This window comes from Delftia sp. S65 (assembly GCF_016516495.1).
GTDB classification, from domain to species: Bacteria; Pseudomonadota; Gammaproteobacteria; order Burkholderiales; family Burkholderiaceae_C; genus Comamonas; species Comamonas acidovorans.
The window spans coordinates 1-53,810 of record NZ_JACVUR010000034.1 but is presented as its reverse complement, the minus strand read 5'-3'; the positions used below and the strand labels follow the sequence as shown (position 1 = coordinate 53,810).

The window sequence follows — 53,810 nt, the reverse complement described above, 5'->3', positions numbered from 1 at the left end:
TTTGCCGCACGGCTGACCGATGCGGCGCGTGCCGCCTACAACGCTGCGTTTCCCAACCGCATTGCCATCAAGCACGCGCATTCCCAGCAGAACCCTGAAAAGGACTGGGGCAACGACACGCTGGCCGCGGCCCGCTATGCGCTGTACGTGCTCAATGCCCGCTATGGCACCACGCAGGACCCCGTGCCCTTCGGCAAGGACAACACGCTGGTGCTGGCGGGCTCGGCCTCCAACGGCGGCGCGGCCGTGCTGCGCGCGGCCGAGCTGGATGCAGACGGCCTGATCGACGGCGTGGTGGCCTCCGAACCCGTGACCGAGATGCCCACGCGCCAGGGCTACACGATTGCCGTGGGCAGTGCGACCATGCCCAACCCGGGCCGCACGCTGGCCGAGTACACCACCTACGGCAACATCTACCAGCCCTGCGCGGCGCTGGCGCCCGATGCGGCGCTGACCGAGACATCCATCTTCAACTACATAGGCCTCACCGCCATGACGGCGCGGGCCGAGGCACGCTGCACCAGCCTGGCCGCCAAGGGCCTGGTCATTGGCGCCACCACGGCCGACCGCGCCGCCAATGCGCTGAGCAAGCTGCGCCTGTACGGCTGGACGCGTGACCACGACCGCATGCACAACGCCCACTACGCGCTGGGCAACGGCCCCATCCTGTCTGCCATGTACACCATGGCCTATGGCCGGTTTGGCGTGGATGCCAACCTGTGCCGCACCAGCTTTGCGGCCGCCAATGCAACGGGCGACGTGGTGCCCGCCACGGGGGCCGCGCTGGCTCAGAGCTTTGCCACGGCCAATGGCACGGCCAACGGCACGCCCGCCACGGTGGTCTACAACGACTCGGTGGGCGGGGCCAAGGCCTGGCAGTTTGCCGTGTCGCCCTCCACGCGCGTGGCCGACCTGGGCCTGGACAACGCGCTGTGCCAGCACGCGCTGGTGACGGGCTTCGATCCGGTGACCGGCTTCAATCTCTCCGAAAGCAGCGTGCCCACGCGTGCCCAGAGCGACGCCGTGCGCGCCGGCATCAACGAGGTGCTGCACACCGCCAAGCTGCGCGGCAAGCCCACCATCATCGTGGCGGGCCGCAGCGATGCGCTGGTGCCGGTCAACCACAATGCGCGCGCCTACACGGTGCTCAACCGGGGGCTGGACGGCAGCAACACGCGGCTGCGCTATATCGAGGTGGTGAATGCCCAGCACTTCGATGCCTTCCTGCCGTTCTCGGGCTTCGACACGCGCTTCGTGCCGCTGCATCCGTACTTCAACCAGGCCATGGATGCCGTGTGGGCCAACCTGCGCAGCAGCACCGCGCTGCCCGCCAGCCAGGTGGTGCGCACCACGCCGCGCGGCGGCCAGCCGGGCGCGGCGCCCGCCATCACGGCGGCCCAGGTGCCGCCCTTCGTGGCGCGGCCCAGCACGGCCAACACCATCGAGGTCAGCGACGGGCTGATCCGCATTCCTGAGTGAGCCAGGCCCTGGAGCGGCCGGCGGCCACGGCGGCCGGCCGCTCCTGCACAGCAGAGATTTCTCCCATGGCTTCCAAAGCATCTTCCTCATCCGCGCCCGCACCCGCTTCCTGCTACACGCAATGCGCGGGCTACGAGATCCACTACATGGACTGGCAGCCCGCGCCCGATGTGGCTCCAGCGGGAACCGTCGTCGCCTGGCACGGGCTGGCACGCACGGGGCGCGACATGGATGCACTGGCGCAGTTCCTGGCAGGCCAGGGCTGGCGCGTGATCTGCCCCGACACGCCGGGCCGGGGCCTGAGCCAGTGGAGCCGCGCGCCGCGCGAGGAATACCGGCTGGGCTTCTACGCCCGCATTGCGCGCGGGCTGTTCGATGCGCTGGGGCTGGAGCGCGCGCATTGGGTGGGCACGTCCATGGGCGGGGCGATCGGCACGGTCTGCGCCTCGGGCCTGTTCGAGCCGTCACTGCGCGCACGCATTGCGACGCTGGTGCTCAATGACAATGCGCCGCAGCTGGCCGAGTCGGCGCTGGCGCGCATCAGGTCCTATGCGGGCCAGCCCCCGGCCTTCGATACGGTGGGCGAGCTGGAGACCTTCTTTCGCCAGGCCTACCGGCCCTACGGCTGGTTAAGCGACTCCGAGTGGCGCAAGCTCACCGAAACCAGCGTGCGCCGCCTGCCCGATGGGCGCGTCACGCCGCACTACGACCCGGCCATGATCGAGCAGTTCACGGCCCATGAGGACGACTACGGCATCTGGCCGCACTACGACGCCCTGCAGATTCCCGTGCTGCTGCTGCGGGGCGTGGACTCGGACCTGGTGCTGCCCGAGGTGGCCCGGGAAATGACCACGCGCGGCCCCGGCGCGCGCGGCCTGCTGCACTGGCAGGAGGTGCCCGGCTGCGGCCATGCGCCGGCGCTGAACGTGCCCGCGCACTGGCAATGGGTGCTGGAGCATCTGCAGCGCGGCTGAGCATCAACCCGGGCCGGGCGCGGATGTTGCTGCCGCGCTAGCATTTGCGACGGGTGCAGCCTCGCCTTCTTTTCGGGCGCGGGCACCGTCTGGGCAAGAGAGGCCTGACATGGGTTTTCTGGTGGAGCTGATCCGCGAGTACGGCTTCGGCATCGTCTTTCTCAATGTGTTCGTCGAGCAACTGGGTGCGCCGATTCCGGCCTACCCGGTGCTTGTCGTGACCGGCGCGCTGGAAGGCGCTGACTGGGTGCGCCTGCTGTGGCTGGTGGCCGTGGCCGTGAGCGCGGCGCTGATTGCCGACCTGTTCTGGTACCAGGCCGGCAAGGCCTACGGGCACCGGGTGCTGGGCCGCATCTGCCGCATCTCGCTGTCGCCCGATGCCTGCATCCGCCAGACCGAGACCGTCTATGGCCGCTGGGGCGCAAGGTCGCTGCTGGTGGCCAAGTTCGTGCCGGGGTTTGCCTCCATCGCCAGCGCGCTGGCTGGCGTCATGGGCACGCCGCTGCGCAGCTTCGTGCTGTATGACGGGCTGGGCGCGCTGATCTGGGTGGGCTCGGCCGTGTACCTGGGCTCGCTGTTCAGCTCCACGGTGGAAGACCTGCTGGGCGTGCTCACGGCGCTGGGCCAGTGGGGCCTGTTGCTGCTGGGCGTGGCGCTGGGGCTGTTCATCGTGCGCAAGTGGTGGCAGCGCCATCGCATGGTGCGTTCATTGCGCATGCCGCGCATGTCGGTGCGCGAACTGGCGGGCCTGCATGCCCAGGGCATGGAGCCCACGGTGATCGATGTGCGCGCTCTGCCGCAGTACCGCCAGGGCCATATCCCCGGCGCCCAGTCCTGGGAACTGCGCCCGCGCGATGGCGGCGAGTCGCATGCGCACCTGCTGCCCCAGCACGACCATCCCCACGGGCTGGTGATCTACTGCGACTGCCCCAACGAGATATCCGCCGCCCGCCTGGCGCGCCAGCTGCAGCGCGCCGGCTTTGCCAACGTGCGCCCGCTGGTGGGCGGCCTCAAGGCCTGGCAGGCGGCTGGCTTCGACGTGGAGACCGCGCCGCTGCCCGTGACGGCCAACGCGGACGAGGGGCCGGCGCCCAGCGTGCCCTGACCTTGACCTTGACCTTGGCCTTGCCTTGACCTATTTGCCCGCCGGCATCGAGCAGTGCCCGCCTTGCGTGGCCTTGCCCGAGCCGGCCGCGATCAGCGGCGCCTCGAAGCGCAGGTCCACGGGCGGCGAGTGCAGGTGGTCCCAGGCCAGGAAGAGGACGAGCACGGCCCAGAAGACCGCGCGCAGGGTGTTTTGCTGTGTCATGGCGGGTCCTGTCAGAAATTGAAGTGGCGGCGGATGCGCAGGCCGGAGATGGTGCCGGCAAAGGCCAGCGGCACCCAGATCCAGCCGTGGATGCTGCCCGTGGAGATGCCCGAGAGCATGGCGCCCACGTTGCAGCCGAAGGCCAGGCGCGAGCTGTAGCCCAGCACCAGGCCGGCCACCAGGGCCACCATCCATTGCGTGCCCGTGAGCGGCTTGGCATTGACGGGCTTGGCGGCAGCCACCCACAGGGCGCCGCCCAGGATGCCGATGTTGGTGATGCTGGTCACGTCCAGCAGCACTGTTTCTTGCAGGCGCGCGGCGTTGCCGGGCTGGCTCCAGAACCAGTTGCCGGCCAGGTCCACGGCGCCTGTGGCGTTGGCGATCTTGGCGGCCCACAGGCCGAAGCCGTAGACCACGCCCCAGGGCTGGCCCGCAATGACGAGGTTGAGCGTGGCCAGCACGGCCAGCAGCACCGCGCCCACCACCCACTTGCGCACGAACAGCGGCTTGGCCGGGCGCTTGAGCGCCACATTGGCGCCACGCACATACCAGGCCACGCCCAGCGCAACCACGGCCAGCGCCGCCAGCGTGGCCAGCAGGGCAGGGGCCCAGCCCCAGGCCGTGACCAGGCCCACGGGCTGGGTGTTGCCCAGGTCCAGCCACCAGCCCAGGTGCAGGCTGCCCAGGAAGCTGCCGATGGCAAACACGGGCAGGATGGCCGCATTCATGGGAATGCCCATGCCGGCCTTGTACAGCGTGCCGCTGCCGCAGCCGTCCGCGATCTGCATGCACAGGCCGAAGACAAAGGCGCCCACCAGCAGGCTGATGCTGGGCGGGCCCAGGGCGGCCGTGAGTTCGGGATAGTGGCCCAGCAGCGGCATGGCCAGCGCGGCGGCCAACGCCAGCAGCAGCAACTGGCCGAAGACGCCGCTGGCGTCCTTGTCCTCGATCAGCATGCGCCAGCCCGTGGTGAAGCCGAAGCGCTTGCCGGCCAGCACCGCGCCCAGGCCCAGGCCCACGGCGAACAGCGCGGCCTGGCGCACCGAGACGCTCCACAGCAGCCAGCCAAAGAAAACGGCCAGGATGGCCGCAAGAGGAAGTCGTTTCATATCATTTTTCTCCATGCAGTCGCCCTCCCCCGCGAAGCGGGTAGAGAGGCGCCGTGCCACGGGGGAAGGCGCGTAAGCGCCTCAGGGGGTGTTTACTTGAACTTTTTTTCCCACCACTGCTTGGCGTCGTAGGCCAGGGATTCGGCGCGGCCGGGCTGGTTGGCCATGGGCGGCGCATCGGCCTGCTGCGTCCAGTCCACCATGGAGCCCGCATACAGCTTGACGCCCGGCAGGCCCGCGACTTCGGACAGGCCGAACCAGTCGGTGGCTGCCCAGTGGCCGGTGTTGCAGAAGGCCACCATGTCCTGGCCCTGCTCGCGCTTGACCTTGGCCGCAATCTGCTTGGCCGTGGCCGTATCGACAAAGGTGGAGGTGCCGGGCACGAACCACTGGTTGAAGTCCAGCTGCTGCGCGCCGGGCAGGGTGCCCGAGAGCTTGGCGGCGGGCGCGCGCGTCTTGCCCTGGTAGAAGGCGTCGGGGCGCGAGTCCACCAGGGCCGCGTTGCTGAGCCTGACGTGCTGGCCCACGTCCTCGCGCGTGGCGATCAGGCTGGTGTCGAGCTGGGGCTGGTAGCTGCTGCGGGCCACTTTGACGGCCTCGTTGTCCTGCGGGAGCTTTTGCTCGTTCCAGGCCTTCATGCCGCCATTGAGCACGGACAGCTCCTTGAGGCCCAGCAGCTTGAGCGTCCAGTACACGCGCGCTGCGGCGCCGAAGTCGGTGGCGTCCGCGCCCGTGGAGACCACGATGGCGTGGGTGGCGGGTGTCAGCCCCAGGGACTGCACGAGTTCGGTGAGCTTGGGCAGCTCGGGCAGTTCACCGGGGTTGGTGGCGGGGCCGCGCCATTTGCCGTAGGGAGCGTTGAGCGCGCCTGGGATATGGCGCTCGCCATAGGCCTTGGGATCGCGGATGTCGATGATGCGCACGGCGTCCTGGCCGGCGGCGGCCTGCACGCCAGCAGGGGTGAGCAGGGGTTCGGCGGCGTGGGCCGTGCCGAAGGCGGTGCAGGCGAGGCCCAGCGCCAGCAGCGGGGCCGCCAGGCGCAGAGCGGGGGAAAAGGTCTTGGTCATGATGGCTGGGGCCGGTCATGGAAGACCGGCGGAACAAGCAACTGGAGTGCAATTGTCCCGCTTGCAGCATCTATATACAAAGACGCTTATGCATTCTGCTCATGAGGCAGGGTTATATGGCGCGGCGCAGAAGATGCAGAACGGCCTCAGCGCTGTGCGCCCACGGCCTTGGCGCGCTCCAGGCTGGCGTCCAGTTCGGCCTGCGGCGCCTTCTGCGTGGGCCAGCCCTGCATATGCTGCTGGGCGATGCGGCTCAGCGCCGTGATCCAGGGCGCGCTGTCGTTGAGGCAGGCAATGAACTCGAACTGCTCGCCACCGGCATGCATGAAGGCCTCGCGCGCTTCCTGGCTGATTTCCTCCAGCGTTTCCAGGCAGTCGCTGGTGAAGCCGGGGCAGACCACGTCCACCCGTTTGGTGCCGCTGCGTGCCAGCTCGATCAGCGAGGGCTCGGTATAGGGCTCCAGCCATTTGGCCTTGCCAAAGCGCGACTGGAAGGTCACCAGGTATTGCGAGGGCGACAGGCCCAGGCGCTCGGCCAGCAGGCGCGCGGTCTTGCGCGATTCGCAGTGGTAGGGGTCGCCCAGGTGCAGCGTGCGCTCGGGCACGCCATGAAAGCTCATGACCAGTTTCTCGCCACGGCCGTTGCTGCGCCAATGGGCCTCGATGCGCTGGGCCAGCGCGTCGATGTAGGAAGCGTCGTCGTGGTAGCGGTTGACGAAGCGCAGCTCGGGAATATGGCGCTGGGTGCGGGCCCAGTCGTAGACCGCATCGAACACGCTGGCCGTGGTCGTGCCGGAGTACTGCGGGTACAGCGGCAGGATGAGGATGCGCGTGACGCCCTCGGCCTTGAGGGCATCGAGCACGCTGGGGATGGACGGGTTGCCGTAGCGCATGGCATGGCGCACCAGCACGTTGTGCCCGGCCTCGCCCAGCCAGCCGCGCAGCAGCAGGGCCTGGCGCGCGCTCCAGTGCTGCAGGGGGGAGCCGTCCTTCTCATGCCAGACGGTGGCGTACTTGGCCGCCGACTTGGCCGGTCGCGTGCGCAGGATGATGCCGTGCAGGATGGGCAGCCAGGCAATCCTGGGGATCTCGACCACGCGGTCGTCGCCCAGGAACTGCGCCAGGTAGCGGCGCACGGCCGGAGCCGTGGGCGCATCGGGCGTTCCAAGGTTGCACAGCAGCACAGCGGTGCGCTGGGGTTGGTCGTGGCGGAATGGAGGTTCTGGCGCGAAGCGGGAAGGCATGGGGCCGATTGTGGCAGGACGGAGCCGCCTGCCACGCGAGTCGGATGACCCGGCTGCTGCCGGCAACGGCTGCCTTCGCTATGCTCGAACCATGTCCCAAGCCACCATCGCCCCCCTCGCCGAATCCTCTCTTGACCCTGCATTGGCCGCATTGCAGCAGCTGCGCCGCAGCGGCCGCATCCGCGCCATTTCCATCGACCTGGACGACACGCTGTGGCCCGTGTGGCCAGCCATCTCGCGCGCCGAACAGGTGCTGCTGGACTGGCTGCACGCCCATGCGCCCACCACGGCCGCAGCGCTGCGCGACGTGGCCACCCTGCGCGCCATCCGCGTGCAGATCGAGCGTGACCGCCCGGACCTTGCCCACGACCTGAGCGGCCTGCGCCGCGAGTCCATCCGCCTGGCGCTGCAGCGCAATGGCGACGATGGCGGCCTGGCGGAAACGGCCTTCGATATCTTCTTTGCCGAGCGCCAGCGTGTGGACCTATACGAGGACGCGCTGCCCGCCCTGCAGTTCCTGGCCGCGCGCTGGCCCGTGGTGGCGCTGAGCAACGGCAACGCCAGCGTGCACGTGGTGGGCATTGGCGAGCATTTCCATGCCGCGCTGAGCGCAACCAAGGCCGGCATGGCCAAGCCGGATGTGCGCTTTTTCCACGCGGCAGCGGCGGCGGCAGGCGTGGCGCCTGACGAGGTGCTGCACATAGGCGACGACGCGCGGCTCGATGCGCTGGGCGCCATGGATGCGGGTATGCACGCAGTCTGGCTCAACCGCACGGGCGTAGCATGGCCTCACGAGGGGTCCACGCCCCACGTCACGGTGGCCAGCCTTGCGCAGTTGTGCCAGGGGCTGGCTGACAGCTGACCCTGCCTGCCCGCGAAGCCGCGCCATGCCATGCCCACCAGCCACAGCACCGCTTTCTTCCACCCCCCCGTCCTCCCCGCCGTGCGCAGCATCGGCTGGAAACACCCCCTGAGCTGGCTGGCGCGTGGCGCGCGCGACATGGCCAGGGCGCCCTGGCTGAGCCTGGCGCATGGCCTGGTCTTGACCTTGATCGGGTTTTTGATCTTGACGCTGGGGCACAATCGCTTTTGGCTGATGGCCGGTGCCCTGTCGGGGTTCCTGATCGTCGGCCCTGTCGTGGCAACCAGCCTCTACGCCATCAGCCGTGCGCTGGAGCGTGGCGAGCGCGCCGACCTGTCCCTGGTGCGCAGCACCTGGATGCGCTGGCAAAGCGGCCACGCGTCCAAGGCCGACGGGCAGGGCGGCTACTGGTGCCTGGTGCAGTTCGGGCTGCTGCTGTCGCTGGCGGCCACGGGCTGGGTGCTGGTGTCGGCCTCGCTGATCACCGTGCTCTCACCCGTGCGCATTGCCACCCCGGCGGATTTCGTGCAGCACGTGGTGCTGGCCCGCGACGGGCAGTTGTTTGCGATATGGCTGGCGCTGGGCAGTTTTCTGGCAGCGCCTATTTTTGCGTCCAGCGTGGTGGCCATGCCGCTGATGCTGGACAGGCGGGTGACGGTGCGCCAGGCCGTGCTGACCAGTTGGTTGGCCGTGCTGGCCAACCCTGTGCCTCTGGCACTGTGGGCCGCCCTCATTGTGTTGTTGACCCTGCTGGGCCTGGGCAGCTGGCTGCTGGGACTGGTGGCCGTGATGCCCCTGCTGGGGCACGCGAGCTGGCACGCGTACCGCGATCTGGTCGATGCGTCGGCCTTCCCGGCGCGTTGAGCCGGGCGGGCCCGGACCGGCCGGGCCTGCAGGGGAGGATGTAGGACGGTGTTGTCGTGATATTCGGGTATACAGAAGAACAGATCGCCCATTTCTTCCTCACCTATGGCGTGGGGGCCTTCATCCTCTTCATGGTGTTCATCATCCTGCAGCTGGCGCGCCAGTCCAAGGCAGGAAAGTTCGGCACCTTCGTGATCTTCCTGGGCCTGGGTGTGGGCTTTGTGGGCTACATCGCCAAGATCGTTATCCAGTGGTGGATGGAAAAATGATCGTCACCCCCTGAGCCGCTGCGCGGCTTCCCCCTCTCTCGCTTCGCGGGAGGGGGACGACACCCTCGCGGCGGGGCGGCCCTTGCTCGGTGTCCCAGGCTTTGGGCTGCGTCGGGTTTTGTGCCCTGCTCAGCGCGCCTATCTTCCTGGCCTGCCTGCTCCTTGCTGCGCCTCTATTCCGCCTTGGCCCCCGCAGCCTTGATCACCGGGTCCCAGCGCTTGATTTCGGCGGCGGTGTGCTGGCGCAGGGCGTCGGGGGTGAGGCGGTCTGCGGGCGGGATGATGACGCTCATGTCCGTGAAGCGCTTGACCAGGGCGGGCTCGGCCAGGGCGGTGCGCAGCGATTTGTTGAGGCGCTCGATGACGGCCTGGGGCGTGCCTCGCGGTGCGTAGAGGCCGTGCCATACGGCAAGCTCGAAGCCGGGCTGGCCGGCCTGCGCGAAGGTGGGCACATCGGGCAGGGAGGGCAGGCGTTCGCGCGTGGCGACGGCGTAGCCCTTGAGCATGCCCGCCTGTATGTGCGGGCCGGTGGCCACGGGCTGGTCGCAGATGACATCGACATTGCCGGCCACCAGGTCCTGCAGCGCCGGGCCCGTGCCACGGTAGGGCACCAGGGTGGCCTCGGTGCCGGTGGTCTGCAGCAGCAGCATGGCGCACAGGTGGGAGGTGGCGCCTACGCCGGCATGCGAGAAGCGCACTTCGCCCGGCTTGGCCTTCATGTGGGCGATGAAGTCCGCCAGCGTGGCGGGCGCAAAGCCTTTGCTGCGCACCAGGATCATTGGCACGTCGCCGGCCAGCGCGATGGGTTCCAGGTCGCGCCTCACATCGAAAGCCAGCTTGCTGTAGAGCGCGGGCGCCGTGGCAATGCCCATGTTGTGCAGTAGCAGGGTGTGGCCGTCGGCCTGGGCACGTGTGACGCGGCTGGTGCCGATGGTGCCACCGGCGCCGCCCAGGTTCTCGACGATGACCTGCTGGCCCAGGTCGCGCGTCATGGCCTCGGCCAGCACGCGGGCCAGCACGTCGGTGGAGCCTCCGGCCGCGTAGGGAACGACGATGGTGACGGGCTTGTTGGGGAAGGCCTGGGCGGCAAGGCTGGCCGCCGACAGCGCGGCGGCGAGAAGGGTCTGGGCGAGGGGATTGCGGATGAGGGGGCGCATGGGTTTGTCTCCTGGAGGCGCGTGCAGGGGCCGCCGGCTCTGTGCGGCCGGTTGTCGGTGGCGTGTTTGGTGGCGTGAGGCAGTAAGGCAAGGGCCGCATGCGGCCCTTGACGACGGCGAGACGGCGCAGGCTCAGGCCGGGGCCACGTACCTGTACAGCTCGGTGTGGTCGGCGGCGGGTCCCAGGGACCTGGATGCGTCGGCCGCCATGGCGCTGACCTGTTCTGCCAGTGCCATGGGCGTGTGCATGGCCTGGCCCAGCGACAGGGCGATGCCCACGTCCTTGGCCTGCAGCGCCAGCGAGAAGCCCGAGTTGAAGGCGCCGTTCAGCATGAACTGGTGGGCCTTGTTTTCGGTGGTGTTGTTCTTGCCGGTGGAGGCATTGATCACGTCCACGATGGTGGCCGGCGCAATGCCGAAGGCCGCGCCTGCATGGATGGCCTCGGCCGTGGCGATGAGGGCCGCTGCCGAGACATAGTTGTTCAAGGCCTTGAGCGCATGGCCCGCGCCCACGGGGCCGACATGGGTGATGGCCTGGCCCATGCGTTGCAGCAGCGGCAGGTGCTGGGCGAGCAGGTCCGCATCGCCCCCGACCATGATGGACAGCGTGCCCGCAATGGCGCGCTTGACGCCGCCGGAGACCGGCGCATCCAGCAGCCCGATGCCGCGCTCGCTCAGCAGGCCGGCTAGCGCGCGCGTGCGGTTGGGGTCGGCCGAGCTCATGTCGATGATGCAGGCGCCGGGCGGCAGGTGCGGTGCCAGTTCGCCGACCACGGCATCGACGATGCGGGAGTCGGGCAGCATGGTGAAGACCACGCTGCAGCCGGCAAAGTCGGCCGCGCCGGATGCCACGGCCACGCCCGCATGCTCCTGCGCGAATCGTGCGGTGGCAGCGGGCACGGCGTCCCGGATGACCAGGGCGTGCCCTGCGGCGTGCAGCAGGTGGGCCATGGGCTGGCCCATCATTCCGAGGCCGATGAATCCTATGGTGGTCATGCTGCGTGCCTCAGATGTCCATCTCTTTGAAGACTTCCGAAGCCACGCGGAAGGAGTCGATGGCGGCCGGCACGCCGCAGTAGATGGCGGTCTGCAGGAAGACCTCCTTGACCTCTTCCTTGGTCAGGCCGTTGTTGATGGCGCCGCGCACATGCAGCTTGAGTTCATGCGGGCGGTTCAGCGCCGTGATCATGGCCAGGTTCAGGAAGGAGCGCGTCCTGCGGTCCAGGCCGGGGCGGTTCCAGACATCGCCCCAGCAGTACTGGGTGACCAGCTCCTGCATGTCGATGTTGAAGTCCGTGGCGTTCTGGATGGACGCATCGACATACTCGGCGCCCAGCACCTCACGGCGGGTGGACAGGCCCTGGTCGAAGAGGGCGGGGTTCTTGGGTGCATAGGCTCGGGTCATGAAAACTCCTGATGGAAGGCGGTGAAGGTGTCTTTCGGTGGAGTGGATTTAATCAGATTGTCAGACAATCCTACTTGATGAAAATCTGGATTGCCTGCTGGGCCAGGTGTGTGTATGACAATCCGTCAGTCCGTCCTGCCCCTGGATTGGCGGGTAGGATTCGTCCCATGAACCAGATGCTGCGTGTCCCCCGCGAAGAAACGTCGCTGCGCCTGCGCACGACGCAGACCCTGCGCACGGCCATCCTCGATGGCGTGTTTGCGCCGGGCCAGAAGCTGTCCGAGCGCGAGCTGTGCGAGAGCCTTGATGTGAGCCGTTCGTGCCTGCGCGAGTCCCTGCAGCACCTGCAGGCCGAGGGGCTGATCACCATCGTTCCGCACCGGGGCCCCGAGGTCACGGACATCTCGGTGCAGGAAGTGCGCGATATCTACGAGGTGCGGGCCAGCCTGGAGGGGCTGGCCAGCCGGGGCTTTGCGCTGCATGCCTCGGCTGGCCAGCGCGCCGCGCTGCGTGCCAAGCTGGGCGAGCTGGCCGTGCCCGCCGTGGCCAGCGACAAGGTGGCCCTGCTGGCGATCAAGAACCAGTTCTACGACATCCTGATCGAGGGCTGCGGCAATCTGGTGGCCGGCCAGATGCTGCGGCAGCTGAACAACCGCGTGACGGTGCTGCGGCGCATCTCCATGTCCCAGCCCGGGCGCCTGCCGCAGACGCTGGCCGAGCTGGATGCCATCGTGGCGGCGATAGAGCAGGGCGACGCGGACCAGGCCGCGCGCCTGAGCGCCGAGCATGTGCAAAAGGCCAGCCAGGGCGTGTTGCGCGCCATGGCCGAGAAGGCAGGCCCGGCCAGCTGATGCCGGGGCCTGCGCCTGTACCTGGGGGTGTCAGTCCGTGTGCGCTCAGTCCGGCTTGACCTGGGCGCGCTTGAGCACCTTTTGCCAGCGTGTCTGCTCGGAGGCAATGAACTGCGCGAACTGCTGGGGCGTGCTGCCGATGGGCTCGGCCGCATCGCCCTGCAGGCGCTTGAGCGCGTCGGGCGCCTTGACGGCCTTCGCGCACTCGGCGGCCAGCTTGTCCACGTGGGCTCGGGTCATGCTGGAGGGGGCGAGCATGCCGTACCACTGCGTCATCTCGAAGCCCGGGAAGCCCTGCTCGGCCACGGTGGGCACGTCGGGCAACTGGGGCAGGCGCTGGGTCGATCCCGTGGCGATGCAGCGCACCTTGCCCGCCTTGATGAAGGGCAGCAGGGCGGCAGCGCCGACCGATGCAGCGTCCAGGCGGCCCGACATCAGGTCCGTCATCATGGGGCCCGTGCCGCGATAGGGCACGTGCAGCATGAAGATCTCGGCCGTCATCTTCAGGTACTCGAAGGCCAGGTGCCCGGCGCTGCCATTGCCGGCCGAGCCGTAGCTGAGCTGGCCGGGCTTCTTCTTGGCGTAGGCGATGAGTTCGCGCAGGTTCTTGACCGGCACATCGGGGTGGACCACGTACAGGCTGGGCACCTTGGCCAGCAGGCTGACGGGCTGGAAGTCCTTGTTCGCGTCGTAGGGCAGCTTGTCGAAGATGTAGGGATTGACGGCCAGCGTGCCGATGTGGCCCAGGATGACGGTGCTCTGGTCATCGGCGCGCGCCACTTCCTGCATGGCGATGTTGCCGGCCGCGCCGGGCTTGTTGTCCACGAAGACGTTCTGGCCCAGGGTCTTGGACAGCTCGGCCGCCGTGGAGCGCGCCACGATTTCCGAGCTGCCGCCCGGCGCAAAGGGCACGACAAAGCGGATGGGGCGCGTGGGCCAGGCGTCCTGCGCCAGCGCGGCCGCAGGCAGCAGGCCCGACAGGGCCATGGCGCCCGTGCCGGCCAGCAGTTGGCGGCGGCCGAGCAGGGGCAGGTCTGCGTGGTGAAGAAAGTCGCGCGAAGGCATGTCTGGTCTCCTGGCTATCGTTGTAGTGAATGGGCAGCGGATGCGGCGCCAGCGATGGTGGCGCCGGCGGCTGTCAATCTGCTGTCAAACCAGGGTCTGCAGGCTACGGAGATACCCGGGGGATCAGGCTTTTCCCTCGGCTCCCAGGGCCTGGCCGATGGCCTCGGCCGCCTGCAGGCCGCTGCGCACGGCGCCTTCGATGGTGGCCGGGTACGGTCCATCCACATGGTCGCCGCAGGCCCACAGGCCGTGGCCCAACTCCATGCCGGGGCGCTGCAGCTGCGGCAGGCAGGCGAAGGTGGCGCGCTTGTCGATCACGGTGCGCAGCGCAACCAGTCCATGCCAGCCCAACTGCGCCTGGGCCTGGGCCAGCACCTGGGCCTGCAGGGTTTCGCGGTCCGATGCGCTGTCGCTGATGACGAAGGCCATCAGGCCCTGCGGGCCGCCGAGTTGCCCACGGTCGAAGACGAATTGCGCGGGCGCATCGGGCGTGGAGCGCAGCGCCAGCCAGGGCGCGCCCGGGGGCAATGTGTGTGAGGCCTCAAAGGCCTGCGCATAGACGGTGGCAATGGGGCGGTGCTGCAGGTCCTGGCACAGTTGCGCCCAGCGCTGCAGGGCAATGCCGTCGCGCGCAGGCAGGCTGTCGTGCTCGGCGGCGGTGAGTGCCAGGCGCGCCGCTTCGGGCGCTGGGCAGGCCAGCAGCACGGCGTCGAAGGGCGCGTCTTCGGCCTGGGCTGCGCCCAGCGTCCAGTGTGGGCCCTGGGGCTGCAGTTCGGCCACGCGGCTGCCCAGGCGCACGGCGTGGCCGCGCTCTTGCAGCCACTGCGCGGCCGGCGCCGGGAACAGGCTGCCCAGGTCACGGCGCGGCACCAGGAAATGCGAGCCGCCACGGCCGCTGAACAGCGCATCGCGCAGCACGCGAAGGAACACCGTGCCGCTGGCCAGGTGAATGGGCGTGTTGAGTGCCGAGATGCACAGCGGGTCGATGAACTCGCTGACCAGACGCTGCGGCAGGCCGGCGCACAGGTCGGCCACGGTGGCCTGCGGCGCGCAGCGAAAGCCCGCCAGCCGCCAGCGCACGGCACGCGCCAGCAGGGCTGCACGCTCGCCCAGGCTCCAGCCGCGTGCGGTGGCAATGCCGGCCAGCGCATCCAGCGGCGCAGGCCAGTCGGGGAAGCGCAGGCCGCTGCCATCGATATAGGGCAGGGCCATGGGCTGGCGGAGCAGGACCTGTTCAGGGTCCACGCCCACCTCGCGCATGAGTCGCAGGCTTTCGGTGTAGGCACCGATGAGGATGTGCTGGCCGTTGTCCACGCGCAGCGGGCCCTGTGGCGTGTCGAGGTCCATGCCGCGCGCACGGCCGCCGGGCTCGCGTGCGGCCTCGTGCAGGGTGATGTGCCAGCCGCTGCGCGCCAGCGCAAGGGCGGCGGCAAAGCCGGCCCAGCCGCCGCCGATGATGGCGGCGCGCGGCCTGTGCCTTGTGCTCTCGCGGCTCACCGCGCCATGCGTCCCAGCGCCTGCATCTTCCAGGCCAGCCAGAGCTTGCGCAGCGGCGGCAGGCTGATGCGCTGGTGCAGCACGCGGAAGTCGTCGGCCTCGATCTCGCGCAGCAGGGTGCGGTAGATGCTGGCCATCATCAGGCCGGGCTTTTGCGTGCGGCGGTCGGCCGCGGGCAGCAGGGCCAGGGCCTCGTCGTAGAGGCGGTGGGCGCGCTCGGCCTGAAAGCGCATCAGCGCGGTGAAGCGGTCCGAGTACTCGCGCTTGGTGATCTCATGCGCCTTGACGTCGAACTGCTGCAGCTCGCTGATGGGCAGGTAGATGCGTCCGCGCATGGCGTCCTCGCCCACGTCGCGGATGATGTTGGTCAGCTGGAAGGCCAGGCCCATCTTGTGGGCGTAGGCCGTGGTTTCTTCCTGTGTCTGGCCAAAGATGCGCGCGGCCACTTCACCGACCACGCCTGCGACCAGGTGGCAGTAGCGGGTCAGGCCCTGGAAGTCCAGGTAGCGGGTCTGCTCCAGGTCCATGCGGCAGCCGTCGATGACCGCCTGCAGGTGGCGCTCCTCGATGGCGTAGACCGGGGCGTGCGGCATGAGTGCCCGCATCACGGGATGGGAGGGCTTGCCTGCAAAGGCCTGGTGCACTTCGTTTTGCCACCAGCCGAGCTTGGTGGCGGCCACGCCGGGGTCGGAGACTTCGTCCACCACGTCGTCCACTTCGCGGCAGAACGCATAAAAGGCGGTGATGGCGGCACGGCGCTCGCGCGGCAGGAAGAGGAAGGCGTAATAAAAGCTGCTGCCCGAGGCGGCGGCCTTGTCTTGGACGTACTGATCCGGATTCATATGGGGCCGGATTGTCCCATGGACGGCTGGGAGCCAAAGCCTGGGTGTCGCAACGGCCGGCCCGCCATCACATGCGCAGGGCGCGCCACAGCAGCAGCGGCGCATCGGCCTTGCCGACGGTGGGGCGGCGGTAGAGGCTGGCGCCCTGCAGTGCATCGACCTTGTCCAGGATGCGCAGCCCGCCCTGCACCACCAGACGCAGCTCCCAGCCGATGCGGCCCGGCAGGCGGTGCACCAGCGGTGCGCCGGACTGCATCAGGGCGCGCGCCCATGCCGACTGCTCGGCAAGCAGTGCGCGCACGGCAAGGGTCAGTGCAGCGGGCTCGGCGCGCAGGTCTTCACGCCGCACGCCATGGGCGGTGCAGTCTGCATCGGTCAGGTAGTGGCGCCCGCGCGGCAGGTCCACGCTGAAGTCCTGCCAGAAATTGATCAATTGCAGGGCGGTGCAGATGGCGTCGCTGCGGGCCAGCGATTCGGCATCATCCACTCCGTACAGATGCAGCAGCAGCCGGCCCACGGGGTTGGCCGAGCGGCGGCAGTAGTCGAGCAGCTCCGCGCGGTCGGCGTAGGTGGTGCCGGACTCGGTCTTGCGCACGTCCTGCGCGAAGGCGCTGAGCAGGTCGTCCATCAGCGCCAGCGGCAGCTGGTGGGCGCGTACTTGCGGCGCCAGCCCTGCAAAGACAAGAGGCCAGGCCGTGCGGGCGAGCATGGGGGCCTCTCCTTCGGTGCCCAGCGCCATCAGGTCGGCACGGTAGGCGGCCAGCGCGGCCAGGCGCTCGGACGGCGTGGCGTCGCCCTCGTCGGCCAGATCGTCTGCAGTGCGTGCGAAGTGGTAGAGCGCGGCAATCGGCGGGCGCAAGCGGGGCGGGCACAGCCAGGACGCCACGGGAAAGTTCTCGTAGTGCGTGACCGGGGCGGGGGAGGCGGGCAGGGTGGGAGCGGTGGACTTCACGGTGGCCGATTGTCGATGCTGCGCGCAAGGCCATGCATTTCACTTGACGGGCTCAAGGGCTTCTCCTAAATTACTAACCCGTCAGTCAGTAAACGGCGCCAGCCAGCTGCCGCGGCATGTTGCCCGGATCTTGCAGCCCGCAGCCGCTTTTCGCACCAGCCCTCCCGGATCCACATGCCCGACTTGCCATCGAACCCTGCCGCGCCCGCTTTGCCGCGCCATCTTCTTCTTGCCCCTCTGTGCCTGGCCGCCGCGCTGGCGCTGGGCGCCTGCTCCAAGGCCGAACCGCCGCCCGAGCCGGTGCGCGCCGTCAAGCTGCTCACCGTAGGCGTGGGCGCGCTGGACACGCAACTGGAGTACGCGGGCGAGGTGCGCGCGCGCATAGAGTCGCGCCTGGGCTTTCGCGTGGCCGGCAAGCTCGTGCGCCGCGAGGTGGAGCTGGGCCAGCACGTGCAGGCAGGCCAGTTGCTGGCAAGGCTCGATGCCAGCGACTACCGGCTGGGAGCTGACGCCGCGCGCGCCCAGGTGGCGGCCGCGACCACGCAGCGCGATCTTGCCGCCGCCGATGTGAGGCGTTACTCGCAGCTGAAGGCGCAGAACTTCATCAGCGGTGCGGAGCTGGAGCGGCGCGAGGCCACGCTCAAGTCCGCCCAGGCCACGCTGGACCAGGCCAAGGCGCAGCTGGCATCGCAGAGCAATCAGGAGTCCTACGCGCAACTGCTGGCCGATGTGCCCGGCGTGGTGACAGGCATAGACGCCGAGCCCGGCCAGGTGGTGTCGGCCGGATCGCCCGTGGTGCGCATTGCCCAGGACGGCCCGCGCGACGTGGTCTTCGTGGTGCCCGAAGACAAGCGCGGTGCCATCCGCGTGGGCCAGAAGGTGAATGTGCGCCCCTGGTCGGCCGGCATGCAGCCGCTGCAGGGCCAGGTGCGCGAGGTGGCGGCCAGTGCCGACCCCGTCACGCGCACCTACCAGGTGAAGGTGGCACTGCCCACGTCGGACGCAGGCGCCGTGCCGCCGCTGGGTGCCACGGTCCACGCATTGCCCGAGGGCATGGGCCCCACGGGCCAGCCCGTGATCAAGCTGCCGACCACCGCGCTGCGCCAGGAAGGCGGAGGTGGCCAGGGCACGGCCGTGTGGGTGTTCGACGCCGCCAGCAGCACGGTGAAGCTGCAGCCCGTGCAACTGGCCACGGCCGATGGCAACGAAGCCGTGATTGCCGCTGGCCTGACGCCCGGCATGCAGGTGGTGGCCGCCGGTGTGCATGTGCTCACGCCAGGCCAGAAGGTCACGGTCTATCAGGACCGTTATGACAAGGCCCCGCAGCCGGCTCAGCAGCGGCCGCAACAGACACAGCCTGCACAGGCGCCTGCCGCCGCAGGCGCTGCGCCCAGCGGAGCGGCCCAATGAGCGGGCCCAAGCACAAGGCGCCGCAGGGCGCGCACTTCAATCTTTCGCGCTGGGCGCTGGACCATGTGGCGCTGACGCGCTATTTCATCGTCGTGCTGCTGCTGCTGGGCTTTGCCTCGTATTTCCAGCTGGGGCAGGACGAGGACCCGCCCTTCACCTTCCGCGCCATGGTGGTGCGCACCAACTGGCCGGGCGCCACGGCGCAGCAGATGGCCGAGCAGGTCACCGACAAGATCGAGCGCACGCTGCAGGAGGTGCCCTACGCCGACAAGATCAGCAGCTACTCCAAGCCCGGCGAGTCGATGATCATCTTCCAGCTCAAGGACAACTCGCGCCCCGGCGATGTCCAACAGCTGTGGTACACGGTGCGCAAGAAGATCGGCGACATGCGCTACACCCTGCCGCAGGGCGTGCAGGGGCCGTTCTTCAATGACGAGTTCGGCGATGTCTATGGCGTGATCTACGCCCTGCAGGCCGACGGCTTCAGCTACGCCGAGCTCAAGACCATGGCCGACGACGTGCGCCAGCGCCTGCTGCGCGTGCCCGATGTGGCCAAGGTCGAGCTGTTCGGCGTGCAGGACGAGAAGGTCTACATCGAGCTGTCGCAGCGCCGCCTGTCGCAGCTGGGCCTGGACATGAACCAGGTGCTGGGCCAGCTGGGCCAGCAAAACGCCATCGAGGGCGCAGGCGTGCTGCAGACGCCGCGCGAGGATGTGCAGGTGCGTGTGGCCGGCCAGTTCCTGGCGGTGGATGAGCTGCGCGCCATGCCCATCCGCGGCGCATCGGGCGCGCAGCTGCGCCTGGGCGATATCGCCGAGATCCGCCGCGGCTATGCCGATCCGGCCAATGTGAAGGTGCGCCACCAGGGGCGCGAGACGATTGCGCTGGGCGTGTCCATGACCAAGGGCGGCGACATCATCCGCCTGGGCAAATCCCTGCGCGGCGCCGTGGGCGACATCGCGCGCACGCTGCCGGCCGGCGTGGAGCTGGCCAACATGCAGGACCAGCCCAAGGCGGTGGCCGATTCGGTCAACGAATTCCTGCAGGTGCTGATCGAGGCCGTGGTGGTGGTGCTGGCCGTGAGCTTCATCAGCCTGGGCCTGCACAAGCGCGAAGGCCACCAGCCGCTGTGGAAGCGCTGGTACATCGACCCGCGCCCGGGCCTGGTGGTGGCCATCACGATCCCGCTGGTGCTGGCCGCGACCTTCCTGGCCATGTGGTACTGGAACATCGGCCTGCACAAGGTGTCGCTGGGCTCGCTGATCATCGCGCTGGGCCTGCTGGTGGACGACGCCATCATTGCGGTGGAGATGATGGTGCGCAAGATGGAGGAGGGCTACGAGAAGTACCGCGCCGCCACCTTTGCCTACGAGATCACGGCCAAGCCCATGCTGACCGGCACGCTGATCACGGCGGCGGGCTTCCTGCCCATCGGCATGGCCAAGTCCATGACGGGCGAGTACACCTTCGCCATCTTCGCGGTGACGGTGATTGCGCTGGTGCTCAGCTGGTTCGCCTCGGTGTACTTCGTGCCCTACCTGGGCATGCTGCTGCTCAAGCGCCCGCCGCACGCGGCCACGCTGCCGCCCGAGGTGGCCTCGGGCGAGGTGCCCATCGAGGAGACCAACCTCAATGCCTCGTCGGCCGAGCATGAAGTCTTCGACAGCCCGTTCTACAACCGCTTCCGGCGCGCCGTGAACTGGTGCGTGACGCACCGCTGGCTGACCATCGCCATCACGGTGCTGGTCTTCGCGCTGGGCCTGGTGGGCATGTCGCGCGTGCAGCAGCAGTTCTTCCCGGATTCCAGCCGGCCCGAAGTGCTGGTGGACATCTGGTTCCCCGAGGGCACGTCGCTGGCCGCCAACGAAGCCGTCACGCGCCGCGTGGAAGAGCGCTTCATGCAGCTGGACGGCGTGCGCACGGTCAGCGAGTGGGTGGGCTCGGGCGTGCCGCGTTTCTACCTGCCGCTGGACCAGGTGTTCCCGCAGAACAACGTCTCGCAGTTCATCCTGGTCGCCCAGGACCTGCCCACGCGCGAGCGTCTGCGCAAGGCGCTGCCGGCGCTGCTGGCCCAGGAGTTCCCCGAGGTGCGGGGCCGCGTCAAGCTGCTGCCCAACGGGCCTCCCGTGCCCTATCCGGTGCAGTTCCGCGTGTCCGGTACCGATCCGCAAAAGCTGCGTGCCTATGCCGACGAGGTCAAGCAGGTCATGATCGCCAACGCCGACATGCGCGGCGTCAACGACAACTGGAACGAGTCCGTCAAGGCCGTGCGCCTGGAGGTTGACCAGGACAAGGCGCGCGCCCTGGGCGTGAGCAGCCAGGCCATCGCCCAGGCGGCGCGCGTCATGCTCAGCGGCTCCACCGTGGGCCAGTTCCGCGAGGGTGACAAGCTCATCGACATCGTGCTGCGCACGCCGTATTCGGAGCGCGACGCCATCACCGACATCGCCAACGCCTACCTGCCCACGGCGTCGGGCAAGTCGATCCCGCTCACGCAGATCGCCAAACCCGTGATGGTCTGGGAGCCCGGCGTGATGTGGCGAGAAAAGCGCATGTTCGCCATCACCGTGCAGGGCGATGTGCGCGAGGGCCTGCAGGGCGCAACGCTGACCCACGCGCTGCTGCCGGGCCTGCGCGAGATCGAGGCTCGCTGGCACGCTGCGGGCGACACGGCCTACCGCATCGATGTGGCTGGCGCCGTGGAGGAAAGCTCCAAGGGCTCGGACGCCATCGTCGCTGGTGTGCCCGTGATGCTGTTCCTCACCTTCACGCTGCTCATGCTGCAACTGCGCAGTGTCAGTCGTTCACTGCTGGTGTTCATCACCGGGCCGCTGGGCATTCCCGGCGTGGCGGCGGCGCTGCTGCTGTTGGGCCGGCCCTTCGGCTTCGTGGCGCTGTTGGGCGTGGTGGCGCTGATGGGAATGATCCAGCGCAATTCGGTGATCCTGATCGACCAGATCGAGACCGACCGCGCGCGCGGCGTGCCGGCCTGGGACGCCATCATCGAGGCCGCTGTGCGCCGCCTGCGCCCCATCGTGCTGACGGCTGCCGCCGCCGTGCTGGCCATGATCCCGCTGTCGCGCAGCGTGTTCTGGGGCCCCATGGCCGTGGCCATCATGGGCGGGCTGATCGTGGCCACGGTGCTGACACTGCTGGCCCTGCCGGCCATGTACGCCGCCGTGTTCCGCGTGCGCCGCGAGCCCACGCATTGAGGCGGCGAAAACGCAGAGGCCGCCTCTCAAATCCGGGGTATGGCAATGCACCCCGCAATTGCGGCTAGAATCTGCGCCCTGACCTAGGAGCCGCCGCGCAGGCGGCTCCCCCAAGAACCAGCGCGGGTGGCGAAATTGGTAGACGCACCAGGTTTAGGTCCTGACGCCAGCAATGGTGTGGGGGTTCGAGTCCCCCCCCGCGCACCACGCACCAACGCCGCTCAACTGCGGCGAACACTGCTCAAGCCCGCTTCCTGTAGAGGAGGCGGGCTTTTTTTCTGGGTTCTGGGGGCAAAACGGAACAGGTTGAAACCGGCACAAAACAGCGCAAAATCACATCACAATCCCGCGCAGATCCCGCTTGTGATCCCGCGCGGGCTGCAGGAGGTGGGATGGCGTATTTCCGGAAGGTGAAGAACGGCTGGCGGGCCGAGGTGGAGCGTGCGGGCATCCGGCGCACCGCCACGCGGGCGACCAAGGCCGAGGCGCAGGGCTGGGCCGTGGCCGAGGAGGCGGCCATTCTGGCCGGGGCGCGCGGGGAGTTTCCACGGCGCACGCTGGCCGAGGCGGTGGAGCGCTATCGGCGCGAGGTCACCGACAAAAAGACGGCCAGCACGGCGCGGGCCGACCATTTGCGCTTTGATGCCTGGCTGCGCGAGTTTCCCGAGCTGGCCGTCAAGGTGTTCCACGAGATCACGGGTGACGACCTGGCGCGCTGGCGCGATGCGCGGCTGCAGCAGGTCTCTGGCGCCAGCGTGCTCCGCGAGGCGCAGCAGTTCCGTCCGATCTGGACGCTGGCGGTCAAGCAGTGGAAATGGGTGGGCAAGAGCCCCTGGCCCGAGATCAAGCTGCCGGCCAAGTCCCATGCGCGCCGGCGCACGGGGCAGTGGAGCGAGGTGCGGCGCATGCTGCGCTCGGCCAATGTCTCGCCGCGCCTGGCGCCTGTCACCGCCATGGAGCAGACGGCCTGGACCATGCTGGTGGCCCTGCACACGGCCATGCGCAGCGGCGAGATCCTGCGCATGGGCCGCAGCAATGTGGATCTCAAGCGCCGGGTCTACCACCTGCCGCACCACAAGACCGAGGCCAAGGTGGGCGAGCGCCGTGTGCCGCTGACGCGTCGTGCCGTGCGCCTGCTGCGCGTGCTGGACGCCGCCGCCGAGGCTGCGGGGCGCGACGCCTACTGGACCATCAGCGACGCCAGCCGCGACACGCTCTACCGCAAGCTGCGCGACCGGGTGATGGTGCAGGGCCTGCGCTTCCATGACCTGCGAGCCACGGCGCTGACCTGGCTGAGCAAGCGCGTGGATGTGATGACGCTGGCCCGCATCAGCGGCCACGTGGATATCAACGAGCTGTTCAACACCTATTACCGGGAGACGGCCGAGGACATCGCGGCACGGTTGTAGGCAGGATGGCTGCCAGAAATATCACTCCAATATGATATGTTGACAATATTATTTTAGAGTGATAATTTCAATTCATCATCTTGAGATGATATTTTGAATGCCCTTGCCAGGAGAACACCATGGACCACCTGTTGCAACTGCCCGATCAGCTTGCGCTGCACCTGAAGTCGCTGCGCAAGGCCGCTGGCGTGAGCCAGGCCCAACTGGCACAGCGGCTGGGCGTGTCCCAGTCGCGTGTGGCGGCGATAGAGCGTGACCCGGCCGCCATCAGCGTGCGCCAGCTGATGGAGATCCTGCAGCTGCTGGATGCCGATCTGCTCATGCGGCCCAGGGCGGATGCGGTGGCTTCTCCTGCGTCTGCACCTATGCCTGTGCCTGCGCCTGTGCCTGCTGCGTTGAGGGTGGCTGAGCCCGCTCCACAACCGTACGCGGGTGACAACGTACCCCGCAAGCCCGCCGACCGCCCCGTGGCCTTCAAGCCGCAGGCGCTGCCGCCGCACTGGCAGGACCGCAAGCCGAAAGGTTCCTGGTGATGGCGGCGCTGGGCGTCTGGATGAATGGGGAGCGGGTGGGCACCTGGGAGGTCACGCGCACGGGCCGCCATGTGTTCGCCTATGACCCGGCCTGGCCGCAGAGCGCGCATGCGCGGCCGCTGTCACTGTCCATGCCCTTCACGCGCGACCTGACGGTGGCGGGCGAGGTGGTGGCCCATTATTTCGACAACCTGCTGCCGGACGGCGAGGGCATTCGCCGGCGCATTCACCAGCGCTTCGGACTGCGCGGGATCGACGCGTTTTCGCTGCTGGAGGCCATCGGCCGCGATTGCGTGGGTGCCGTGCAGCTGCTGCCCGAGGGGGCCGTGCCCGACGGTTTTGACCAGGTGCGCTTCGAGCCGCTGAGCGAGGCGCAGATTGCAGAGCACCTGGCCAGCCTGGGTGGCGGGTTTGGTGCACTGGAGGTGGACCAGGAGTTCAGGCTGTCCATTGCCGGTGCGCAGGAGAAAACGGCGGTGCTGCGCCATGGCGGCCAGTGGTGCCGTCCGCTGGGCGCGACGCCGACCACGCATATCCTGAAGCCGGCCATCGGCGTGGTGCCGCACTGGCACTACGACCTGAGCGAGTCAGTGGCCAATGAGTGGCTGTGCGCCCGCCTGCTGGCCGAGCTGGGCTTTGCCGTGGCCGACAGCAGCATCGAGAGCTTTGGCGGGCAGCAGGTGCTGTGCGTGGAGCGCTTTGACCGCGCCTGGACGGCCCAGGGCTGGATTGCGCGTCTGCCGCAGGAAGATTTCTGCCAGGTGCGTGGCGTTGCCAGCGCCAACAAGTACGAGACCCACGGCGGGCCCGGCATGCTGCAGTGCCTGCAGGTGCTGCAGCATGGCAGCGAGCCTGCCCAGGATTGCGCCCGCTTCGTGATGGCCCAGCTGGCGTTCTGGCTGCTGGCGGCCACGGACGGGCATGCCAAGAATTTCTCGGTGTTCCTGCAGCCGGGCGGCGGCTATGAGATGACACCTCTGTACGACGTGCTGTCGGCCTGGCCCATCATCGGTCACGGCCACGGCAAGATTGCCCGCCAACGCGCCAGGATGGCCATGGCCCTGCCGGGGCGCAGCCGCCACTACCGCCTGGCCGAGATCCAGCGCCGCCACTGGAAGGCCCTGGCCGAGACCACGCGCATCGCAGGCCTGTGGGAGAGCATGGTGGAGATGGTCGAGGCGCTGGACGGCGCCATCGACCGGCTGCAGCCGCGCCTGCCGGCCAGCGTGCCGCAGCCTATGGCCCGGCAGATCTTCGACGGGGCGCGCGACCAGGCACGCCGTTTTCTTGCGGGCAGCGATCACTGAGCGCACGGCGATGGCCTGGTACCTGCTCACCGGCGCCCCTCGGCCCAGGCCTTGACGTCGGCCATGCGCCAGTAGCGGATGCGGCGGCTGGCGTTGATGAAGGGCTTGGGAAAGTCCGGGCGCTTGGTCAGGCGCGCGGTGACGTGCTCGCGGCTCAGGCCCAGGTAGTTGGCGATGCCCTGGGTGTCCAGGCGCGGGGCGCTGTGAAAGAGTTCCATGTTCTGTTGCGTCATTGCGGTGTTCTCCGATGTCGTGTCCGGTGCTTGGGTGCTTGATCAGGCCTGGCGCGGCGTGATGGACTTGCCTGCCTTTTTGCGCTCCACACGCTCAACTCGCTCGACTCGCAGCACGGGCCGGCCGCTGGCCAGCAGGGCGCAGGCCTGGGCGTGGCTGGCGCTGGCCGCCTTCAGGCGCAGCACGGGCAGCAGGCGGGCGTCGGCCAGTTGATCCAGCTGCGCGGCGTCCACGCCGTGGGGGATGAGGGTGGCGCGGTAGCTGCGCAGGGCGGTGATGTTGTGGTGCATGGTGGGTCCTCCTGGGGTGGATCAGCTGGTAAAGAAAGGGTGGTTGGATGGCGTGGCGCCGGATGCGGGGCGGTGCAGCACGGAATCGGGCGCGGAATCGGCACCCGAATCGGGCCCGGCCGGGTTGGCCCGGTCCTCGCGCAGGTGCCCGCTGCGGTCGATGAGGGCGCGCAGCGTGTGGCCCGTGAGCCGGGCCGTACAGTTATTGAAACCAGTCCAAGCGCGCGCCAGCGGCGCGCGGGCGGGCAGGGCGGGCGGGGCCGTGTCTGCGACCTTGGCGACCTCGGCACCCTCGGCGACATCGGCGTTTTCTGCACCTTGGGTTTCCTGGAACTCCAGCGTGGCGCGCGCCACGCTGCGCCAGGCGATGCGGCGCGAGACCAGCCACTGGCCGCGCCGGGTTTCCAGGCCCACCACGCGGCCGCAGCCGGGCGCGATGGCCTCGCCGTATTGGTTGACGGCGCCGGCGGGCACGGGGCGGCGTGCCATGCGCAGGTGCCAGCGGTCGCGGGCCAGGCAGTGGCCGCCCATGGCTTCCATGTAGCGGCGCCAGTCGGCGGGGATGTCGGGCCCGTGGCGGTGGCTGGCGCCCCAGGCCTTCCAGCTGGCCTTGTCGCCGTCGATGCGGATCTGTTCGACCTGGTCCTTGCTGACACGGCGCAGCTCGCGCCAGACGCAGACGCTGGGCATGCCCACGGCCTGGAACTGGCGAATGCCCCAGCAGGCGGCCCAGGCGTCCACGCGGCGGTGGCCGGGCATGCCGCCCTGCTCCACATCCCACAGGCGGCCCTGCACCACGTCCAGGTGGTCGGCCAGGGCCGCATGGCCCACGCTTTTGGCGATGTACTTGGCCACGTAGCCGGCAGCGCCGCCGCCGGTCATGCGCTTGACGTTGACGCGGTTGCGCTGGGCGCCGCGCTCGTCGCCATCTTCGCTGAGCCACCATTTGCGGATGGCGGCCTCGATGTGCTGGGCGTGCTCCTCGCACTCGGCCCAGACCAGGGCGTGCCAGTGCGGCGTGGCGTCATGGTGCGGCTCTGCCACGCGGATGCCGTACATGGCGATGCGCTGGCGGCCCAGGTGCGAGCGCACGCGCGCCCACATGGTGCGCAGCCACAGCTGGGCATCGCGCGGCGTGCTGCGGCCGTCGTAATGGGGATTGGGGCGCGGCCGGCCGCCGCTGCCCAGCGTGACGGCGTGAAAGCGGCTGGGCGCCGTCAGCGTGAGAAAGAGGCCGACGTGGCTGCGCGCGTCGGCATATTCCTCTGCGCCGCGGATGCGCGTCATCAGCTCGCCGCCACGGATCACGGGGTTGGCCGGCGACAGCGCGGCCAGCTCGGCCAGGGTGAAGACCTGGCCGGCCTCGTTTCGGTAGAGGCTGCGCTGCAGCGCGCGGGCGTTGCGTTCGATCTGCGCGGTGCGCCGGCGCACGGTGGCATTGCTGGCATAGCCGCCGGCGCTGCGGTTGACGATGCCCAGCTTGACGGCGCCAGCCTCCACGGTGCGCGTGACGTGGCGGCGCAGCATGCGGCGCCACCAGGCCGCGTCCAGCGCGCGGCGGATGGCGGGCTCGCCGGCCAGTGGCGTGCTTTCCTGCAGGCCCAGCATGCGCAGCATCAGCCGCACCAGGTCCACGCGTGCGGCCAGGTCCATGTTCTGGGCCTGGGCGCCGGCGTCGAGCTCACCGACTTCGTCGCTCAGGCGCCTGGCCATCTGGCAGATCTCGTAGTCGTCCAGGTTCCACTCGGCCGCACGGCCGTGGCGGCTGGCAAAGTCGTCAATGGCGGCCAGCGCGTCGTGGCAGGCAGCCCATTCGGGCTGGCCGTTGGCGTGTTGCGCGCCCTTTTGCCAGTCGCCCAGGCCCAGCAGCTTCATGGGCTGCAGCCACTGCGGCGGCAAGGCTTTTTCCAGCGCCTGCATGGCGCGCTGGACCATGTGGGGGCGCGGCTTGTGCTGGTCCCATTGCTGCAGGCTGGCGGTGCGCAGCCTGCGGCCGGTGGATTTGGCGGCGAGCAGGACGGACATGGGCTCAGGTCCTCAGCGCCAGCGCGCGCAGCGGCAGCAGGCAGGTGCGCAGCGCTCGGATCTGGCGGCGGATGGCGTCGCGCTCGGGCGGCGGCATTTCGCGCCAGTCGCGCAGGGCCAGCTCCTCGATCTCGCCGTCTATGCCCGCCAGCAGCACCAGGGCCATGCGGTAGTGGCTGGCCAGGCCCGCCCATTCGCGGCTTTCGGCGCTGCCGCAGCGGCCATTGGCGCAGCGCTGCGCGGCCTCGCGCTGCAGCTCGCGCAGGCGGATGCGGCAGTCCTGGACGCTCAGGCGCTGATAGGCCTCGGGCAGCGCGGGCGGGTCTTCGGGCCGGTATTCGGGCGCGGGCGCATCGTCTGCCCGCAGCAGTCGCATCAGATCGGAAAGGCGCAGGTCGCCGAGCTTCATGGTCTGTCCAGGTCGTTTCAGGGTGAGCGCATCCCGCAGGGCCTTCATGCAGGCTCCGCAGGTTGCGGGAAAGGGGGTGGGGTGGCGGCGGTGCAGGCGGGCTGCCCGCGCGCCGGGTGGGGCGCCGTCAGGAGCGGCGAAGGCGCCCCGGCCGCGCTAGCTGCGCGCGCCTTCGGTGGATTGGGCGGACTCGGCCGCCTGGGCTGCGCGGTGCGCTGCGCCTTCGTATTGCGAGGACGGCATGGCGTCCAGCTGGGTCTGCAGCAGCTTGCGCTTGATGTGCGTGCTCATCGGCAGGATCACCATGGGGTTGGGGATGGCGCTGGGGCTGATGGTGCGGTTGATCTCGGTGACCGCCGAGAACACATGGCCGCACTCGAAGTTGCGGCACTGGAAGATGGTCTCGCGGCTGGTGCTGGTCAGCTGCAGGCTGGTGCGGGTGTAGGCGTGTTCGTTGCAGTGGGGGCACATCATGCGCATGGCAGGCTCCTGGGGGCAGTTGGGATCGAAGACAAGGCGGTGAACAGGTCGGCGCGGGTGGCTATCGCGCCTGATCGGCCTGGGGCAGCGGCGGCATCTGCTGCTCGTACTGCTGCATGCCCATGCGGTACAGCTTCAGCGCGAAGTTGGAGGCGCTGCGGCTTTCACGGCTGGCATAGCGGGCGTGGCGTTCGCGTTCGGATGCCGTCATGCGCAGTGGCACGGGCCTGTCATGAAGCACCGGATCCGCAGGGATACCGGGCACGGCTCTGGGGGAGTGCATGGCTGTCATGTAGTATTTGGGATGGTTTGGATGGTTTGGTTACACGCTGACTGCATCATTGCTCGAAATTTCGAGCATGTCAATTGATGAATAGAAGAAATTTCGATCACATCGGTGAAAGGCTGAGGCAAGAGCGTCTGCGTCTGGACGTGGCGCAGCTCGCCATGGCCGACGCCTGCGACGTCTCGCGCGGCACCCTGGCCACCTGGGAGAAGGGCGAGCAATCGCCCAATGCGGCCGCCCTGGCGGTGATGGCGGGCCTGGGCGTGGATGTCCTGTATGTGGTCACGGGCCAGCATGCGAACGCATCGGTCCAGACCTTGGCGCCCGACGAGCGCGAGCTGCTCGATTGCTACGGCCGGGCCGACGATTCGGGCCGCGCCGCCATCATGGCCGTGGCGACCCTGGCCGCGCGCTGAACGGTCTGCGCCGGCCGCTCCAGGACGCGTTCTACCGGCCTACCTCTCGCTCACTTGGCGCGTGTTTCCAGCGTCAGCTTGGAGGTGAAGCCGCCGTCGCCCAGCTCGTGCTGGATCTTGACGACCAGCCACGGCGTGTCATCGATCTCCGCCTTGAACCCCTGCAGCTTCAGCGGCGTCTGCGGCATCAGGTCGGGCCGCGCCAGCGCCAGCTTCAGGCCCATGGTGGCCTTGGCGCGGTTGATGCGGCCCATCTCGGCCTTGGCGGCGGCCTGCGCCTCGGCCTCGCTGCCGTAGGTGTCCTTCAGGCGCTTTTCGTTGTCCTCGGCGCCCTGCGTGGCGCTGCGTTTTTCGGCACGATCCGCGTCGTTCCAGTACGCGCGCACGCCGCTGTAGTCGTTGCGTGCGGCCGTGTGGTAGTTGTGGCTGTCGCCCACGGCGCGCGTGAGCGTGGCGGCCTCCACGGCCTGGCCGGCAGCGGTGATCTTGCTGTCGATGGCGATGAAGGCCAGCTTGCCCTTCTTGACCGTGCACACGGCGTCGTACTGGCGCGCCAGGCGGCTGCAGAAGTTCAGGTCGCTCTCGTGGGTCTGGTCGATGTGGTCCACGCGCAGGTTCTCGAACTGCGCGTCCACGCGCACCTGCAGGCCGTTGCGCTGGGCGATGCTGCGCACGATCTGGCCCAGCGTGCTGTTGTGGTAGCTGTGCTCGGAGCGCGTGCGCAGCTGGCGCTTGAGCTCGGCCGAGCGCGCATGCACCACGATCCTGTCGGGCGCACCCTGGTGCTCCACCTCGTCCACCTCGTAGGTGCCCTTGTCGACCAGGCCGTGGCCGGCCCAGCCCAGCTTCAGCGCGATCTTGGAGCCCTTGCCCGGCATGGGCAGGCGCCCATCGCTGTCGTCCAGCGTGATGTCCAGCTTGTCGGCCTCTTCGCCGCGCGATTCGGACAGCGTCAGGTTCATCAGCCGCGTGTCCACCTGACTGGTGATGTTGCGCCCGTCCAGGACGATTTCGTACTGGGGCTTGGCGTGCAAGTATTCCTGCGTGGCCATCAGATCCACCATTCCCAGAAGTCTTCATCGGGCCAGGGATCGACGCCGCCGCCGCCTTCGGCCAGGTGGTCGTCCACGCGGGCCAGCTTGAGATCGAACTCGATGCGGCGCGGCTTGCCGCCCGGTGTGTAGTGCGTGCCGGTCTGCTGCAGGCTCTCGATGACCCAGGCGCCCAGGATGCTTTCGCCGCCCACCAGGGCCCATGCCTTGCCCTGGTCGGCCATTTCGCGCAGGTCGTCCAGCGACTTGGCCGTGCCCCGGAACTCGGGTGCGAGCACGCCGGTCAGGCCCAGCGTCTCATCGCCTGGGCCCAGCGACTGGCGGGCGGGGCGCGCGCCCACGCGGCTGTTGCTCGGGTGGCGCCAGGTGCTGCTGCGCACCAGCTTGTCGAATGCCAGTGTGTCGATGCCGAAGGCAAACTGGCCCAGTGTGATCAGCATGCTCATGCTCCTCAGTCGATGTCCGACAGCTGCGACAGCACGCTGGATCGCTTGGCCATGTCGCGGCGGTCCAGCTCGGCGGCCACGGCGCGGGCAATGGCCTGCGCATCCTGGCCGGGCGCAGCGTTGACGGTGATATGGATGGTGGCGCCGGCCACCGGGGCCGGTGCCGGCGCGGGTGCAGCGGCGCTGGCCAGCGGCGGGCGGCTGTCGATGCGCACGGCGCCCGTGTCGGCCATGGCCGGCATGGCGCCCGTGGCCAGTGTGGCCGCCGTGGCTGCAGCAGCGACACCCTGGCGCAGTGCGCCGGCGCGGCCCTGGTCGGGTGCTGATGCATCGCCGGACTTGAACCACGAGCCCACCGACGAGGCCAGGCCGCTGATGCCCTTGCCGGCCAGGTCAGAGACCACGCCGAACAACCCGCCCGTGGCGCCATCGAGGCCGGCCTTGCCGGCCTCCAGCAGCGTGCCGCCGACGCCCTTCCAGTCGCCGGCCTTGAAGGCGGTGGACAGGCCGTCCCAGTTCTGCATGATCGAGCCGCCCGCGCCCATCAGGCCACCTGCGAGCCGGCCCATGGGTGTCATGCGCACCAGGCCCATCAGCGATGCGGCTGCACCACCCAGACTACCGCCCAGGCCACCGCCGACGGCACCTGCGGCACCCAGGCCGGCGCCCAGCAGGCCCATGACGGCGCCCGCACGCCCCTTGCCGGCCACGCCTTTGGCTGCACCTGCACCGCCGCCGAAGATGCGGCCTGCAGCGCGGCCCGCGCCGGCCAGGGCGGTGCCTATGCTGCCCATGGCAGCGCCGCGACCCATCATGGCCAACGACAGGACCACGGCGCCCAGCCCGCGCCTGAGCACGCCCGCAGCGTTGCTGGCCATGCGCAAGCCTCCCGACAGCAGACCCATGGCTCCGCCACCGCCGCTCATCATGGACAGGGACAGGACCACGGCGCCCACGCCGCGCCGGAGCACGCCCGCAGCGTTGCTGGCCATGCGCAAGCCGCCGGCCAACAGGCCCATGGCACTGCCGCCACCGCCCATCATGCCCAGCGACAGGACCACGGCCGCCAGGCCGCGCCTGAGCACGCCCAACGCACCGCTGCCTGCGCCCATGGCCGCGCCCAGCAGGCCGAACACGGTGCGCGTGAGCAGCAGCGGCGCCAGCAGGCCGAACAGCACGCTGCTCACCACGCCGACGCCTGCGATCAGCAGGCCCAGCACGGCCACGATGCGCAGCGTCCACTGCACGATCTGGGGATGCTCCTTGACCCAGGCACGCATGCCTTCGGTCATCTCGCGCAGCGTGCCCAGCACGGCCTTGAGGTCGGACTCGATGGTCGAGCCCATGTCGCTCAACAGGCCGTTGTAGCTGTCCTTGACGGACTCGTATTGGGCCGAGACCGAGTCCTTCAGGATGGCCACGCGCCCATCCAGATCCGCCTGTGACTTGAGCTGGGAGGCGATCTGCTGGTAGCCGCCCGGGCCCTGCTGGAGCAACGCCTCCAGGGCCTTGCGCGTCTGCGCATCGCCGCCGGCCAGCTTGTCCAGCGCAGCGGCGCGCAGCTTGTCGCTGCCCAGGCTCTGCAGCTTTTGCAGCTGGGCCATCATCTGCTCGGTGCCGCCGAACTGGCCGCTGGCGTCCTTGAAGTCCAGCGACACACCCTGGCTCGCGAGCATCTTGTTGACCTGGCCCAGTTTGGCCGGGTCCATGGAGTTCTTGACCAGGTTGCTGACGGCCTTGCCGGCGGCCTCGCCGCTGATGCTGGCGTCGTTGAGCATGAGCAGCAGCGGCGCGAACATCTGTCCCGACCTTGCGCCCTGCTGTCCCAGCTGCGGCAGGGCCTTGCCGATGGCGTCCAGGCCCTTGACCATGCCTGTGGGGTCCAGTCCCAGGTGGGAGGTGCGCTGCACCGTGTCGGCCAGTGCGGCCATGTCGCCCGCGCTTGCGCGGGTGGCCTGCTGCAACTGCGCCGCAAACTCGCCGGCCTCCTTGGCGGGCATGTTCAGCACCGCGCCCAGGTTGGCCGCCTCCCGGGCCACGCCGCCCAGCACATCCTGCGAGGACACGCCCTGGCGCTGCAGCTGGTTCATCATCGCGATGTAGTCGGCCGTGCTGCCGGGCATGTCGGTGCCCAGGCTCTTGGCCAAGTCCAGCACCTGCTGGTAGTCGGCGCCCGGCTTGCCGTTGCTGCCCGCCATGGTGGCGCGCAGCTGTGCGGCGGCCTGGTCGTCGGTCATGAAGGCCTGGCTCACGGCGCGCACGGGCGCCAGCATCTTTCCGCCCGTCTCGCGCAGCGCCTGGCCGCGATCGGCCAGGGTCTTGCTCTGCTCGCGCAGGGCGTCGATTCTCTCCAGCCGCTGGGCGGCCGGTGCCACCACCTTGCGCTGCTTTTCCATCTGGGCCGTGGTGGCGCGGATGTCGTTGTGCAGCTTGCGCTCGTGCGCCGACAGGTTGCCCGTGTCCACGCCCGCGCCGCGCAGGCCTTCGCGCATGTCCATCAGGCGCGATCGCTGCGTGGCGCGCAGCAGCGCCAGGCGCTCCTCCTCGACCTGGGCCGAACGCAGCGCGCGCAACATGGCGCGCGAGGGCTGCTCGCCCGCGCCCGATTCCAGCCGCAGCTGGGCCATCTGCTGGCGCGCGCCGCGCAGCCGCGCCGTGGTATCTGCCAGGCCGCTGCGCAGCGCGCGGTAGTCGCCCAGCTGGGCTTGCTGCTGCTGCAGCTTCTTCAACTGGTCGACCGTTTCCTTGAGTTCCCGGGCCGTGTTGCTGCTGGTTCTGCCCAGCAGCGCCAGGGGCTGGTGCACGCGCTCGGCCTGCTTGAGCACCTCGTCCAGGCGCAGGGTGTCAACGGCCATGGAGGGCTCCCTGGCCGGTGCGGTGTTGGCGTTGGGTGGAGGTCATGGGCAAGGGGCGTGCAAGAGAGGGGCGAGAGGCGGGCGATGGAGTGGAGGTGGTGCTCAGTCCTGGCTCAGTCCTGGCTTTCGTAGCGCTCGCGCGCCCGTTCATGCCATTGGCCGAGTTCGGCCAGCGACATGTCCTCCATGTCCGCCGGCCGCCAGTGGAAGACCATGGCCAGGTCGGCCATGGCGTCCTCTACGCGCTCGGGAATTGCTCCCTCTGCGCCTTCGGCACCAAAAAAGAGGCCACCTCCGTACCCAGGGTCACCAGGTCGGCGGGATCCAGCTGCAGCACCTCGGCCTTGTGCAGCATGGGCTCGGTCACGCGCGGCAGCAGGGTCTGCAGCGCGGTCACGTTCATGTGCAGCAGCTCGACCAGCGACAGGCCGCGCAGCGCGCCGGCATTGGGGCGGCGCACCAGCACCCGGGCCAGGTCGCCGCCGGGGCGCTTGAGCGGCACGTCGAGCGTGATCTCGCGCGCATCGCCCGATGCGAGGGCGGCCGCATTGGCGGCAGCCTGGTTCTGGAGGTCTTCCTGGGGCTTGGTGGTGTCCATGGTGTGTCAGCGTTCGGGTGAAGAAAAGAAGAGGACCGGGCCAACTGGCCCAGTGAGGCCCAGTGAGGCCCGGTGGGGCCCGGTCAGGTCAGGTGAGCCAGGCTCAGATGCCCAGCGCGGCGCGGACCTGGGCCAGGCGGTCGATGCCGTTGACGACCTCGACGAAGTTGACCGGATCGATCTCGATCAGCACCTGGCCGTTGATGGACAGGCGGTAGTAGCTGACGGCCAGCTTGTACTTGATCTCGGTCTTGTCGCCGGCCTTGGCCTTGCCGGGGTCGAACTCCGAGAAGCGGCCACGCATGACCACTTCCAGCGAGTCCACGCCTTCGCTGTCATCGCCCTGCAGGGCGCCGGCGAAGCGCAGCAGCACGCCGTCGTGGCGCAGCGTGCCCCAGGTGGAGATCAATTCCTTCATGTAGCCGGCAGCGGTCAGGTCGGCCTCGATGGCCTCCATGCCGAAGTCCAGGCTGACCTCGCCGTTCATGCCGCCGGCGCGGTACTTCTCCATCTTGCGGGTGAGCTTGGGCAAGCCCACTTCGGGCATGTCGCCGATATACGAGTTGCCATCCACGAAGGTGGCGAAATTCTTGAGAGAGCGGGGCAGTCCCATGGTGCTTTTCTCCTGTGTTTCCGGTGTGTTCGGTGTATTGGGTGTGTCGGGTGCGGCCGCCGCTTACTGGCCGGTGCCCACGCGCAGGGCGAAGTCGGCGAAGTAGCGATCGGTGATGCGCTGGCGAAAGCCCAGGTCCTCCAGCGGAGGCACGGGCGTGTAGTCGTAGTCCAGCACCAGCTTGCCGGCCTTGAGCGTGGCGGTCTCGTTGACCGTTTCGTCGTACCAGGCCTTGCCGTCCAGGATGTAGCCCAGGGCCTTCAACTCGCGGAACTTGGTGTTGATGCCTTCCAGGATGTCCTTGACCAGGCTGGGGTGCATGGGCTTGTCCACGGCCCAGAAATGCGCCTCGGCCATGGTGTCGGCCAGCACCTGCGCGGTGCGCACGCTGGACTCGAAGCGGAACAGCTCGCTGTCCGTGCAGGTGCGGGAGCCCCAGAAGCGGTGGCCCTGGCTCTGGATCAGCGTGGTGATGCCGGCCTGGTTGAGGATGCCGGCCTCGGTATCGGGGCTTTGCAGGTCCCAGTGCACATCGCGCGAGATGCCCAGCACGCCGGACAGCGGCACGTTGGACAGCGTCTTGTGCCAGCCCTGCTCCTGGTCGATGCGTGCGCGCAGGCCCAGGGCGTAGGCCACGGGCGAGGCGTCCTGCACGGCGGCGGTGGAAAGGTCCAGCGCCTTGAAGCCGGGCCACAGCAGCATCAGCTCGCGCTGGCCGAAGTGCTCGCGGTAGGCCTGGGCCTCGGCCACATCGTTGCCGATGGCCGCCGCATACGCAAAGCCGCGCAGCTTGATGGCCACGGATGCCAGCGCGTCGGTCACGGCCTGGCTGTCCAGGCCCGGCGCGCCCAGAATGCGCGGCTTGACGCCGAGCTGTGCCTGGGCCGCCAGCAGCGCCTGCAGGCCCGTGTACTGGTTGCCGGCGGTGGTGCCGATGACCTTGGCGTCCTGGTCGGTGCGGCGCTCGGCCTCGGTGGCGCCTTCGCCATCAGCCACGCGAACCACGACCAGCACCGGGCGGCACTGCTCCTTGATGGCGTTCAGCGCCTGGGCCAGCGTGCCCTTGGTGCCGGCCTTGCCGATGGCCGCATCGACCTTGGTGACCAGCACCGGACGGTTCAGCGGGAAAGTGGCCGCATCGGCGTCGCTGGCCGTGGCCACAAGGCCGATGACGGCCGTGGACACGATGCGGATGGAATTGATGCCTTCGCTCACTTCCGTGACGCGAATGCCATGATGGAACGGGGCTGTCGCCATGGTGTTCTCCGGGTTGGGGGGTGGTTGGGCCGTGGGGCTGTCGTCAAAAAGGGGTGGTCACGGCTGTTCGTGGGCTTGTACGGGGCCGTCCAGGATTTCCTGGGCACGCCCCGCGGCGATGAGTCCGAAGGCCTCGAACTGGCGCAGGCTGTCGGCCAGTTCGGGGTCGTCGAGATCGAGTTGCCGCGCCTGCTCGATGTCCTTGAGCAGCGAGCGCAGCGTGGCCGCGTTGAGCCGGTCGGCCTCGCCCGCCTCGGCGCGGTCCACCACGGCCCACTCCAGCGCCGTGCGCTCGACCACGGTGAAGCGGCGGCGAAGGGCGTGGGGGGGCACCCTGCGCGACGCGGCCGCTGGCAGGCGTGTCCCCGCCAGCGAAAGCCGCAGCGGCGTGCCGGTCCTGCGCGTGCGATGGCCAGAGCCGGGCACTGCCGGGATGCGGTCTTGCAGGTTGGCGATGATGTTGCTGTTCATACTGGCAGGATGGCCCTGGGCAAATTGGCCGGGTGGCCAGGTGTCGCGACGCTGGCGCATGCCCCCGGTGCCTCGATGTTCGTCGGCGAGCACCTGCGGCACCAGCGATCCCGGCTGTGGGCCGGGTTGGCACGTCTGCCCGTTTCCGACGAGGCGCAGGAAAGGTCCTGAAAGAAAAAGCCCGCCAGGTGGCGGGCTTGGCGGGTGGCTCGGCCAGGTCAGGCCGGCAGCTCGTCGGGGCGCGGCGGCGTGTCCGTGATCTGCAGCGCGCGGCCGTCAGCGATCAGGCCCACATCCTCCAGCAACTGCACGCCGGCCGCCACATCGGGGTCGTCCAGGTCGATGAAACTGGCCAGTTCCTGGTCTTTCAGGTTGCTGCGCAGCTGGGCGGCCTGCATGCGCTCCTGCTGTCCCGCATCGGCGCGGTCCACGGCGGCCCATTCGATGGCGGCACGCTCGGCAGCGCTGAAGCGGCGGCGAAAGGCCAGGGGCGTGATGCGGCGCTGCACCGGTTCGGGCTCGCGTGGCACTGCTTCCCAATGGGTGCCGGTCCAGCGCATGCCCAGAATGTCGGGGTTGTACTTGGGCAGCTCCACGATGTTGTCGCCGCCTATGGCAGCGTGCGATTCGGTCACGGCGATGGCCACGCCATACGCGTTGATCTGTGCGTAGAAAGGCATTACTTGTACTCCACCAATTCCCAGGACACTTTGCCGTTGTAGATGCCGGTGGTGCCATAGGTCATTGTGATTTCCGCTTGAATCTGTGAGTTGTTCAGCATCTGAAGCATGACCGGGTTGCTTGCCGAAATTCCGTTTTGAGCCAGGTATCCGATCCAGCCCAGGTTGCGCAATACGCACTTGTTCAAGTTGACCCATCCAACGTTGACGGTATTTGTGACGGATAGGTTGCTGATGACGATCACCCCCCGTTGCACGCTTTTGATAGGGCTGCTGGCCGTACCGGCTGCGATTTCATTGCGCGCCGCCGCCAGCTCGCTGCGCGTGGCGTTCAGAACGTTGCCTATCCATGTGATTTCGCTGCGTGCACCCGACAGGTCGGCCGTGAGGGCGGCCACTTCGGCCCGTGCTCGCACCAGGTCGGCGCTGATGATCGGATCTAGGCTGCTCATGCCTGTACCTCCGTTGCGGTGATGCCGCTGACTTTGCCGCCCGCATAGGCATAGGTTTCAGTGCGGGTGCGGCCCTTGTAAATGGTGGTGACGCGGGCCACGGTGCCGTCGCCGTTGTAGGCCATGGTGGTGGTGGCGGGCTGGCCGTCGCGTGTCTCCACGATGCTGGAGACGCGGCCGGCGCCGTCATAGGTGATGGTGGCCTGCGTGGGACCGTTGGCCGGCCCCAGCGCCAGGTGCTCGGGCTTGAGGGTGACGGCCACGCCGGTCTGGCCGTTGATGCTGGCCACCTTGCCCGTGGTCAGGCCGTTGATGCTTTGCTGCAGGGCCTGCAGGCTGGTCTGCACCTGGCTGGCAAGGGCGCGGGCTTCCACGGCTTGGTCGATGCGCTGCAGCTCGCCGTCCAGCTGCTGGAAGGCAGCGACGAGGCGCAGCACGTCCTGCTCCAGCTGGTTGTCTGGCGCCGGCAGGGGCAGGCCGTAGCCTGGGGTCTGTTGCTCTGCCATGGTCAGGACTCCAGCACCACGGCCCGCAGGTCGGTGACGGTGGGGCGCGCGTTGAGGTCGCCCGTGATGGCCAGGCGCACACGCACGCGGGCGCTTTGGATGCCGTCCTTCTGGTAGGTGTTCTCCAGCGCGCCGGCCGTGGGGTGGCTGGTGGATTTGTAGGGCACATCGGCCCAGGTGTTGCTGCCCTCGGTCTGGTACTGCACCAGCACGCCGCTACCACCTGGCAGGGTGGCGTTGAGCACCACGCGCAGCGAGCTGGCCCGCGTGGCGTCTGCGTTGACCCAGGCGCCCACATAGTCGCCATTGGCCTGCAGGCTGCCGGCCAGCAGGGTGACGCCGGGCTCCAGCGCGGCGGCCAGTTCGCGCGTGCAGTGCAGCAGAGCGCGGACCTTGACGCGGCCCGTGTAGCGCTCGTTCAGCTGCTTGACCTGGCCGGGGGCCACGCTGTGGATGACGGTTTTGCCGGCGACGGTGGTTTCCAGCTCGAAGGTGCAGCCGGCGCCCACGGCGGGCTCATGCGCAAAGGCGGAGACCATGAGATCAGAGGCGGCCACCACATCTGCATGGCCCAGGTCCAGCGCGCTGGTGGCGCCCGTGTACTCGGCCACCAGCAGCTCGAAGGCCAGGTCCTGGGTTTGGTGCGCGGTCCAGGTGGATGCGTTGGAGCTGGACAGCAGCACGCCCACGGTATAGGGCTGGGTGGTGATCCACTGCTGCCCGGTGATGTCCCACTGCCCCAGCTCGGCCACGGCCAGGGCGCTGGTGGCGTCGTTGGCCAGGACTACGGCGCAGTATTCGCGGCCGGCGTCCAGCAGCGTGGGCTGCCAGGTGGCGATGGTGGGCGTGCCATCGGTTTTGACCTGCTCGGTCTTGAGGTGGCATTCGGCCAGGATGCGCTGGGTGGGATAACCGTTGTCCACTTCGCGCAGCTGCACCTGCAGCGGGCCGCCCACGGCCGTGGCCCAGAACTTGAAGCCCAGGGCCTGGCGGGTCTGGGCGAGCGTGAAGGTCTGCGCCAGGGGGTCGTATTTCTCGATCCATATGCGCGTGACCTGCTGCAGCTGCTTTTCGATGAGGGTGCCTTCCCCCGTGAATTGCGTGGTGCCGTAGCTGCCGCCCGTGCCCTTGAATTCCACATCCTTGGTGCCGGCCGGCAGGTTGGCGGGCACGGTGAACTTGCCGCGCAGCAGGCCAGCGGCGTCGGCCACCAGGGTGCCACCGGCCAGTGGCGTGGCGGCCACGTCCAGGCCCGCGAATTTCACGCTCTGCAGCGTCTCGCCGGGGCCGAAGTGGCAGACGAACTCCACGGGGATGGTGCGCAGGAATTCCAGGGCGTGGCTGGTTTCGCCAGTCACGACTTCCACGATTTCGCGGCCCTTCTCGCGCTGCAGGGCACCACCGCCTATGGTGGTATAGAACTTTTCCTCGGTGGGCGAGATGTAAGCGGCCGTGGTTTCGGTCCAGCGGTCCACGGAGGGCATCAGCTCCACCAGGCTGGGAGCGATGCCGAAGGCGTCATAGGGATTGACCTTCATGGCACCGCTGCGTAGCGGCTGGCTGATGGCGGCCACGGTGGCCGCCTGCACGGTAGTGCGCTGGGTGATGTCCACGCCCAGCGGATAGGCGGTGATGCTGATGGGCAGCTGCAGCGCGCCGTTCGCAATGGCGCCGGTCTGGGCCGTGCCCATGTCGCGCATGCTGTTGTTCAGCATGGGGTCGGCAAAGCGGCCCTTTTGCACGCCGGACCAGCGGCCGGACACGTCCACGGCCAGGCTCATGGTGGCCAGTGCCACCTCGAAGCCGTTCATGCGCTCGATGGCGCGATTCTGGGACTCCATGGACACCATCTGCACGCGCTCGTCGATGACGCGGCGCTCATCGGTCCAGGGCTGGTAGACGGTGGCGATGCTCAGGCATCCGGCCGGCGTGCGGGGCTTCAAGGGATTGAAGGCCGAAGACACGCCAGTGACCCACTGCGGCACGCCGTCCGCATTCAGAATGAGGCGGTCATAGCGGCGCAGCGCGAAGTTGTACGAGGCCAGTACCTGGGTGCCGGGCAGGGCGCCCTGCACCTGAAAACTGCGCTCGGTCTGGTTCTTGACCTCGGCCACGATGTTGCACTTGTAGCGCACCTGGTAGGTGGTGCCCGGCGCGGGCTCGGGGCCGGCCGGGCTCCAGTCGATCTGCCCGGCCACCAGCTGCCAGCTGGTGCCCTGGGCGTAGACGGTGGCGCCCTGCTTGACTTCCTCCACCTCGATCACGGAGTTGTCGGGCAGCGGGTCGGCCGCACCGATGAAACCGCCGTGCACCACGTTGACATTGCGGCGCACGGTGATGCGCGCCTGCACGGCGCCCACGGCGGGCCAGCGGTCCAGGGTGATGGTCTGCAGCGCTTCGGTGAGGCTGGCGTGGGGCTCGCTGTCGATCCACTGCACATCGGGCTGGGCCGCGTAGACGATGCGCCGGTCGGCGCCCAGGCGCAGGGCCAGGCCGTTGATGCGCGCAGCGCCCGCCTTGAGGGTGTAGACCTGCTCGCCGCCGGCCAGGTCATCGCCCAGGACCAGCTGCAGGCCGCTGGAGACGTAGTTGCTGCCCGTGGATTCCACGTCATACCGGGCCAGGGCCTGGGTGACGGCATCAATGTTGGGCGGCGGCTCCTTTGGCCGCACGTTGCCGTCCTCGATCATCCAGACGGGCACGAATTCGCCGCGCGTGCCGTCATCCTTCACGCCCCAAACCAAGGTGATGCGCTCGCGGTCGGCGCCGGGTTCGTCCCAGCCGCGCGTGCCCACGGCGGGGTTTTTCAGGCTGGGGTCTTCCAGATGAGTGATGACATCGCGCTGCAGGTAGGCGCCGATATAGACGGTGCCCTCGGTGGCGATGGCCAACTGCGCGGCCTCGATTTCGTGCACGGCGGCGTCGATGTACAGGCGCCCGGCCTCGATCTTGGCCAGCTTGGCGGCAATGTCGGTTACGCACATGGCGCCGCTGATGATGTCGCCGCTCTTGAACAGCACGCGCATCAGGCCGCGCAGGCGGTGCTCCTGCATGGCCTGCAGGTCGTTGGCTTCGGCGGACTGCACCACGCGGTCGTGGTGCACCAGCATTTTGCTGTAGCGCTTGGTGGGGTCGAATCGGGTGTAGACGGTCATGGCGGGCCTGGTCAGAAGGGCAGGATGATTTCTTCCACGTCGCGCTTGTTCGCGGGGCGCACCACGGCATTGCGCCGCTCCAGCGTGTAGAGCTTGCCGGGCTGGATGATCTGGCCGGGCTCCACGTAGTACTGGCCCGCAGGCACGGCGGGGTCCACCACGGTGCCCATGACCACGGCCATCTCGCGGATGGGTTGGCCCACGGCCTCGCCATAGGCAAAGGTGGTGCGGATCAGCAGCAGGCGCGTGGGCGCGGCGCTGACGCTGTAGCGGTCGCCCCCCGGGGCCTCGATGGTGCCGGCAGGGTCGCGCACCACGAACAGCTTTTCCGTGACCAGGCGGCGGCCGATTTCATCGACCAGTGCGGTCTGGCCGCTGCCGGCAGGCGGCGTGCCCTGGCCGTCCCACTCGGGCCGGCCCCGGCCGTAGGCAATGTGGATGGTCATGGCCGCTACGGCCTGGGCCAGCACGATGCGGCCCTCTTCTTGCAGTTCTGCTGCCATTGGTCAGTCCAGTCTTGTGGTGATGGTCGGGCACACGATGGCCCAGGTTGCGGAGTCCCAGGCGCCGCGCCAGGTGCGCGTGTTGTCCAGGGGAATGGGGGCCTGCGCGAAGGCACGGCCGCCGCCGAATGCAATAGGCTCTGGCGCTGGCCAGGCGCTGACGGACAGGTGGCCATCAGCTGCCATGACGGTGGGCAGGAGGCGCTGGTACTGCGGCACCTCGGTGGTGGTGATGCCCGCGCTGCCCATGGACACGTCGCGCATGACTTCGCTGTCATAGGCCCAGGCGTCGTAGGTGAGCGCGTCGGCCGAGGTCACGGCGGTGTGGCGCAGGCCCAGGGCCATGAGCAGCACGGCGGACAGCAGCGGCGCCGGGCTGACGGTGGTGTGGCGCTCGGCCTGGCTGACTTTCACGGGGTCCTCGCCGTCCAGCTCCACCCAGCCGCCGCTGTCGTTGTCCCACAGGGCGCCGTCATAGCGCGAGCCGTCATAGCGCAGCGCGCGCACATCGTCGCCGTGATAGACGCGGTAGAAACTCACATGCAGCGGGATGCTGGCATGCACCACGCGGGCGATGTGCAGGAGGTCGGCATCGGACACCAGGCGGCCCGGGTCCAGGTGCAGCAGGTAGCCGTCTTCCTCGATGCGCAGGACCAGGGTGTCATAGCCCAGCCAGCCCAGCGCGCGCTGCATGGACGCGGCCGTGCCGCGCTCGCGCAGCCAGGGCAGGCCGTTGGCGATGAGTGCGGGTACGTCTTCGAAGTAGCGGTCGAACTGGGCAATGCCCCATTCGGCCGCCAGCCAGGGCAGAAAGGCCGCAGGCTCGCCATGGGCCGGCGCGGGAAAGGCGCCGGCCAGGCCATCCCAATTCGGGACGACCTGGTCCACGGCCTTCTCCAGCGCCGTGGCGTTGGGCGGCAGCACGTGGCGGCGGGGCGCCGTCGGGACGATGGCGGCGGTGCTCATGCCTGCAGGCCCTCGTCCACCAGCTGCACGCGGCCCAGCACCGGGTATTCGTCTGCGGCCAGCGGCGTGAGCTCGGCCGGGGCCTGGGCGTCGGGGTAGGTGACGCGGGCAATGCCGTCCACATGCAGGCGCGTGGTGATCCACGAGCGCGGCACATCGCGGCCCAGCAGCGCGTAGGCCGCGATCTGGGCGGCCAGGCCGGCCTGCAGGCGCGCCACGATGTCCACGGGCGCACCGGGCTCGCGCAGCAGGTGCGCCGTGATGTCGATGGGGTGCGGGCGCGCCAGCGATACCGACACGGGTACGCCCAGCGGCCGTGCGCCTGGCGCATTGAGGGCCGACAGCACGATGGCCAGCGTCTCTTCGGCCTGTGCGGGCTCGACCAGCCACAGCTGCACGCTCACGCGGCCGGGCTGGGGTTGCGTGGCGATGGCGCTGTGCACATTGGCGCTGGCCGTCATGGCCAGGTGCTCGTAGTGCTCTGCCGTTCCGCTGCCGGCCAGCGCGCGCACGCGCAGCAGGATGCGCTGGCGGTAGCGTTCGTCGCTTTCCCCGGGCATTCGGGCCACGTCATAGAAGGCGCCCTTGTGGTCCAGGTCCGAGCCCTGGGCGAACGCAATCAGGTGCGCACGCGCGGCATCATTGACGCGCGCCCGATACAGCAGCTCGCGGTAGGCGTGCGCCTCCAGCAGCTTGTTGAGCGGCTCGCTCTCCAGCGCCAGGACTTCGGCGGCCTCCGGGTGGCGCGCCAGCAGATCGGCGCGGTGGGCGTCGAGGATGCGCTCGAAATCCAGCGTCTCGACGACGCCGGGCGGCGGCAGGGCGTCCAGTGCAGGGGTCATGTCTTGCTTCATGGGAGAGTGCGGGCGATGGGCATCTGCAGGCTCAGCGGGGCCGGGCGGCGCGTGTTGTTGAAGGTGCCGATCAGCGTCAGGTCGGCGCGCCCGGGTGCGGTCGGATCGCGCTCGATCACGATGCGCGTCAGGCGGATGCGCGGCTCCCAGCGCATCAGCGCGCTGGCCACGGCGGCGCGCAGGCGCGCCTGGGTGGCGTTGTTGTCGGGCTGGTCCAGCAGCGCCGGGACCAGCGATCCATAGTCGCGGCGCATCACGCGTGAGCCGATGGGCGTGGACAGGATGTCGGCCACGCTCTGGCGCAGATGCTCCATGCCCTCGATGCGGCGGCCTGTGTGGCGGTTCATAGCGGCCCCTGCGTGATGGCGTCGCCCGCCCTGACGCCACCATGGCGATGGCGCAGCAGGCTGATGGGGCCGGTGGTCACATCGGGCGCGCCGGCCAGGCCTTGCGCATTGACGGTGGCCGAACCGCCACCGGCCTGCAGGCTGATGCCTTGCTCGTCGATGCTGATCACCGAGTTGCCCACGCGCAGCGTGATGCCATGGGCCACGTTGATGTTGAGACGGCCCGTGGTGCTGTCGTGCTCCATGAAATCGGTGGGGCTCCACTGCGTGTGGCACACCCCTTCGCGGTCGCTGGGCTGGGCTGCGGCACTGCTGTAGATGCCGGTCAGCGCCACGGCGCCCAGCAGGTCGCCGCCGGGCGACAGCAGCACGCACTGCTCGCCCACCGCAGGCGGCCACCAGACGCTGGCGTTCTCGCCCGCGGCGCGCATGGCCAGCCACGGAATCCAGTTGGTGGTCAGGTTGCCAGTCTTGACGCGGCAGCGCGCAGGGCGCGCATGGCGGACTGCGGCGATGGTGCCCGTGCGGATCAGCCCCTCCAGGCGGCGGATGATCTCGTACGGGCTCTCGGTTTGTGCGACGGGCGAATCCATGGCGTTCATGGTGCCGGCCGGGCCCTTGCGTGTCGCCGTGTGCCGGGCGTGACGCACGTTGCCACATGCAGCCCGGCATGCGGCCCGGCATGGAGCAGGGCCACGCCTCAGCGCGGGTCGTAGTTCCACTCGGCCACCTTCTCGCCGAACAGGAACAGCTCCCACAACTGGCGCTGCGCAATGTCGAGCTGGCCTGGCGGCTCGGGCTTGTAGAGCAGGTCGAAGGCACCGGGGCTGCCCTCGCGCGGGCGCGCCAGCACGGCCTCCACCAGGTCGATCTCGATCGCGAGCTGCTGCGGCTGCGAGGCGGCTGAAGGGTCCGTGGAAGGAGGCGCAATGTCGAAGCGGATCGCCTGCTCGCGCCTTTCGGCATGGTCGAACAGGTCGGGCTGGTGGCGCCGCGCCCAGACCAGCAGCGGCACGGTCACGGCATCGATGCTGCCGGTGAAGTCCGCAATCACCAGGCTCAGCGTGTAGCGGTATTCCCAGGAAAGGGACGGCGTGCCCGTGTTGACCACACGGCCCCTCTGGATGGTGAAACGGATGTTCCCCGGCGACTGTTGCAGCTGGGGCAGGGCAGCGACGAGCGCGTCGCGCAGGCTAGCGGGCTTGAGCATGGCGTGGGTCCTGGGTCATGGTGCTGGTCAGGGCGCTGGTCAGGGCGAGCCCGGCGTCGTAGGCGCGCTCGCAGGCGCTGCCTCGGTGGCGGGCGTCGTCAGCAATGCGCGCCAGCGCTCCCGCTCGCTCGTCAGCGCGGCGCTGCAGCTCGGCGAGCAGATCGAGGGCTGCGGTGTCTGGCGCGCACTGTCCGGCAGCGGCGCGAGCCTGGGCGGCGGCACGGTGGGCGGTGATGTAGTCGGCGAGGTCGCCGCGCAGCCGGCCAGCAGCAGCGCGGGCAGCATCGGCATCCGCCGCAGCGCGCGCCAGGGCCAGGTCCGTGTCGCGTGCAAGAAAGTCGAGGCGTTCACGGTAGGCTCCTTCCCGTTGTCGATAGCGTTCGGATGCGTGCAGCGCGGCGGTGGCAGCGGCCTGGCGGTCGTTCGCCAGATCGGTGCGTGCCTGCGCCGCATCGCGCTCGGCACCCAGCCGCGCCAGCGACTGCCAGACCAGCAGTGCCGCCAGCAGCAGGGCCAGCAGCTGCCAGGCATGGGTTTGCAGGCGCTCCATCAAGGCTGGGCCTCCATGCAGGCCGCGTGGCGTGCCTGCTGGCGTGTCCACACGCCACGGCACACCTTGTTGCCTGGTGCCGAGCAGTCAAAGCGCCAGCGCGTGGGCCGGCCTGCGCCATCCCATCGATAGGCGCTGAAGCCCTGCAAAGGCTGAGTGCTGGTCATGAATCGCCAAGCCAGGTAGAACTGGCAGGCGCCAGCGTAGTCGCCAGCCCGTGTCCTGGCCAGCATTGAGGAGCCGCGCCAGGCCCCGCAGCCGTACTGGCCTGCGAAGTCCACCGCCTGGGCGAACTCGGCCGGGTGCACCCGCGTGTCGCCCAGCGAATCACGCACGCAGGCGCCGTACTGCTGCTCCAGCAGGTTGATGGCCAGTTCGCGCGCCCGTTCGCGGGTGATGGGCGGGTCGGCCAGGGTCACGCGCGTGCCGTCCTCGTAGCGCGTGGCGCCGTGGCCGATGGTGGGCACATCGCCCTGCACGGGAATGATGGGCGCCGCACTGAAGCCTTCTGCGGCAATCCAGGCAGCAACGATGGCCGCGCCAACGCCCAGGCCTGCCGCTGGCATGCGGGCCGTGCTCATGGCGCCGCTCCGGTGTCTGTGGCGGTCGAAGACGCCTTCCTGCGCGCGGCGTCCTCGGCCTGGCGCGCGCGCCGATCCTCGCGCTCATTGCGCCAGCGCCACAGCAGATACACGGCCTGCAGCAGCACGTAGACGATGGTCAGCGCGGTGGCGGTATGGGTCATGGTCCAGCCATTGGCCACGTTAGCGGCCACGACGGTGACGGGAGGCGCGGCCTTGGCGCCTTCCAGGGCGGCGGTCTTGACGATGGTTTCTCGGTCCATGTCAATCCCAGAAACTGATCAGGGGCAGGCTGGGCGCCTGGGCGGGTTCGGTCAGCTCGACGGCCAGGCCGGCGGGCAGATGGGGACCGTGGGCCGACAGGCCCGGGTTGCGCTCCAGCGTGGCTTCCACCACGCCGCGCGTGGCGCCCAGCTGGCGCATGCACAGCTCGTCCAGCGTTTCGTATTCACGAGCAATGGCCAGCATCAGGCGCGCTCCCTGTGTGCAGGGTCGGCGGGAGCGGCGGCACGGGCCGGTGGCGGTATCGCCTGATCCGGCGCGGGAAAGGGAATGGCAAGACTCACTGAAGCTCCTCGTGGGCCGGCCCGCGCGGACCTGTTCCTGGTGCACCCGCCATGCGTGTGGCTGCGGATGCCGGGAACGCCTCAGGCCACCGGATCGCGGTGGCATCGGGCAGGCGGTATGCCGGGTCCGGCGCGCGGGCCGGGTATGAATGCCATGTTTGCCGACGGGAGCAGGCCCGGCAATCGCTGCAGCCTGTGCGCGCTGCGGGCACGCCAGCGGCCGTGCCGAACGCAGAAATGACAAGACCCCGCAGGGCGGGGTCTTGTCATGGTGCGGGTGAGAGGGTCTAGCAGCGCTTGCTGCCAACTACCTGGCTGCGATGCAGATGGTCGGACAGGTCACCCGCCGCCGCGCTGAGCTTGCGTGACACGGGCAGCAGCAATGCGGTAATGGCCGAGGCGTGCACGGCCGTGCCCCGGGCTGCAGCCAGCAGCTCGCAGATGGCGGCCACTTGCTCGCTGGCGCTTTCCACATCGTCCCTGACCGTCTCAATCTGGTGCTGCATCGCGTCTTCTTTCTACTGTATGCACATACAGTATAGGTCGAATGACCAGATGTTTCAATTTGATGTGACCCTTTTTCATCTGCTGATTGGCGATGACTGGCAGGGCCTTTGGTCGGGCTGCGCGCATGTTGGGTTGGCGTGTGCCGGGCGGCCTCGAAAGCCTTTTGCTGGCCCGCACGGATCCCGCGCAGTGAATGCAAGTGATTGTTTTTGAATGAATGACGACCCGCCCCCCGCGCACCACGCACCAACGCCGCTCAACTGCGGCGAACACTGCTCAAGCCCGCTTCCTGTAGAGGAGGCGCATTGGCCAGGCGGATTGCGGGATTCCCCTGCAAGAGCGCGCGTCTCGAAGGCAAAACCGCCTCGTTTATAATGTCCGGCTTCGCTTACATCACGGGTTGAGCGAACCATGTGCGGTCCCCAGCGGCCAGGTGCATGTGATGTAAGCCCTTGAAATCTGAGGTGCCGCGCGGCCGACTGGCTTGGCTCGCGTCGCACCGTGACTTTTGCGCAATACGGTGCGGGCTGTACAGCAGCCGGCACGGTCCAATCCCTCATAGGAACAAACATGGCCGTTACTGTTGAAACCCTTGAAAAGCTCGAGCGCAAGATCACGCTGAGCCTGCCCCTGAACTCCATCCAGAGCGAAGTCGAGAACCGCCTCAAGCAAGTGGCGCGCACCGTGAAGATGGACGGCTTCCGTCCCGGCAAGGTGCCGATGAGCGTGGTGGCCCAGCGTTATGGCTACTCGGTGCAGTACGAAGTGCTCAACGACAAGGTTGGCGAGGCTTTTGCACAGGCCGTCAACGAAGCCAAGCTGCGCGTGGCTGGCCAGCCCCGCATCTCCGAAAAGGAAGGCGCTCCCGAGGGCGAGGCCCAGTTTGAAGCCATCTTCGAAGTGATGCCTGAGGTCAAGATTGGCGACCTGACCTCGGCCGAAGTCGAGAAGCTGACCGCCGAAGTGGACGACGCCGCCATCGACAAGACCGTGGACATCCTGCGCAAGCAGCGCCGCACCTTCGCGCAGCGCGCCCAGGCCGATGTGGCCGTGGACGGCGACCGCGTGACCGTGGACTTCGAAGGCAAGATCGACGGGGAGACCTTCTCCGGCGGCAAGGCTGAAGACTTCCAGTTCCTGGTCGGCGAAGGCCAGATGCTCAAGGAATTCGAAGACGCAGTGCGCGGCATGAAGGCTGGCGAGTCCAAGACCTTCCCGCTGGCATTCCCCGCCGACTACCACGGCAAGGACGTGGCCGGCAAGACCGCCGATTTCCTGGTGACGGTCAAGAAGATCGAAGCCGCCAACCTGCCCGAGGTGGACGAGGCCTTTGCCAAGGCACTGGGCGTGGCTGAAGGCACGGTCGAAGGCCTGCGCGCCGACATCAAGAAGAACCTGGAGCGTGAAGTCAAGTTCCGCGTCCAGGGCCGCAACAAGCAGGCCGTGATGGACGCCCTGGTGTCCAAGGCCGAGCTGGAACTGCCCAAGGCTTCGGTGCAGGCTGAAGTCGCACGTCTGCTGGAAGGCGCCCGCGCCGAGCTGCAGCAGCGCGGCATCAAGGACGCCGAGAAGGCCGAGATCCCTGAGGACGTGTTCCTGCCCCAAGCCGAGCGCCGCGTGCGCCTGGGCCTGGTGGTGGCCGAGCTGGTGCGCGCCAACGAGCTGCACGCCACGCCCGACCAGATCAAGGCCCACGTGGAAGAGCTGGCCGCCAGCTACGAAAAGCCCGAAGACGTGGCACGCTGGTACTTCGGCGACCGCCAACGCCTGGCTGAAGTCGAAGCCGTTGTCATCGAAAACAACGTGACCGAGTTCGTGCTGGGCAAGGCCAAGGTCTCCGACAAGGCCGTGTCCTTCGACGAACTGATGGGCCAGGCCTGAGGGTTTGAGCACCGCCTGCCTGCCGCTTCGTGAGATCGGCGGGCGGGTTGGCATCTGCGGGGCTTGTGCTTTGGCGCACAAGCCCCATTTTCTTTCCGGATACGGCTAAAGTAGCCCCCTAGTACTGGAGAAAACATGAGCGCATTGGAAACTCAGGGTTTGGGCATGATCCCAATGGTCATCGAACAGTCCGGCCGCGGAGAGCGGTCGTACGACATCTACTCGCGCCTGCTCAAGGACCGGGTGATCTTCCTGGTGGGCCCTGTCAATGACCAGACGGCCAACCTCGTCGTGGCCCAGCTGCTGTTCCTTGAAAGCGAAAACCCCGACAAGGACATTTCGTTCTACATCAACAGCCCCGGCGGCTCCGTGAGCGCCGGCCTGGCCATCTTCGACACGATGAACTTCATCAAGCCCGATGTGTCCACGCTGTGCACCGGCATCGCAGCCAGCATGGGCGCCTTCCTGCTGGCCGCTGGCACCAAGGGCAAGCGCTTTGCGCTGCCCAACTCCCAGGTCATGATCCACCAGCCGCTGGGCGGCATGCAGGGCCAGGCCACCGAGATCGAAATCCACGCCCGCGAGATCCTCAAGACCCGCGAGCGCCTGAACAAGATCCTGGCCGAGCGCACGGGCCAGCCGCTGGAAAAGATCCAGCACGACACCGAGCGCGACTACTTCCTGTCCGCCGAGGAAGCCAAGGACTACGGCCTGGTCGATCAGGTGATCAACAAGCGCTCCTGAAGTCCGGAGGCTGCATGAGAATGGGCGGCGTTTTCCCCCTACGGAAAACGCCGCTTTCCATTTGGTTATCATCCTTTTCCATATTTCTGTAACAAGGCACCGACCCCATGGCCGAGAAAAAAGGCTCCTCCAGCGAAAAAAACCTTTATTGCACCTTCTGCGGCAAGAGCCAGCATGAGGTCAAGAAGCTGATCGCGGGTCCGTCAGTCTTTATCTGCGACGAGTGCATCGATCTCTGCAACGAGATCATCCGCGACGAGCAGCCCAGCACCGAGGCCAAGGACGGCCGAGGCGACCTGCCCACGCCCGCCGAAATCAAGGCCAACCTCGACAACTACGTGATCGGCCAGGACCTGCCCAAGCGCACGCTGGCCGTTGCCGTCTACAACCACTACAAGCGCCTGCGTCACAAGGACAAGGCTGGCAAGGACGAGATTGAGCTGGCCAAGAGCAACATCCTGCTCATCGGTCCCACGGGCTCCGGCAAGACGCTGCTGGCGCAGACGCTGGCGCGCATGCTCAACGTGCCCTTCGTCATGGCCGATGCCACCACGCTGACCGAAGCCGGCTACGTGGGCGAGGACGTCGAGAACATCATCCAGAAGCTGCTGCAAAGCTGCGAGTACGACGTTGAGCGTGCACAGCGCGGCATCGTCTACATCGACGAGATCGACAAGATCTCGCGCAAGTCCGACAACCCCAGCATCACGCGCGACGTGTCTGGCGAGGGCGTGCAGCAGGCCCTGCTCAAGCTCATCGAAGGCACCATGGCCAGCGTTCCCCCGCAAGGCGGCCGCAAGCATCCGAACCAGGACTTCCTGCAGATCGACACGACCAACATCCTGTTCATCTGCGGCGGCGCGTTCGCGGGCCTGGAGAAGGTCATCGAAAACCGCACCGAGGCGTCCGGCATCGGCTTTGGCGCCACGGTCAAGAGCAAGAAGCAGCGCTCCATCTCGGAAGTGTTCCAGGAGATCGAGCCTGAAGACCTGATCAAGTTCGGCATCATCCCCGAGCTGGTCGGCCGCATGCCCGTGGTCACGGCCCTGGCCGAACTGGGCGAAGACGCCCTGGTGCAGATCCTGACCGAGCCCAAGAACGCCCTGGTCAAGCAGTACAGCAAGCTGCTGGCCATGGAGGGCGTGGAGCTGGAGATCCGGCCTGCCGCGCTCAAGGCCATTGCCCGCAAGGCGCTGGCGCGCAAGACGGGTGCCCGTGGCCTGCGCTCCATCCTGGAGCAATCGCTGATCGGCACCATGTACGAGCTGCCCAATGCCGACAATGTCGAAAAGGTAGTGGTGGACGAGTCCACCATCGAAGACGGAAAGGCGCCGCTGCTGGTTTACCGCGAAGCGGCCAAGAAGGCCTGATGCGCCGCCGCCTGCAAAGGTCCGGCAGCGCAAGTCCCTGCGGCCCGAAATCCTTTCGGGCCGCAGGGTTGAAATACACCGGTGTGCGGACCATCTTCCGCTGACAAACCGAGGATTCCCATGTCAGGACATACCCCTTTGCCTTCCACCCCCCTAGACCTGGCGCTGCTGCCGCTGCGTGACGTGGTCGTGTTCCCCCACATGGTGATCCCGCTGTTCGTGGGACGCGCCAAGAGCATCAAGGCGCTGGAGCTGGCCATGGAGGGCGACCGCCGCATCATGCTGGTGGCCCAGAAGACCGCCTCCAAGGACGAGCCCACGGCCGCTGACATGTTCGATGTCGGCTGCGTGTCCACCATCCTGCAGATGCTCAAGCTGCCCGACGGCACGGTCAAGGTGCTGGTCGAAGGCCAGCAGCGCGCGCTGGTCAAGCAGGTCATGGACGAAGAGACCCACTTCGTGGGCTCCGTCGTGCCCGTGGCGCCCGAGGCCGAAACGCACAAGCCCAGCGAGATCGAGGCCCTGCGCCGCGCCGTGACGCAGCAGTTTGACCAGTACGTCAAGCTCAACAAGAAGATCCCGCCCGAGATCCTCACCTCCATCGCCAGCATCGACGATGCCGGCCGCCTGGCCGACACCATTGCCGCGCACCTGCCGCTCAAGCTTGAGAACAAGCAGGCCGTGCTCGACCTGGTGGACATCAAGGAACGCCTGGAGAACCTCTTCGAGCAACTGGACCGCGAAGTCGACATCCTCAACGTTGACAAGCGCATCCGCGGCCGCGTCAAGCGCCAGATGGAGAAGAACCAGCGCGACTTCTATCTGAACGAGCAGGTCAAGGCCATCCAGAAGGAACTGGGCGAGGGCGAAGACGGCGCCGACATCGAAGAGATCGAAAAGAAGATCAAGCTGGCCCGCATGCCCGCCGAGGCGCGCAAGAAGGCCGAGGCCGAGCTCAAGAAGCTCAAGCTCATGTCGCCCATGTCGGCCGAAGCCACCGTAGTGCGCAACTACATCGACGTGCTCACGGGCCTGCCCTGGAGCAAGAAGACCAAGATCAAGCACGACCTGGCCAATGCCGAGGACGTGCTCAATGCCGACCACTTCGGCCTCGAAAAGGTCAAGGACCGCATCCTTGAGTATCTTGCTGTGCAGCAGCGCGTGGACAAGGTCAAGGCGCCCATCCTGTGCCTGGTCGGACCTCCGGGCGTGGGCAAGACCTCGCTGGGCCAGTCCATCGCAAAGGCCACGGGCCGCAAGTACGTGCGCATGGCGCTGGGCGGCATGCGTGACGAGGCGGAAATCCGCGGCCACCGCCGCACCTACATCGGCGCTATGCCGGGCAAGGTGCTGCAAAGCCTGGACAAGGTCGGCACGCGCAACCCGCTGTTCCTGCTGGACGAAATCGACAAGCTCGGAATGGACTTCCGTGGCGACCCGTCGAGCGCCCTGCTGGAAGTGCTGGACCCCGAGCAGAACCACACCTTCGGCGATCACTACGTCGAGGTGGACTTCGACCTCAGCGACGTGATGTTCGTGGCGACCTCCAACTCCATGAACATCCCGCCCGCGCTGCTGGACCGCATGGAAGTGATCCGCCTGTCGGGTTACACCGAGGACGAAAAGGTCAACATCGCCATCCGCTACCTGCTGCCCAAGCAACTCACCAACAACGGTGTGAAGGACGGCGAAATGCAGGTCGACGAGTCCGCCATCCGCGACATCGTGCGCTACTACACGCGTGAAGCCGGCGTGCGCTCGCTGGAACGCGAACTCTCCAAGATCTGCCGCAAGGTGGTCAAGGGACTGCAGCTCAAGAAGCTGGAGCCCACCGTTGTCGTCAATGCCGACAACCTCACCGACTACCTGGGTGTGCGCAAGTACAGCTACGGCCGTGCCGAGCACAACAACCAGGTCGGCCAGGTCGTGGGCCTGGCATGGACCGAGGTCGGTGGCGATCTGCTGACCATCGAGGCCGCCATCATGCCCGGCAAGGGTGTGATCTCGCGCACCGGCTCGCTGGGCGACGTGATGAAGGAATCCGTGGAAGCCGCCCGCACCGTGGTGCGCAGCCGCTCGCGCATGCTCGGCATCAAGGACGAGGCCTTCGAGAAGAAGGACATCCACGTGCACGTGCCCGATGGCGCCACGCCCAAGGACGGCCCCAGCGCGGGTGCGGCCATGACGACGGCCTTCGTCTCTGCGTTGACCGGTATCCCGGTGCGTGCCGATGTCGCCATGACTGGCGAGATCACGCTGCGCGGTGAGGTCACCGCCATCGGCGGCCTCAAGGAAAAGCTGCTGGCGGCCCTGCGTGGCGGCATCAAGACGGTGCTGATCCCCGAAGAGAACGTCAAGGATCTCCAGGAGATCCCCGACAACGTCAAGAGCGGCCTGGAAATCATCCCCGTCAAGTGGATCGACCAGGTCCTCAAGGTGGCGCTGGAGCGCGTGCCCGAGCCCTTGTCTGAGGAGGAGGCCGCAGCGCCGCCGCCAGCGGAATCCAAGCCTGTGGAGCCAGCCGTCAAGCACTGAAGATGAAAAAATGTAGCGTTTTTCCTGAACCCTCCAAGAACTACGCTACAATTCATCCCATCGCAGCAAACGACGTTGTAGAATGTCAGGCTTCGGTAGAAATGCGGGAATAGCTCAGTTGGTAGAGCGCAACCTTGCCAAGGTTGAGGTCGAC

The 53,810-nt window shown here is 68.2% G+C and carries 57 protein-coding genes and 1 tRNA gene (1 of these 58 running past the window's edge); 18 read left to right on the top strand and 40 right to left on the bottom strand.

Annotated features, from left to right (window positions below):
- The 3 genes from IAE24_RS22615 to IAE24_RS22605 all read left to right on the top strand — a co-directional run.
- Positions 1-1,479 carry the 3' portion of a 3-hydroxybutyrate oligomer hydrolase family protein gene (locus tag IAE24_RS22615; protein WP_199961584.1) on the top strand. Its footprint begins 726 nt before the window's first position, so only the last 1,479 of its 2,205 coding nucleotides appear in the window; the start codon falls outside the window, past its left edge; its stop codon occupies positions 1,477-1,479.
- A 65-nt stretch (positions 1,480-1,544) separates the two neighbouring features.
- The gene (locus tag IAE24_RS22610) at positions 1,545-2,453 is read left to right on the top strand and encodes an alpha/beta fold hydrolase (protein ID WP_199961585.1); all 909 of its coding nucleotides are present in this window, start codon (positions 1,545-1,547) and stop codon (positions 2,451-2,453) included.
- 109 nt (positions 2,454-2,562) lie between these two features.
- Positions 2,563-3,558, top strand: coding sequence for a rhodanese-like domain-containing protein (locus IAE24_RS22605; protein WP_199961586.1), 996 nt, complete (start codon positions 2,563-2,565; stop codon positions 3,556-3,558).
- Positions 3,559-3,588: 30 nt separating this feature from the next.
- Here IAE24_RS22605 and IAE24_RS22600 read toward each other — a convergent pair whose 3' ends face one another.
- The 4 genes from IAE24_RS22600 to hemH all read right to left on the bottom strand — a co-directional run bounded on the left by IAE24_RS22600 (position 3,589) and on the right by hemH (position 7,182).
- Positions 3,589-3,762, bottom strand: a complete 174-nt coding sequence (locus IAE24_RS22600) for a hypothetical protein (RefSeq protein ID WP_012204476.1) — start codon at positions 3,760-3,762, stop codon at positions 3,589-3,591.
- 11 nt (positions 3,763-3,773) lie between these two features.
- On the bottom strand, positions 3,774-4,871 hold the full coding sequence (locus IAE24_RS22595) for a YeeE/YedE thiosulfate transporter family protein (RefSeq protein WP_199961587.1): 1,098 nt from the start codon (positions 4,869-4,871) through the stop codon (positions 3,774-3,776).
- Positions 4,872-4,963: 92 nt separating this feature from the next.
- Positions 4,964-5,938, bottom strand: coding sequence for a sulfurtransferase (locus IAE24_RS22590; protein WP_160856031.1), 975 nt, complete (start codon positions 5,936-5,938; stop codon positions 4,964-4,966).
- Positions 5,939-6,084: 146 nt separating this feature from the next.
- Entirely contained in the window at positions 6,085-7,182 is a 1,098-nt protein-coding gene (gene hemH / locus IAE24_RS22585; protein ID WP_199961588.1) for a ferrochelatase, read from the bottom strand.
- A 91-nt stretch (positions 7,183-7,273) separates the two neighbouring features.
- Here hemH and IAE24_RS22580 point away from each other — a divergent pair, with 91 nt between their 5' ends.
- From IAE24_RS22580 to IAE24_RS22570, 3 genes are read left to right on the top strand one after another with little or no spacing between them, the layout of a single operon-like run.
- Complete coding sequence (locus tag IAE24_RS22580; RefSeq protein ID WP_013803318.1) at positions 7,274-8,044, top strand: HAD family hydrolase; 771 nt, start codon at positions 7,274-7,276, stop codon at positions 8,042-8,044.
- A 30-nt stretch (positions 8,045-8,074) separates the two neighbouring features.
- The gene (locus IAE24_RS22575) at positions 8,075-8,908 is read left to right on the top strand and encodes a DUF2189 domain-containing protein (RefSeq protein WP_197942925.1); all 834 of its coding nucleotides are present in this window, start codon (positions 8,075-8,077) and stop codon (positions 8,906-8,908) included.
- Positions 8,909-8,964: 56 nt separating this feature from the next.
- Positions 8,965-9,177 (top strand): DUF2788 domain-containing protein, encoded by a 213-nt coding sequence (locus IAE24_RS22570; RefSeq protein ID WP_012204482.1) that lies wholly within the window; start codon positions 8,965-8,967, stop codon positions 9,175-9,177.
- A gap of 173 nt (positions 9,178-9,350) precedes the next feature.
- Here the strand turns inward: IAE24_RS22570 and IAE24_RS22565 are convergent, their stop codons facing one another.
- The 3 genes from IAE24_RS22565 to IAE24_RS22555 all read right to left on the bottom strand — a co-directional run bounded on the left by IAE24_RS22565 (position 9,351) and on the right by IAE24_RS22555 (position 11,739).
- Positions 9,351-10,334 (bottom strand): tripartite tricarboxylate transporter substrate binding protein BugD, encoded by a 984-nt coding sequence (locus IAE24_RS22565; protein WP_199961589.1) that lies wholly within the window; start codon positions 10,332-10,334, stop codon positions 9,351-9,353.
- 132 nt (positions 10,335-10,466) lie between these two features.
- Positions 10,467-11,330, bottom strand: a complete 864-nt coding sequence (locus IAE24_RS22560) for an NAD(P)-dependent oxidoreductase (protein ID WP_199961590.1) — start codon at positions 11,328-11,330, stop codon at positions 10,467-10,469.
- Between the two features lie 10 nt (positions 11,331-11,340).
- Positions 11,341-11,739 (bottom strand): carboxymuconolactone decarboxylase family protein, encoded by a 399-nt coding sequence (locus IAE24_RS22555; RefSeq protein ID WP_012204485.1) that lies wholly within the window; start codon positions 11,737-11,739, stop codon positions 11,341-11,343.
- 167 nt (positions 11,740-11,906) lie between these two features.
- Here IAE24_RS22555 and IAE24_RS22550 point away from each other — a divergent pair, with 167 nt between their 5' ends.
- Positions 11,907-12,590 (top strand): GntR family transcriptional regulator, encoded by a 684-nt coding sequence (locus tag IAE24_RS22550; protein WP_012204486.1) that lies wholly within the window; start codon positions 11,907-11,909, stop codon positions 12,588-12,590.
- 45 nt (positions 12,591-12,635) lie between these two features.
- Here the strand turns inward: IAE24_RS22550 and IAE24_RS22545 are convergent, their stop codons facing one another.
- The 4 genes from IAE24_RS22545 to hpnC form a co-directional block, all read right to left on the bottom strand.
- A complete protein-coding gene (locus IAE24_RS22545; RefSeq protein ID WP_199961591.1) occupies positions 12,636-13,655 on the bottom strand; it encodes a Bug family tripartite tricarboxylate transporter substrate binding protein in 1,020 nt (339 codons plus the stop codon).
- A 123-nt stretch (positions 13,656-13,778) separates the two neighbouring features.
- Complete coding sequence (hpnE, locus tag IAE24_RS22540; protein ID WP_199961592.1) at positions 13,779-15,152, bottom strand: hydroxysqualene dehydroxylase HpnE; 1,374 nt, start codon at positions 15,150-15,152, stop codon at positions 13,779-13,781.
- A complete protein-coding gene (gene hpnD, locus IAE24_RS22535; RefSeq protein WP_013803312.1) occupies positions 15,149-15,994 on the bottom strand; it encodes a presqualene diphosphate synthase HpnD in 846 nt (281 codons plus the stop codon). The genes hpnE and hpnD overlap by 4 nt, the downstream gene beginning before the upstream one ends.
- Before the next feature lie 67 nt (positions 15,995-16,061).
- Positions 16,062-16,946: a squalene synthase HpnC gene (gene hpnC / locus IAE24_RS22530; RefSeq protein WP_199961593.1), complete on the bottom strand. Its 885-nt coding sequence runs from the start codon at positions 16,944-16,946 to the stop codon at positions 16,062-16,064.
- A 174-nt stretch (positions 16,947-17,120) separates the two neighbouring features.
- Between hpnC and IAE24_RS22525 the strand changes: the two genes are divergently transcribed.
- The 6 genes from IAE24_RS22525 (at position 17,121) to IAE24_RS22500 (ending at position 24,817) form a co-directional block, all read left to right on the top strand.
- Positions 17,121-18,356: an efflux RND transporter periplasmic adaptor subunit gene (locus IAE24_RS22525; RefSeq protein WP_199961594.1), complete on the top strand. Its 1,236-nt coding sequence runs from the start codon at positions 17,121-17,123 to the stop codon at positions 18,354-18,356.
- On the top strand, positions 18,353-21,568 hold the full coding sequence (locus IAE24_RS22520) for an efflux RND transporter permease subunit (protein ID WP_013803309.1): 3,216 nt from the start codon (positions 18,353-18,355) through the stop codon (positions 21,566-21,568). The genes IAE24_RS22525 and IAE24_RS22520 overlap by 4 nt, the downstream gene beginning before the upstream one ends.
- Before the next feature lie 120 nt (positions 21,569-21,688).
- Positions 21,689-21,775, top strand: a tRNA-Leu gene (locus IAE24_RS22515).
- A gap of 185 nt (positions 21,776-21,960) precedes the next feature.
- Entirely contained in the window at positions 21,961-22,977 is a 1,017-nt protein-coding gene (locus IAE24_RS22510; protein WP_099734185.1) for a tyrosine-type recombinase/integrase, read from the top strand.
- 119 nt (positions 22,978-23,096) lie between these two features.
- Positions 23,097-23,510: a helix-turn-helix domain-containing protein gene (locus IAE24_RS22505; protein WP_199961595.1), complete on the top strand. Its 414-nt coding sequence runs from the start codon at positions 23,097-23,099 to the stop codon at positions 23,508-23,510.
- Positions 23,510-24,817: a type II toxin-antitoxin system HipA family toxin gene (locus tag IAE24_RS22500; protein ID WP_043825234.1), complete on the top strand. Its 1,308-nt coding sequence runs from the start codon at positions 23,510-23,512 to the stop codon at positions 24,815-24,817. Before IAE24_RS22505 ends, IAE24_RS22500 begins: the two co-directional genes overlap by 1 nt.
- A 26-nt stretch (positions 24,818-24,843) precedes the next feature.
- On the opposite strand, the gene IAE24_RS22495 is transcribed toward IAE24_RS22500, so the two are convergent.
- The 6 genes from IAE24_RS22495 to IAE24_RS22470 form a co-directional block, all read right to left on the bottom strand.
- A complete protein-coding gene (locus IAE24_RS22495; protein WP_012204496.1) occupies positions 24,844-25,050 on the bottom strand; it encodes a helix-turn-helix transcriptional regulator in 207 nt (68 codons plus the stop codon).
- Between the two features lie 42 nt (positions 25,051-25,092).
- Positions 25,093-25,341, bottom strand: a complete 249-nt coding sequence (locus IAE24_RS22490) for a hypothetical protein (RefSeq protein WP_043825231.1) — start codon at positions 25,339-25,341, stop codon at positions 25,093-25,095.
- 21 nt (positions 25,342-25,362) lie between these two features.
- Entirely contained in the window at positions 25,363-27,366 is a 2,004-nt protein-coding gene (locus IAE24_RS22485; RefSeq protein ID WP_199961596.1) for a replication endonuclease, read from the bottom strand.
- 4 nt (positions 27,367-27,370) lie between these two features.
- Complete coding sequence (locus IAE24_RS22480) at positions 27,371-27,775, bottom strand: hypothetical protein (RefSeq protein ID WP_232240522.1); 405 nt, start codon at positions 27,773-27,775, stop codon at positions 27,371-27,373.
- 156 nt (positions 27,776-27,931) lie between these two features.
- Positions 27,932-28,255: an ogr/Delta-like zinc finger family protein gene (locus IAE24_RS22475; RefSeq protein WP_043825225.1), complete on the bottom strand. Its 324-nt coding sequence runs from the start codon at positions 28,253-28,255 to the stop codon at positions 27,932-27,934.
- 61 nt (positions 28,256-28,316) lie between these two features.
- Positions 28,317-28,538 (bottom strand): hypothetical protein, encoded by a 222-nt coding sequence (locus tag IAE24_RS22470; protein WP_224986487.1) that lies wholly within the window; start codon positions 28,536-28,538, stop codon positions 28,317-28,319.
- A gap of 86 nt (positions 28,539-28,624) precedes the next feature.
- On the opposite strand from IAE24_RS22470, the gene IAE24_RS22465 reads away from it, so the two are divergent.
- Entirely contained in the window at positions 28,625-28,957 is a 333-nt protein-coding gene (locus IAE24_RS22465) for a helix-turn-helix domain-containing protein (protein ID WP_012204502.1), read from the top strand.
- A gap of 50 nt (positions 28,958-29,007) precedes the next feature.
- Here IAE24_RS22465 and IAE24_RS22460 read toward each other — a convergent pair whose 3' ends face one another.
- From IAE24_RS22460 to IAE24_RS22350, 23 genes are all read right to left on the bottom strand, one after another.
- Positions 29,008-30,021: a contractile injection system protein, VgrG/Pvc8 family gene (locus tag IAE24_RS22460; RefSeq protein ID WP_052155440.1), complete on the bottom strand. Its 1,014-nt coding sequence runs from the start codon at positions 30,019-30,021 to the stop codon at positions 29,008-29,010.
- On the bottom strand, positions 30,009-30,449 hold the full coding sequence (locus IAE24_RS22455) for a phage tail protein (RefSeq protein WP_160856151.1): 441 nt from the start codon (positions 30,447-30,449) through the stop codon (positions 30,009-30,011). The genes IAE24_RS22460 and IAE24_RS22455 overlap by 13 nt, the downstream gene beginning before the upstream one ends.
- 11 nt (positions 30,450-30,460) lie before the next feature.
- Complete coding sequence (locus IAE24_RS22450; protein ID WP_199961597.1) at positions 30,461-33,310, bottom strand: phage tail tape measure protein; 2,850 nt, start codon at positions 33,308-33,310, stop codon at positions 30,461-30,463.
- A 113-nt stretch (positions 33,311-33,423) separates the two neighbouring features.
- On the bottom strand, positions 33,424-33,540 hold the full coding sequence (locus IAE24_RS22445) for a GpE family phage tail protein (RefSeq protein WP_012204506.1): 117 nt from the start codon (positions 33,538-33,540) through the stop codon (positions 33,424-33,426).
- A gap of 8 nt (positions 33,541-33,548) precedes the next feature.
- Entirely contained in the window at positions 33,549-33,908 is a 360-nt protein-coding gene (locus IAE24_RS22440) for a phage tail assembly protein (protein ID WP_012204507.1), read from the bottom strand.
- A 103-nt stretch (positions 33,909-34,011) separates the two neighbouring features.
- Positions 34,012-34,521 carry a phage major tail tube protein gene (locus IAE24_RS22435; RefSeq protein WP_012204508.1) on the bottom strand — a complete coding sequence of 170 codons (510 nt, stop codon included), beginning with the start codon at positions 34,519-34,521 and terminating at the stop codon, positions 34,012-34,014.
- A gap of 63 nt (positions 34,522-34,584) precedes the next feature.
- A complete protein-coding gene (locus IAE24_RS22430; protein WP_016450710.1) occupies positions 34,585-35,778 on the bottom strand; it encodes a phage tail sheath subtilisin-like domain-containing protein in 1,194 nt (397 codons plus the stop codon).
- Positions 35,779-35,835: 57 nt separating this feature from the next.
- A complete protein-coding gene (locus tag IAE24_RS22425; protein ID WP_233626309.1) occupies positions 35,836-36,249 on the bottom strand; it encodes a hypothetical protein in 414 nt (137 codons plus the stop codon).
- 218 nt (positions 36,250-36,467) lie between these two features.
- Entirely contained in the window at positions 36,468-36,929 is a 462-nt protein-coding gene (locus IAE24_RS22420; RefSeq protein WP_199961598.1) for a hypothetical protein, read from the bottom strand.
- A complete protein-coding gene (locus tag IAE24_RS22415) occupies positions 36,929-37,381 on the bottom strand; it encodes a hypothetical protein (RefSeq protein WP_199961599.1) in 453 nt (150 codons plus the stop codon). Before IAE24_RS22415 ends, IAE24_RS22420 begins: the two co-directional genes overlap by 1 nt.
- Entirely contained in the window at positions 37,378-37,887 is a 510-nt protein-coding gene (locus IAE24_RS22410; RefSeq protein ID WP_199961600.1) for a hypothetical protein, read from the bottom strand. The genes IAE24_RS22415 and IAE24_RS22410 overlap by 4 nt, the downstream gene beginning before the upstream one ends.
- Positions 37,888-37,889: 2 nt before the next feature.
- The gene (locus IAE24_RS22405) at positions 37,890-41,042 is read right to left on the bottom strand and encodes a DUF4815 domain-containing protein (protein WP_199961601.1); all 3,153 of its coding nucleotides are present in this window, start codon (positions 41,040-41,042) and stop codon (positions 37,890-37,892) included.
- 11 nt (positions 41,043-41,053) lie between these two features.
- The gene (locus tag IAE24_RS22400) at positions 41,054-41,545 is read right to left on the bottom strand and encodes a hypothetical protein (protein ID WP_199961602.1); all 492 of its coding nucleotides are present in this window, start codon (positions 41,543-41,545) and stop codon (positions 41,054-41,056) included.
- Between the two features lie 3 nt (positions 41,546-41,548).
- Positions 41,549-42,511, bottom strand: coding sequence for a phage tail protein (locus IAE24_RS22395; RefSeq protein ID WP_199961603.1), 963 nt, complete (start codon positions 42,509-42,511; stop codon positions 41,549-41,551).
- On the bottom strand, positions 42,508-43,365 hold the full coding sequence (locus IAE24_RS22390; RefSeq protein ID WP_199961604.1) for a baseplate assembly protein: 858 nt from the start codon (positions 43,363-43,365) through the stop codon (positions 42,508-42,510). The genes IAE24_RS22395 and IAE24_RS22390 overlap by 4 nt, the downstream gene beginning before the upstream one ends.
- Complete coding sequence (locus IAE24_RS22385) at positions 43,362-43,712, bottom strand: GPW/gp25 family protein (RefSeq protein WP_199961605.1); 351 nt, start codon at positions 43,710-43,712, stop codon at positions 43,362-43,364. The genes IAE24_RS22390 and IAE24_RS22385 overlap by 4 nt, the downstream gene beginning before the upstream one ends.
- Positions 43,709-44,305 (bottom strand): phage baseplate assembly protein V, encoded by a 597-nt coding sequence (locus tag IAE24_RS22380; RefSeq protein ID WP_233626311.1) that lies wholly within the window; start codon positions 44,303-44,305, stop codon positions 43,709-43,711. The genes IAE24_RS22385 and IAE24_RS22380 overlap by 4 nt, the downstream gene beginning before the upstream one ends.
- A gap of 107 nt (positions 44,306-44,412) precedes the next feature.
- Positions 44,413-44,922, bottom strand: a complete 510-nt coding sequence (locus IAE24_RS22375) for a phage tail protein (RefSeq protein WP_199961607.1) — start codon at positions 44,920-44,922, stop codon at positions 44,413-44,415.
- The gene (locus tag IAE24_RS22370) at positions 44,906-45,472 is read right to left on the bottom strand and encodes a DUF2514 family protein (RefSeq protein WP_199961608.1); all 567 of its coding nucleotides are present in this window, start codon (positions 45,470-45,472) and stop codon (positions 44,906-44,908) included. Before IAE24_RS22370 ends, IAE24_RS22375 begins: the two co-directional genes overlap by 17 nt.
- Complete coding sequence (locus tag IAE24_RS22365; protein WP_199961609.1) at positions 45,472-46,053, bottom strand: glycoside hydrolase family protein; 582 nt, start codon at positions 46,051-46,053, stop codon at positions 45,472-45,474. Before IAE24_RS22365 ends, IAE24_RS22370 begins: the two co-directional genes overlap by 1 nt.
- On the bottom strand, positions 46,050-46,316 hold the full coding sequence (locus tag IAE24_RS22360; RefSeq protein WP_016445084.1) for a hypothetical protein: 267 nt from the start codon (positions 46,314-46,316) through the stop codon (positions 46,050-46,052). Before IAE24_RS22360 ends, IAE24_RS22365 begins: the two co-directional genes overlap by 4 nt.
- 1 nt (position 46,317) lies before the next feature.
- Positions 46,318-46,521, bottom strand: coding sequence for a tail protein X (locus tag IAE24_RS22355; RefSeq protein WP_043824232.1), 204 nt, complete (start codon positions 46,519-46,521; stop codon positions 46,318-46,320).
- Between the two features lie 385 nt (positions 46,522-46,906).
- Positions 46,907-47,125, bottom strand: coding sequence for a hypothetical protein (locus IAE24_RS22350; protein WP_012204526.1), 219 nt, complete (start codon positions 47,123-47,125; stop codon positions 46,907-46,909).
- A 571-nt stretch (positions 47,126-47,696) separates the two neighbouring features.
- On the opposite strand from IAE24_RS22350, the gene tig reads away from it, so the two are divergent.
- The 4 genes from tig (at position 47,697) to lon (ending at position 53,656) form a co-directional block, all read left to right on the top strand.
- Positions 47,697-49,007 (top strand): trigger factor, encoded by a 1,311-nt coding sequence (gene tig / locus IAE24_RS22345; RefSeq protein ID WP_012204528.1) that lies wholly within the window; start codon positions 47,697-47,699, stop codon positions 49,005-49,007.
- Positions 49,008-49,142: 135 nt separating this feature from the next.
- Positions 49,143-49,751 (top strand): ATP-dependent Clp endopeptidase proteolytic subunit ClpP, encoded by a 609-nt coding sequence (gene clpP / locus IAE24_RS22340; RefSeq protein ID WP_012204529.1) that lies wholly within the window; start codon positions 49,143-49,145, stop codon positions 49,749-49,751.
- A 107-nt stretch (positions 49,752-49,858) separates the two neighbouring features.
- Positions 49,859-51,121: an ATP-dependent Clp protease ATP-binding subunit ClpX gene (clpX, locus tag IAE24_RS22335; RefSeq protein WP_012204530.1), complete on the top strand. Its 1,263-nt coding sequence runs from the start codon at positions 49,859-49,861 to the stop codon at positions 51,119-51,121.
- Between the two features lie 120 nt (positions 51,122-51,241).
- Positions 51,242-53,656 carry an endopeptidase La gene (lon, locus tag IAE24_RS22330; RefSeq protein WP_012204531.1) on the top strand — a complete coding sequence of 805 codons (2,415 nt, stop codon included), beginning with the start codon at positions 51,242-51,244 and terminating at the stop codon, positions 53,654-53,656.
- The last annotated feature ends 154 nt before the right edge of the window (positions 53,657-53,810 follow it).

Excerpts from the sequence above, each read along its gene's own strand:
- IAE24_RS22610 (WP_199961585.1), top strand. The coding sequence starts at position 1,545 with ATGGCTTCCAAAGCATCTTCCTCATCCGCGCCCGCACCCGCTTCCTGC.
- IAE24_RS22605 (WP_199961586.1), top strand. The coding sequence starts at position 2,563 with ATGGGTTTTCTGGTGGAGCTGATCCGCGAGTACGGCTTCGGCATCGTC.
- IAE24_RS22600 (WP_012204476.1), bottom strand. The coding sequence starts at position 3,762 with ATGACACAGCAAAACACCCTGCGCGCGGTCTTCTGGGCCGTGCTCGTC.
- IAE24_RS22595 (WP_199961587.1), bottom strand. The coding sequence starts at position 4,871 with ATGAAACGACTTCCTCTTGCGGCCATCCTGGCCGTTTTCTTTGGCTGG.
- IAE24_RS22590 (WP_160856031.1), bottom strand. The coding sequence starts at position 5,938 with ATGACCAAGACCTTTTCCCCCGCTCTGCGCCTGGCGGCCCCGCTGCTG.
- hemH (WP_199961588.1), bottom strand. The coding sequence starts at position 7,182 with ATGCCTTCCCGCTTCGCGCCAGAACCTCCATTCCGCCACGACCAACCC.
- IAE24_RS22580 (WP_013803318.1), top strand. The coding sequence starts at position 7,274 with ATGTCCCAAGCCACCATCGCCCCCCTCGCCGAATCCTCTCTTGACCCT.
- IAE24_RS22575 (WP_197942925.1), top strand. The coding sequence starts at position 8,075 with ATGCCCACCAGCCACAGCACCGCTTTCTTCCACCCCCCCGTCCTCCCC.
- IAE24_RS22565 (WP_199961589.1), bottom strand. The coding sequence starts at position 10,334 with ATGCGCCCCCTCATCCGCAATCCCCTCGCCCAGACCCTTCTCGCCGCC.
- IAE24_RS22560 (WP_199961590.1), bottom strand. The coding sequence starts at position 11,330 with ATGACCACCATAGGATTCATCGGCCTCGGAATGATGGGCCAGCCCATG.
- IAE24_RS22555 (WP_012204485.1), bottom strand. The coding sequence starts at position 11,739 with ATGACCCGAGCCTATGCACCCAAGAACCCCGCCCTCTTCGACCAGGGC.
- IAE24_RS22550 (WP_012204486.1), top strand. The coding sequence starts at position 11,907 with ATGAACCAGATGCTGCGTGTCCCCCGCGAAGAAACGTCGCTGCGCCTG.
- IAE24_RS22545 (WP_199961591.1), bottom strand. The coding sequence starts at position 13,655 with ATGCCTTCGCGCGACTTTCTTCACCACGCAGACCTGCCCCTGCTCGGC.
- hpnD (WP_013803312.1), bottom strand. The coding sequence starts at position 15,994 with ATGAATCCGGATCAGTACGTCCAAGACAAGGCCGCCGCCTCGGGCAGC.
- IAE24_RS22525 (WP_199961594.1), top strand. The coding sequence starts at position 17,121 with ATGCCCGACTTGCCATCGAACCCTGCCGCGCCCGCTTTGCCGCGCCAT.
- IAE24_RS22520 (WP_013803309.1), top strand. The coding sequence starts at position 18,353 with ATGAGCGGGCCCAAGCACAAGGCGCCGCAGGGCGCGCACTTCAATCTT.
- IAE24_RS22510 (WP_099734185.1), top strand. The coding sequence starts at position 21,961 with ATGGCGTATTTCCGGAAGGTGAAGAACGGCTGGCGGGCCGAGGTGGAG.
- IAE24_RS22505 (WP_199961595.1), top strand. The coding sequence starts at position 23,097 with ATGGACCACCTGTTGCAACTGCCCGATCAGCTTGCGCTGCACCTGAAG.
- IAE24_RS22500 (WP_043825234.1), top strand. The coding sequence starts at position 23,510 with ATGGCGGCGCTGGGCGTCTGGATGAATGGGGAGCGGGTGGGCACCTGG.
- IAE24_RS22495 (WP_012204496.1), bottom strand. The coding sequence starts at position 25,050 with ATGACGCAACAGAACATGGAACTCTTTCACAGCGCCCCGCGCCTGGAC.
- IAE24_RS22490 (WP_043825231.1), bottom strand. The coding sequence starts at position 25,341 with ATGCACCACAACATCACCGCCCTGCGCAGCTACCGCGCCACCCTCATC.
- IAE24_RS22485 (WP_199961596.1), bottom strand. The coding sequence starts at position 27,366 with ATGTCCGTCCTGCTCGCCGCCAAATCCACCGGCCGCAGGCTGCGCACC.
- IAE24_RS22480 (WP_232240522.1), bottom strand. The coding sequence starts at position 27,775 with ATGAAGCTCGGCGACCTGCGCCTTTCCGATCTGATGCGACTGCTGCGG.
- IAE24_RS22475 (WP_043825225.1), bottom strand. The coding sequence starts at position 28,255 with ATGCGCATGATGTGCCCCCACTGCAACGAACACGCCTACACCCGCACC.
- IAE24_RS22470 (WP_224986487.1), bottom strand. The coding sequence starts at position 28,538 with ATGCACTCCCCCAGAGCCGTGCCCGGTATCCCTGCGGATCCGGTGCTT.
- IAE24_RS22465 (WP_012204502.1), top strand. The coding sequence starts at position 28,625 with ATGAATAGAAGAAATTTCGATCACATCGGTGAAAGGCTGAGGCAAGAG.
- IAE24_RS22460 (WP_052155440.1), bottom strand. The coding sequence starts at position 30,021 with ATGGTGGATCTGATGGCCACGCAGGAATACTTGCACGCCAAGCCCCAG.
- IAE24_RS22455 (WP_160856151.1), bottom strand. The coding sequence starts at position 30,449 with ATGCTGATCACACTGGGCCAGTTTGCCTTCGGCATCGACACACTGGCA.
- IAE24_RS22450 (WP_199961597.1), bottom strand. The coding sequence starts at position 33,310 with ATGGCCGTTGACACCCTGCGCCTGGACGAGGTGCTCAAGCAGGCCGAG.
- IAE24_RS22445 (WP_012204506.1), bottom strand. The coding sequence starts at position 33,540 with ATGGCCGACCTGGCCATGGTCTTCCACTGGCGGCCGGCGGACATGGAG.
- IAE24_RS22440 (WP_012204507.1), bottom strand. The coding sequence starts at position 33,908 with ATGGACACCACCAAGCCCCAGGAAGACCTCCAGAACCAGGCTGCCGCC.
- IAE24_RS22435 (WP_012204508.1), bottom strand. The coding sequence starts at position 34,521 with ATGGGACTGCCCCGCTCTCTCAAGAATTTCGCCACCTTCGTGGATGGC.
- IAE24_RS22430 (WP_016450710.1), bottom strand. The coding sequence starts at position 35,778 with ATGGCGACAGCCCCGTTCCATCATGGCATTCGCGTCACGGAAGTGAGC.
- IAE24_RS22425 (WP_233626309.1), bottom strand. The coding sequence starts at position 36,249 with ATGAACAGCAACATCATCGCCAACCTGCAAGACCGCATCCCGGCAGTG.
- IAE24_RS22420 (WP_199961598.1), bottom strand. The coding sequence starts at position 36,929 with ATGCCTTTCTACGCACAGATCAACGCGTATGGCGTGGCCATCGCCGTG.
- IAE24_RS22415 (WP_199961599.1), bottom strand. The coding sequence starts at position 37,381 with ATGAGCAGCCTAGATCCGATCATCAGCGCCGACCTGGTGCGAGCACGG.
- IAE24_RS22410 (WP_199961600.1), bottom strand. The coding sequence starts at position 37,887 with ATGGCAGAGCAACAGACCCCAGGCTACGGCCTGCCCCTGCCGGCGCCA.
- IAE24_RS22405 (WP_199961601.1), bottom strand. The coding sequence starts at position 41,042 with ATGACCGTCTACACCCGATTCGACCCCACCAAGCGCTACAGCAAAATG.
- IAE24_RS22400 (WP_199961602.1), bottom strand. The coding sequence starts at position 41,545 with ATGGCAGCAGAACTGCAAGAAGAGGGCCGCATCGTGCTGGCCCAGGCC.
- IAE24_RS22395 (WP_199961603.1), bottom strand. The coding sequence starts at position 42,511 with ATGAGCACCGCCGCCATCGTCCCGACGGCGCCCCGCCGCCACGTGCTG.
- IAE24_RS22390 (WP_199961604.1), bottom strand. The coding sequence starts at position 43,365 with ATGAAGCAAGACATGACCCCTGCACTGGACGCCCTGCCGCCGCCCGGC.
- IAE24_RS22385 (WP_199961605.1), bottom strand. The coding sequence starts at position 43,712 with ATGAACCGCCACACAGGCCGCCGCATCGAGGGCATGGAGCATCTGCGC.
- IAE24_RS22380 (WP_233626311.1), bottom strand. The coding sequence starts at position 44,305 with ATGGATTCGCCCGTCGCACAAACCGAGAGCCCGTACGAGATCATCCGC.
- IAE24_RS22375 (WP_199961607.1), bottom strand. The coding sequence starts at position 44,922 with ATGCTCAAGCCCGCTAGCCTGCGCGACGCGCTCGTCGCTGCCCTGCCC.
- IAE24_RS22370 (WP_199961608.1), bottom strand. The coding sequence starts at position 45,472 with ATGGAGCGCCTGCAAACCCATGCCTGGCAGCTGCTGGCCCTGCTGCTG.
- IAE24_RS22365 (WP_199961609.1), bottom strand. The coding sequence starts at position 46,053 with ATGAGCACGGCCCGCATGCCAGCGGCAGGCCTGGGCGTTGGCGCGGCC.
- IAE24_RS22360 (WP_016445084.1), bottom strand. The coding sequence starts at position 46,316 with ATGGACCGAGAAACCATCGTCAAGACCGCCGCCCTGGAAGGCGCCAAG.
- IAE24_RS22355 (WP_043824232.1), bottom strand. The coding sequence starts at position 46,521 with ATGCTGGCCATTGCTCGTGAATACGAAACGCTGGACGAGCTGTGCATG.
- IAE24_RS22350 (WP_012204526.1), bottom strand. The coding sequence starts at position 47,125 with ATGCAGCACCAGATTGAGACGGTCAGGGACGATGTGGAAAGCGCCAGC.
- tig (WP_012204528.1), top strand. The coding sequence starts at position 47,697 with ATGGCCGTTACTGTTGAAACCCTTGAAAAGCTCGAGCGCAAGATCACG.
- clpP (WP_012204529.1), top strand. The coding sequence starts at position 49,143 with ATGAGCGCATTGGAAACTCAGGGTTTGGGCATGATCCCAATGGTCATC.
- clpX (WP_012204530.1), top strand. The coding sequence starts at position 49,859 with ATGGCCGAGAAAAAAGGCTCCTCCAGCGAAAAAAACCTTTATTGCACC.
- lon (WP_012204531.1), top strand. The coding sequence starts at position 51,242 with ATGTCAGGACATACCCCTTTGCCTTCCACCCCCCTAGACCTGGCGCTG.